Here is a 57,671-nt window from a genome sequence, read left to right as displayed (position 1 = left end):
ACAGCTCACCCTCCGTGAGGATCCTGCGGGACAGGGAGAGTTCCTGCCCCGCAAGTCCGCTCACTCAGCGGAGGAACGACTCCACCGCGTCCGCGGCGCGATCGACGCCGCCGTGCGCCCGCACCGACGCGCGGATCGCGGCCAGCCTCTCGGCCACCTCGGCCGACCCCGCGACCGCCTCGACCGCCGTACGCAGCGTCGCCGCGGTGACCTCCTCGGCGGGCAGGTGCCGTCCGACGCCGAGCTCCTCCAGGATCGCCGCGTTGCCGAACTGGTCCACGGCCTGCGGGATCGCCACGGTCGGCACCCCGAACCACAGCGACTCGGTGCACCCGCCCATCCCCGCGTGGGTGACGAACGCCGAAGCCGCCGCGAGCACGGCCAACTGCGGCACGGTGCGGTGCACCTCGAACCCCGCCGGGATCGGGCCGAGCTCCGCAGGATCGACGTGCCGGCCCACCGCCATCACGACATGCCAGTCCGAACCCGCGAAGGCTTCGAGACACGCCCGGTAGACGTCGAGCCGGTCGGTGTAGGCGGTGCCGAACGACACGAGCAGCACCCGCCCGCTTCCCTCCGGCGGGGTCCAGCTCGCGTCCTCCAGCCGCGCGGGATCGAGGCAGGGCCCCACGAACCTGACGTTCGGCGGCACGCGATCGGCGTTGGGCTGCATCTCGCGCGGGATCAGGGACAGGATGTGCTCGGGGCGCGTCAGCCAGTCCCACGCGTCCCACTGGATGCCGTTCTCGCGCAGCCACGCGTTGTACGCCGCGTGGTAGCCGCGGCCCGACTCCGAGGTCCGGATCGCGTGCAGGGTTTCGGCCATGTCCTCCTCGTAGCCGTCCCACGCCACGAGCGTGGGCGAGAGCTGCACGGCGGGGACGCCGTACCGCGCGGCCAGCACGGGCGCGGGCAGCCCGCCGATGTCGTACAGCAGCAGGTTCGGCCGGTCGTCGTCGTAGCGGTCGACCAGGCGTGGCATCACCGCGATGGCCTCGTCGAGGAAGACCCGCATCGCCGTGGCCGGGTCGTCCGGCCAGGCCTGCTCGCCGAGCGGGAGCAGTGACGGGTGGGAGACGACCTCGGCGCCGGTGGGCTCGACCAGCCCGGCCAGCGGCTCCCCGACCGCGTAGCTCACCCGGTGGCCCCGGGCCACGAGCTCCCTGATGAGGGCCAGCGAGGGGTAGATGTGACTCGGCGCCGTACAGCCGATCATGGCAATGTGTTCGCGCTTACGCATGATGTCCTCGTCGGATTCTCGAGACTCTCGAAGAACGCATTCCGACGGCGCGCAGGAGCGCATCCCGTTCAAGGGAACGACTCAGAAGGGGCCGCCCGACGGCGAGCAGGCCCGGCAGTCGCGCCGCCTCAGGCGGCGCGCATCCGAATCGAGTCGATCATGCCTGGAATCCTAGCCCATCCCGGCGACGGCCCGATCCGCCGGACGAAGGCCAAGCCCAGCTCGCTCGCAGAGTGGCGGCCGATCAAAGGGTCAGAGAAGGACATGGATGACCTTGGCGACGCCTATCGCCCAGACCATTCCGCAGGCGAGGGAGGCGGGTTTCCACAGTATTCCGAGCCTCGGTTCGCCCAGGACGCGCAGCGCCGCGACGACGAGGCCGAGAGCGACGATCCCGCAGGAGACGGCCGGGACGAGGATCTCCTGGGCGGAGGTCCCCCGTGCGATGTACACGAAGCCCAGCCCGCTGACGGCGGAGCTGGCGAGGATCGCCAGTACGGCGATGACGGTCCTGCTGGTGGGGGTCAGCCGTCTGGCAGTCATCATCAAATCCTCATGAATAGGCGGAATGGGCCGCGAGAAGACGGTGATATCGCAACAAATGCCACGATGTGGTGCGAGACAGGGCCAGGAATTGCCTTTCCCGAGAGGGGCCGGAAATGGCGGGCTGTCGCTCATCGCCGCCCGAGCCGAAACGCTCGCCGGACGATCATCTGGCCGACCCTGTGCACGCACCACATCGCCGAAATTCCTCATGACGGCCGAAACATCACCGAAGACGCGCGGCGCCTTCTTCGGTGATCACCGTCGAGGAGCTCCGTCTAGCAGCCGACCGCCCAGCAGACGGCCTGGTAGATCTGGTAGACGTGACCACCCGCCGCGATTTCGACGGGCTTGCGCACGTACCAGGGAACGGTCTTCCACCACTTCCTGAAAACGGTGTACCCCTGCCTGGCCTTGGACGCGGCCTTCTTCGACCAGCTTCCGGACTTCGTGAGCGCCTTCCAGATCACGCTGAACCTGCTCGCCTGGGATCCGGCCGCGGAGGCCGGGGCCGAGTGGGAGTCCCCGGCGGCGCCGGGGTACGAGATCGGCAGCCGCGCCCCCGCGTCGGCCACCTGGACGTACCCCGCCGCCCGCTGGACGGGCTCGGCGGTGCGGGCGCCGGCCGCCGTCGCCCCCGATCCGACGAGCATCGCCGTCAGCGCCGCGCCGGCGAGAAAACGGTTCCAGTTCTTCATGAGCATGTCCTCTCTCTCGTTTTGTGTGTGGAACTGCGAACGATGTCAGCGGCACTTGATGTCGGTGATCCGGGCGATCTGCCCGTCGCGCACGCGGTGCCAGCCCGGGCCGTAGGTGCGGATCCAGGCCTTCTTGACCTTGCATCCCGGGCCGACCCAGAATCCGTCGACGTCACGGACCCCGACGTCCCGGCCGTCCTGCCCCGGCCTGAGCGAGAACTGCGTGCCGGGGCTGTTCCGGCTCCCCCAGTCGTCCGTGATCAACAGGCGGTACCGGTCGTCACGGTTGTAGACGCGGCCGCAGAGTGGCTCGGTGCACTTCCTGCCGGCGGCGACGCGGCCGCCGCTCGCGTCGCTCTGCACGGCCGTGTGGCCCCGCGTGGTCGACGGGCTCGCCACGCCGGCGGCCATCGCCGGCGTCGCGGGCGCGACCAGTCCCAGGAAGGCGACGGTCACGCAGATCCAGGGCCGGCTTGCCTTGTTCACATTGTCCTCCAGTGCGTGAGAGTGCTTGCGATTGTTCGGACGTGTGCTTGTCTCCGTTTTTTTCGGCCAGTCAACTCCGCTTGTTTCGGACGCGAATTACGAGGAGCGCCGGAGTTTGTCACTCTTCCATCGACCGGCTTGTCGCCGTTGCCGTATGTCTACCGTTCAGACGTTGTTCAGGTTCGTCGGCTGGATACTGAACAACAACTGGTGAACAATTCCGTTTCTCGGCGACTGCCGATTTCGCATTCCAGGAGACCCGCGGCCCGGCGGTTCCGCACATGGCGAGCGACCGGGCGAGCGTGATTTCGGCTGCGGCTTCTCGCCGGGAGACATCGATGAGCGGCGAGGTCGAAATGGGGGGGGACGTGCCCAGACCAGAACGACCGTTGGGGCCCGGCGATGACGTCGTGCTGGAGTTCGCGGCCGACCTGCGGCGGTTACGGGAGAAGGCGGGTTCTCCGACGTACCGCGATCTGGCGCGACAGGCGCACTACTCCGCCGCGGCGCTCTCCGAGGCCGCCGGCGGGCGGAGACTTCCCAGCCTGGCGGTGGCCCTCGCCTACGTACGGGCGTGCGGCGGGGACACGGCCGAGTGGGAGCGGCGGTGGCACGAGGTCTCCGCGGAGCTGGCCCACGAGGACGCGCCCGCGGCGGAGACGGATGAGACGCCGGGTCGGGGCCGGTCGCCTTACGCCGGTCTGGCCGCGTTCGAACTGGACGACGCCGAGCGGTTCTTCGGCCGGGAACATCTGGTCGACGAGTTGCTCACGCGGGTGTCCCAGCGGCGGTTCCTCGCGGTGTTCGGTCCCTCCGGGGCGGGGAAGTCCTCGGTGCTGCGCGCCGGCCTGGTCGCGAAGATCCGGTCGAACGGGCTGGGGACCGGAGAGGAAGCGCTGACGGTCCTGTTCACGCCGGGGCCGCGTCCGCTGGAGGAGTGCGCGATCCGGCTCGCCGCGATGACGGGCCGGACGGCGGGACGGGTGCACGCCGATCTGGTGGCCGATCCGCGCAACCTTCACCTCGGCATCCGCGAGGTGCTGGCCGACCGGGACGCCGATGGCGACCTGGTGCTGGTGGTCGACCAGTTCGAGGAGGTCTTCACCCTCTGTCAGGACCAACGCGAGCGAGCACAGTTCGTCACGGCGCTGGTGACGGCCGCGCAGGCGGCGAACAGCAGGACGCGGGTGGTGCTCGGGGTACGAGCCGATTTCTACAGCCACTGTTCGGACCACCCCGACCTGGCCGCCGCGTTGAGCGACGCGCAGGTCCTGGTCGGGCCGATGACCGCCGACGAGCTGCGCCGGGCCATCACGCAGCCCGCGATCGGCGCGAACTGCACCGTGGAGAGTTCGCTGCTGACGGAGATCGTGGCCGACGCCGTCGGCCGGTCCGGCGCGTTGCCGCTGGTCTCGCATGCTTTGCTGGAGACCTGGCGACGACGGCGGGGAAACGCCCTCACCCTGGCGGGATATCAGTCGGCGGGCGGGATCCGGGGCGCGCTCGCGCAGACCGCCGAGACCATCTACACCACTCTCACGCGACCGCAGCAAACCCAGGCGCGCGGTCTCTTCCTCCGCCTGACCGCCCTGGGTGAGGGCACCGAGGACACCAAACGCCGCATCGGCCGCACCGAACTGGACGCCGGCGATCCCGACCTCGACGCCGTCCTCGACAGGCTGGCCAGGGCCCGGCTCGTCACGGTGGGCGACGACACCGTGGAGATCGCGCACGAGGCGCTGATCGGAGCCTGGCCTCGCCTGCGCACCTGGCTCACCGGTGACCGGGAAGACCTCCGGACGCACCGGCAGCTCACCGAGGCCACGCACGCCTGGGCGGCGCTGGACCACGACCCCGGGACGTTGTACCGGGGGGCGCGTCTGACGCTGGCCCGGGAATGGGCGGGCCGGGACGGACACCGCGACCAGCTCAACACCGCCGAACGGGCCTTCCTGGACGCCGGCGTCGCCGCCGAGGCGGCCGAGCAGCAGACCCGGGCCCGTCGTCATCGCCAACTGCGGTACCTGACCGCCAGCCTGGCGATCCTGCTGCTCATCACCACCACCATCGGGGTGCTCGCGGTCCAGCAGAGCCGGGAGGCGGTGCGGGCGGGGCAGGTCGCGCTCTCCCGTCAACTCGCGGCGCAGGCGCTCACGCTGATCGACTCCCGCCCCGGCACCGCGATGTTGCTGAGCGTGGAGGCCTATCGCATCGCGCCCACGGCCGAGGCCCGCAGCGCCTTGCTGAGCATGTCCTCGCGCCAGGCGTACCAGACGGAGCTGACCGGCCACACCGACGCGATCTCCGACGTCGCCTTCAGCCCGGACCAGCGCACGATGGTCACCGCCGGTAAAGACCAGACCGTGATGCTGTGGGACGTGCGGCGTCGTACCCGTCTGGCCACGCTCACCGGCCACGCGACCTGGCTGAGAGCAGCGAGCCTCAGCCCGGACGGCAGGACGCTGGCCACCGGAGGGGACGACCGGAAGCTCGTCCTCTGGGACGTGGCACGGCGCACGCCCGTGGCCACCCTCACCGGCCACACCGGGCCGGTCAAAGACTTCGCCTTCGTCCCGGACGGGAGCGTCCTCGCCTCCGCCGGCGCCGACCGGACCGTGATCCTCTGGGACGTGGCACGGCGCACGCGCCTGGCGACCCTCACCGGCCACACCGGCTTCGTGCAGGCGCTGGCGTTCAGCCCCGACGGGCGTACCCTCGCCACCGCCGGCGCCGACGCCACGGCGAAACTGTGGGACCGGGCCACGGGCAGGACGCTGGCCACCCTGGCCGGCCACACCCGATCGGTCGACGACGTCGCGTTCAGCCCGGACGGCCGCACCCTCGCCACCGCGAGCCCCGACCAGACCGTCATCCTCTGGGACGTGGCACGGCGCACCCGCCTGGCGACCCTCACGGGCCACACCGGAGAGGTCAGAACGGTCGCGTTCAGCCCCGACGGACGAACGCTGGCCTCCGCCGGCCATGACCGGACGGTCGTCCTCTGGGACGTGGCACGGCGCACCCGCCTGGCCACCCTGACCGGCCACACCGACAACATCTACACGGTGGCCTTCCATCCACGCGCACCCATGCTCGCCTCCGCGGGAGAGGACGGGAGGGTCATCTTCTGGGACCCCACGCGCCTGTCGCTCGCCGGCCACACCGACTGGGTCAACGACGTCGCCTTCAGCCGCGACGGGCGCACTCTGGCCACAGGCGGCGCGGACGGGACGGTCATCCTGTGGGACGCCGAACGGCGGACCCGGCTCACCACGCTCACCGGCCGCCCGGCCGGGCCCGTCAACGCCGTGGCGTTCAGCCCCGACGGCCGCACCCTCGCGTCCGCCGCCGGCACGCCCCAGCACCAGGTGGGCACCCCCGACTACGCCCTCACCCTCTGGGACCCCACCGGCCGGACATCACCCGTCAAGCTCACCGGGCACAGCGATTACCTGCGCGATGTCGCCTTCAGCCCGGACGGGCGCCTCCTGGCCACCGCCGGCAACGACCGCACGGTGATCCTTTGGGACGTCGATCGCCGGACCCGCCTGGCCACCCTCCCCCACGCCTACGGGCTCGACAACGTCGCGTTCAGCCCGGACGGACGCGTCCTGGCCGTCACCGGCCATGACAACAGCGTGGCGTTGTGGGACGTGGCCCACCGCACCCGCCTGCCCGGCGGCCTCACCCACGGCACGACGCTGTCCAAGGGCACCTTCAGCCCGGACGGCCGTGCCATCGCCGCCGCCGGCAACGATCAGTCCGTCATCGTCTGGGACGTCGCGCGCCGGTCCCGCCTGGCCACGCTGACCGACCAGGCGGGACCGGTGAAGACCCTGGCGTTCAGCCCCGACGGACGCGTCCTCGCCACCGCGGGTAGCGGCCGGACGATCACGCTGTGGGATCGAGCCACCGGCGCCGAGATCGCGACCCTGACCGGCCACACCGGGCCCATCCGGTCGATCGCGTTCAGCCCGGACGGCCGCGCCCTCGCCTCGGCGGGCGAGGACCAGACCGTCATCCTGTGGAACACCGACACGCGGCGGACGGCGGCGCACATCTGCGCCGTCCTCGCCCGCGACCTCACCAAGGACGAATGGCGTCAATTCCTCCCGGACACCCCCTACCGCGCGACGTGCGCCGGCGCCTGACTTCTGTGGCGGCGCTCCGCCGGGAGTGCCGCGTGACGGCTGGGCCGACGCCCCCGTGCACAATGTGCTCGTGCTGAACTACGACCTCGAAGCGTCCACGTACGACCGCACGCGGGGTGGTGACGCCCGGGCCGCGAGCGCCGCCGAGGCTGTGGAGACCCTGCTTCCCGCCGACGTCGGGTCACTGGCCGACCTGGCCTGCGGTACCGGGATCGTGACGGCGCGACTGTCGGCACGCCGGGTCGTCGGCGTCGACCTTTCCCAGGGGATGGCCCGTGTCGCCTCCGGCCGCCTGCCCGGCCGCGTCACCGTCGCGGACGTCACGCGCCTCCCCCTCGCCGACGCGTCCGTGGACGCGGTGGTGATGATCTGGCTGCTCCACCTGCTGGACCACGCGACGTCCGCGGCGGCGCTCTCGGAGGCGGCCCGCGTGCTTCGCCCCGGCGGGACCTTGATCACCACAGTGGACAAGGAGGCCGCGTACTTCGCCACCCCCTGCGACACCGCCGACCTCATCGCCCCCGTACGCGCTCTCTCCCTGACCCCCCAGTCCGACGCCGCCCCACGCGTGGCCGGCCTCGTGGCGGCCCTCGACCTGGAGCCGTCCGGCCAGACCACCTTCCCGGGCGACGGCCAGGGCCACTCCCCACGGGCCTGGGCGGCGGCCCTGCTCGCCCACCGCCCCGCCTGGACGAAGAACGCGGACGCCCGCGCACTCACGGAGTTGTGCGACCGCCTCCGAGCCCTTCCCGACCAGGAGACGCCCCGGCCCGACCCCGTGTACCGCCTCGCCAGGTTCACGAAGGCGTCGACCGGCGCGATCTGACAGCGGAGCGGCGAACACGGCGATCTGACGGCGGAAGGCCCACGGAAGATCCTCGTAACGGCGACAATCACCTCATGACGGCATCGCTCACCGGCGCCATCCAGCTCCCCGACGGCACTCGGGTACGCGGCCGCGGCCTGCGAAACCCCGCTCCTCCGGGACCGGTGCCCGACTTCGCCCTCTACCTCGGCTCGCCCCGCCTCCGGCGCCGTCACGAGCCCGCCCTGGCCTGGCCGCACGGGTGGATCCGCTGGCCCGACTTTCTCCTCCCCCTGGACGGGCACGCGGCCGCCCGCTCCATCCGCGATCTCCACGCCCGAGCGCGCTCCGGCGAGGGAGTCGAGGTGGCGTGCGACGGCGGCGTCGGCCGGACCGGCACGGTCATGGCGTGCCTGGCCACCCTCACCGGCCTGCGTCCCGGCGAGGCCGTCGCCTGGACCCGCGAGCATCACCACCACCGAGCCGTGGAAACCCCGTGGCAGCGCCGGTGGGTGACGTGGTTCTCCACGCACGGCGACACGTGATCGCCGGGCCGGCCGACTGCCCTCCGGCCGCGCTCAGCGGCAGCGGCCCGCGGACACTCCGGCCACCTTCCATCCGGCGCCCTCGAAGGGCGACATGAACTGCGACATCAGGTCGAGGGCGTAGCCCTGCACCTGCCCCCCGGAGTCCAGGAGGTTGACCATCTGGGGACCGTCCGCGCCGCGCAGCGTGAGGGAGCCCGCGCGCCGGGCGGCGGCGAGACCGGGCCTGGCGTCGATGGTGAGGCACGCGATCGAGGCGCCGGCGATCTTGAGTTGCTGCCGCGCGCTGATCGGGCGGCTGCGCTGGTCGTACCGGCGCAGTTCCAGCGAGGTGGCGCGGCCGAGCCGCAGCGAGTCCTTGAAGACGTCCCCGCCGACGTTCCGGGTGATCCGGACGTCGAGCGCGACCTTGGGCCGCAGGTCGACGCCGCCGGTCCCGATGTCCAGGTGGTCGTAGGCGCCCTCGAAGCCCGGCGAGATGTAGCCGAGCTCTGCGGGCGCCCGCATGCCGAAGGGCACCTTCCCGGGTCTGATCTTCAGCCACTTCACGCCGTGGACGCCCAGCGAGACGTCGTCGATCCGGCTCTGGCCGAGTGCGAAGTCGCCGTCCAGCTGGAAGGCGAAGAATCCTGTGGTGTACGGGATGTCCTTGCGGACGGCGACCCGCTGGCGCTGGACGGGGGCCACGTACAGCCCGGCGTGCACCTCCAGCAGCTTGGTGGGCACGGGCGCGGACGCCAGTTCTACCGACATATCCGGATTCACCCGGGCGGTCGTGGTGGACGCCAGATCCTTGAACCGGAACGAGGCGTCGAGCAGCGCTCCCGCCCGCGGCCGATACACCCGGCCGACCAGCGCCCCCTCCACCGCCACCAGCCCGTCCAGCGTGTTCGCCCCACCGTCCGCCCTGTAGGCGAACCCCGGCACCCGCAGCCCGGTCTCCGCCGCCGCGTCGGCGTCGATGGTGAAGGCCGCCGGAACATCGGTGAACCGCACCACCCCCGTCCCCGGCTTCTCCCCCGCTGAGGCGCCCTCGCCCGCCGACACGCCCGTCCCCGGCCTCGCCCCCGGCGGGACGACCGTCACCTCGGCGGTCAACCGCTTCACGGCCGAGGAGTTCTGGACGCGGACGTGCGTCTTCTTCCCGTACGTCCCGTTGATCGAGACGACCGCGGGCACCGGATCGACCACGGCCCGGCCCCGGACGACGCCGTACCGTTCCCCGAGATCCGCCTCCGCCAGCGCCGTCAGCGACGTGATCGTCGCCGCCGGTTCCACGCGGTAGTTCACCTTGACGACGTCGGCGGCGCGGCCGTCCGCGTCCTTCCCCGCGCCGACCTCGAACGGCCCGAACGACATCCCGGTGATCGCGCTGGGCAGCCCGTCCAGCGTCGCCCGCGCCCTGACCGGGACGGGGGCCAGGACCCTGCTGTCCAGGTAGAGGTCCAGCTTCCGCACCTTCGGCCGGTAACCGGAGAAAGTGAACGTCCTACGGGCCAGGTCGACCGTCACCTCGGACGGAAGCCCGCCCAGCGCGACGTACCCGCGAACCCCGAAGCACCCACGCCCCCCGGCGGCCGCGCCGGTCGGCGTCCCCGGGGACGCCTGCGCGGCGACACCTGGCGACGTGGTCGGGGGCTTTCCTGCGGGCGATCCCGTACCCGCACCCGCGCAGAAGGGCCCCTGGTCGGCCGCGCACCCCGGGGAGCCGGGCGCGCAGCCGCCGTCGACCAGCGCGAGCCCGCTCGCCACCCCCGGCACGCCCGCGATGCCCGCGACCGCCGCCGCCTTCCCCAGCCAGACCTCGCCCTCCAGGTCGACGCCCGCGCCGCTGGAACTGTAGGTGACCGGCCCGCCGCCGGCCGCCGACACCTCGATGTCGCCGGGAATCGGCCCGAGCCGTCCGAGGGCCCCGAATCGCACGTCCCCGGCCGGCGTGACGTCGGCGTCCAGCGCGACGGACTGCCGGGCGGCCCGCAGTCCCACCTTGAACCCCGCGCCCGTGCCGCCGAGCTCCACGCCGGTCAGCCCGTCCAGCCGGACGCTCGCGTCAAGGTCGCCGGACGCCTGGTCGTAGTGCGCGGCCAGGTGCGGCCCGTCCGGCGCCCGCGCGCCGTCGTGGTTGGTGACGGCGATCGTCGCCGAGCCGATCGGGCCGGAGACGCCCTGGAACCGGTACGCGCCGCCGCCCCAGCCTGCCTCGAAACGCTCGGGCACGTCCTCGGCCCGGGCCGCGACGCGGAAGGGGCGTCCCTGGAAGGAGGCCCGGGCGAACGCGTCGACGGAGGCGACAGGCTCGTCGGCGTTCCAGTCCAGGCGCCCGGCCGGCAGGTCGGCGACCACCGCCACGTGCCGGTGGATTCCGCGCACGACCGCGTGGACGTCCTCGCCGCCGTCCGGGCCGATCCGCGTGACGTACGCCCGGGCGGCGTACAGCTCGGCCCGCTTGAGGCCCGAGGCCGTCGTCACCTCCGCCGAGGACCGGTCGCCGACCTGCCACGCCGCGGTGACGCCGGAGCGGACGTCGCGCAGAGTGCTGTCGATGGTCGGCCCGGTCCTGGTGTTGGCGTACGCCGCGCGCAGCGTGCCGATCACGCCGCTCGCGCGGTACCGCGCCTTCTTCGCGGCGGGGTCGAGTTCGACCTCGACGCGGCGGGGGGTGTTGGAGACCTCCAGGCGCAGCAGGTGGGTACGGTCGACGTCGGCGGCGGCGAGGAACGGCCGTCCCCCGGAGGCCAGCTCCACCACGCCGTGCGGCTTCGCACCGCCGGTGAAGTCGAGCCCGGTCAGCCCGGAGACCCGGGCGGAAACGCCCAGGCGGCCGCCGTCCTTGATCAACGTGACGTGCTCACCGGGCGGCGAGGCCACGGCCCCGCCGTCACGCTGGAGCAGAACGTCAAGCCCACCGATCTTCGCGCCCCCGCTCCCGGCCGGACGACCCGGACCAGTGGAACCGGATCCGGCCGCGCTCCCCGCGCTCCCTGTGTACGTGAGCCGGTTTCCCGCCAGGTCGTAATGGATCCGCGTCTGGGCGGGCAGGTCGGTGAGGGTCGCGCGCAGCACCGTCCTGGAAGCCGCCCGGTCGAAGTACACCAGGCGCGCGGAGGCGGCCCTGGGCGCGGTCTCCACCGTCAGCGCCCCGCCCCCCACCGCGTCGTACCGCACACGGAAGTCGGCCGGAGCCCCGGCGAGCGAACCGCCGAGCACCCTGCCGAGCGCGCCGTCCCGGTAGACGTAGTGGTGCACCTCGGCACGGCCGATGGGCGCGGAACTCGTGACGTGAAGGTCCGCCGCACCGCCCGGGGACGGCCGCGACAGCTCCGCGGTGAGCCGGGAGGTCACCCTGCTCACCACAACCTGGGTGAAATGGTCCTCCCGCGCCTTCACGTCCCGGCCGACCACCACCGCGTCGAGCGCCGAGGGAGCGGACCCGGTGACCTGGACCACGCCGGCGCTCCCCGAAGCGCCTCCACCGGCGCCCGAACTCGCCGCGCCGTCCCCCTGCCCGCCGGATCGCGCACCGGTTCCTCCGCCCGCCCCTCCAGCGGCCCGTCCCCCGGTCAGCGTGTCGGCGCCGTCGAGTCGCGCCGTGACCGTCAGCTTCTCCGGCACCGGGGACTGGAGCAGGCTGACGAGACGCGGATCACCCGACCGCCCGCCCACCAGGTCGGCGATCGCCGCCACGGTCGCGATGGACGCCCCCGGCCGCGTCCGGCGCAGGTCCACCCGCACGTCGGCCACCGCCGCGCCCGGCCTGCCCGCGCCCGCGCCGCCGGACATACGGAAGTCGTAGACCCCCCAGTCCGTCCCCGACAGCGACGCCCCGCGCCGGAACCCGTCGAAGCCGAGGGAAAGCCGTCGCGGCGAGCGGTCATGAGGGATGTCGTACTCGGCCCACACCTGGGCCTTCAACGGCCCGGCGTCGCCGCCGGGGAGCCGCTGGGACACCAGGCCCAGCTTCGCCGCCAGCCGGGACGTCAGGTCGTCCCGCTGACGATCACGCCGCGCCTCGGCGTCCTTCACCGCCGGGTCATCCGGGCCGCGAGAGGAACCGGACGAGCCGATCAGCCCGCCGACCGTCTTCTCCGCGTCGGCCGGTTTGCCCCCGTTTCCGGACCTGCCGAGCAGCCCGTCCAGCTTCCGCTGCGCGCTCGCCAGCAGGTTCGCCCCGGCGACCACCTGGGCGGTGTCGGCGGAGGGCACGAGGCTCGCGGCGAGGTCGGGGGTGCCGTCGCCGGTCACGTCCGCCACCACCGGCTTGACCAGCGGCTGGGGACCCGAGCAGGACACCGGCGTCGAAGCCGTCTCCGCGCACAGCCGATAGGTGACCAGGGGGATCCCCTCGGGCAACTCCCGGTACAGCCCCGCCACGTCGGCCCCGGCCAGCCGCTTCACCGCGGCGGCCACCGCCCCCGGCCCGCTCGTCGCCGGTTTCGAGACGCCGAGCACCCCGGCCTGCTCCGTCGCGGGCAGGAGCCGGCGCGCGTCCGGGCCGGCGTGACCGGACGCGAGCACGCCACCCGCCTTCATGCGCCCCTGGGCCTCCGCCGCGACCCCGTCGGCCGGCCCCGTCCCGGCGGGCGTGGTGGCCACCAGAGGCGCGGGCCCCACCTCTCCCACCCGCACGGGCCGTACGGCCGACGACGGCCCTTCCGGCACAACGGTCCTCGCCCGAGGCGGCGCCACGACGCCGGGCACCGGCCGGATGCGCGGCTTACCCGCCGCACCCGGCTTCCCGGCCGTATCACCCGCATCACCCGCGCCCGCGTATGCGCCGGCCATGCCGGCCCGTGCCGCGACGGAAGCCGGAGCCGCCGGCCGCTCGGCACGCGCGGGCACCGGCCCGGCGACGATCACGGCGCCCGCGACGGAGGCGGACACGGCGACGCGCGCGAGCGGTCGCCGCCGGAGCGGCCGAAGCCGTTGACCAAACGGCATGAGGGGCTCTCCCCGTTTGTCTCGTGGGCCACCACAGACACAGAAGGGAAGAGATGACCACGGGATGACACCTCCCGTCAAACCCGCCGATAACCAAACAAAGTTGGCACGTTCCCGGCGACAGCCCCCGGGCGATCGTCACCCTGGCTCGCGGTAGTGAGGCGTGGTGTCGGCTCGCCGAACGCCCGAACCTCAGGCGGTCGGACCCGCCCCACAGACGGATCCGATCGCTGTATGCGCTGGTCAGCCCAGGTAACCCACTGGGTCGGCTGTGACGATGTACGACGAGAGATTGGGAGGTCAGGCCAGGGGAGCGCCGAGGATGAGGGCGGCTCCCCTCTCGCCGATCATCATGGAGGGGGCCTGGGTGTTGCCGCTGATGATGTTCGGCATGATCGAGGAGTCGACGACGCGCAGACCGGCAAGGCCGTGGACGCGGAGTTCGGGGTCCACGACGGCGAGGTCGTCGACGCCCATCTTGCACGTGCCCACCGGGTGGTAGTCGGTCTTGCCCCACTTGCGGATGTAGGCGCGGATCTCCTCGTCGGTCTGGACGGACGGGCCGGGGAGCTTCTCCTCCTTGAGGAGGCCGTCGAAGGCCGGGGCGGCGAAGACCTCCCGCATCCGGTGGAAGCCCTCCACGGCCACGTCCAGGTCGTGCGGGTCGGCGAGGTAGTTCGGGTCGACGGCCGGGAGGACCGAGGGGTCCTTGGAGACGAGGGTGACCGTGCCCCGGCTGCGGGGACGGACGTTGCAGGCCAGCAGGGTCACCCCGTGGCCGGGAATCCGTTCCGCGGAGTGCGTGCCGTCCTTCCAGACGACGTAGGCGGGCAGGAAGTGCAGCTGGATGTCCGGGGAGACCACGTCGGCCGCGCTGTTCACGAACGCGCCCACCTCGGTGATCGTCGCGGTGGCCGGGCCGGTCCGGTAGAGGCCGTACTGGATCACGTGCCGCAGCGCCCGGTCCCAGCGGTCCTCGCCGCTGTAGCTGACCGGCTGGGCGCACTCGCGGGTGATGTACACCTCCAGCTGGTCGTGCAGGTTCTTGCCGACCCCGGGCAGATCGTGGACGACGTCGACGCCGACGGCGCGCAGTTCGTCCGCCGGGCCGATGCCCGACCGCAGCAGCAGCCACGGCGAGTTGATCGCGCCGGCGCTCAGGACGACCTCGGCGTCGGCGTACACGGTCTCCCGCCGGCCCTTGCGCTCGTAGGTCAGCCCGACGGCGCGGCCGTTCTCGACGATCAGGCGGCCGACCTGGGCGTGGGTGAGCACGGTGAGGTTCGGCCGGTCCAGGACGGGCCGCAGGAACGCCGACGACGCGCTCTCGCGACGCGCCCTCCGCTGGGTCACCTGGTGGTAGAACACCCCGTCCTGGTGTTCTCCGTTCGGATCGGCGGTGTAGGGGATCCCGGTCTCCTGGGCCGCCCGCAGGAACGCCGCGGACATGGGGTTGTGCTGGACCTGATCGCTGACGTGCAGTTCGCCGCCCGTTCCGTGGTAGGCGTCGGCGAGCCGCTCGTTGTCCTCGTGCGCCCGGAAGTACGGCAGGACGTCGTCGTACCCCCATGCCTTGTTGCCGAGGTCGCGCCACGCGTCGTAGTCCGCCCGGTTGCCCCGGACGTAGAGCATCGCGTTGATCGAGGTGCTGCCGCCCAGGACCCGGCCCTGCGGCAGGAAGATCCGCCTGTCGTCGAGGTGCTTCTGCGGGACGGTGTCGAACATCCAGTTGACCTTCGTGCCCATCAGCTTGGAGAAGCCCGCGGGAATGCGAAGGAGAGGCGACCGGTCGCCGCCTCCCGCCTCCAGCAGGAGCACGCGCGCGCTCGGGTCGGCGCTGAGCCGGTTGGCCAGGACGCAGCCGGCCGCACCGGCTCCCACGATGACATAGGTGTAGGTGGTGCGTGACATGGTGCGTGGTCCTCTCAGGACTCGAACCCGGCGACCGCGAGGAAGGCGCGCATCCGGCGTACCGCGAGCGGCGGGTCGGCCAGCGCGCCCGCCCGGTCGGCGAGGGCGAACAGCGTGCTCAGATGGGGAACCGACCGGAAGGTCTGGGCGCCACCGACCAGGTGGAAGTGGTCCTGGTGGCCGTTCAGCCAGGCCAGGAAGACCACGCCGGTCTTGTACGCCGATGTCGGGGCGGCGAACAGGTGCCGCGCGAGGGGCACGGTGGGTTCCAGCAGCGCGGTGTACCCGGCCTCGTCGCCGGCGTCGAGCCGGGCGAGCGCCGCCCGGGCCGGTGCGGCTATCGCGTCGAACACGCCGAGGAGCGCGCCGCTGTGGCCGTGCTCGTCGCCCCGGATCAGCTCGGGGTAGTGGAAGTCGTCGCCGGTCAGCATGGACACCCCCGGCGGGAGGCGCCGCCGGAGCGCGACCTCGCGTGCCGCGTCGAGCAGCGAGATCTTGATGCCCGTGATCCGATCGGCGTGCTCGGCGACGATGCCGAGCACGGTCTCGGCGGCCCGGCCGAGATCGGCGTCGCCCCAGTAGGCCCGCATGGCGGGGTCGAACGCCTCGCCGAGCCAGTGCAGCAGCACCGGCCCGCCGACCTGGCGCAGGACGGCTCCGTACACCTCGCGGTAGTCGTCGGCGTCCCGCGCGGTGGCCGCGAGCTGACGGCTCGCCATGATCACCGGAGTGCCGCCGGCCTCCCGGATCCAGCCCGCCTGCTCGACGTAGGCGTCGGCGAGGTCGTGGAGCGTCCAGCGGCGGCCCGGGTCGAGCTGGTCGGTCATCGCGCCGCAGACCAGCGCGCCGCCCGCGGCACGCGCCTCCGCGCCGGACCTGGCGATCAGTTCGCGGGCCGCGGCCCAGTCGAGGCCGCCCCCGCGCTGCGCGGTGTCCATGGCGTCGGCGACGCCCAGCCCGAGGGCCCACAGGTGCCGCCGGAACGCCAGGGTGGCGTCCCAGTCGAGGGCCTGCGGGTCGGTCAGCGGGTCGGCCACGACGTGGGCCGCGGCGTACGCGGTGCGGGTCACGGGGGCGCCGGCGGTGAGGTCGTGGACCGGGGAGCGTTCGGCCAGGACGTGGGTGCGCGTCCCGCCGCCGGGGGCCGGGAGCACGATGCGCGGGCCGCTCACGGGGTCACCCGCACGGCGGTGTCACGGCGGCGCCAGCCGGCGCCCAGCGGACGGTCCTCGAAGATCGCCGAATCCATCACGCTCAGCGAGCCGGACACCGACACGCGGTCGCCGAGCAGGTCCAGGACGTCCTCGCGCGGGTCCACGCCGGGCGCGACCTCGATCAGCACCAGCCCGTCCGGTCCGAGTTCGAAGACGGCCCGTTCGGTGACGTAGAGCACGCGCTGGCCTCGGCGGCGGGCCTCGGCGGCGCTGAACGTCACCTGCTCGACCTTGTCGACGAACTTGCGGTGCCTGCCCTCCGCGCGCAGGTCGAGCCGCCCGCCGCCGGGCACGGCCTGGAGGCCGCCCGCGGTGAACGTGCCGCAGAACACGACGGTGGAGGCGTTCTGCGAGATGTTCACGAAACCGCCGGTGCCGACGATCCTGCCGCCGAACTTGGACACGTTGACGTTGCCGTCCAGGTCGATCTCGGCGAACCCCAGGAAGCAGATGTCCAGCCCGCCCCCGTCGTAGAAGTCGAACTGCGCGGGCTGTTCCAGGATCGCGACGGGGTTGGTGGCGACGCCGAAGATGACCCCCCGCGCCGGGACGCCCCCGACGAGTCCCTGCTCGATGGTGAGGGTGAAGTGGTCGACCCAGCCCTCCTCGGCGGCGACGGCCGCGACCCCGTCGGCGATCCCGACGCCGAGGTTGACGATGTCGCCGTCCACGATCTCGCGCAGCGCCCGCCGCGCGACGACCTTGCGCTGGTCGAGCGGGAAGGGCGGCAGGGACGACAGGGCGGCCTTCGCCGCGCCCGCGAACGCCGGGTTGTACTCGTGGGTCACCACCTGCCTCTGCGCCGGGTTGACGACCACGACGTCCACGCACAGCCCGGGCACGACGACGTCGCGCGGGTCGAGCGAGCCCCGCTGGGCGGCGTACTTCACCTGGGCGATGACCACGCCCCCGCAGTTGCGCGTGGCCTGGGCGATGGCGAGCATCTCCAGGCGGGCGGCTTCCTGCTCGCAGGTGATGTTGCCGTCCTCGTCGGCGGTGGTGCCCCGGATGAAGCAGACGTCGATGTCCAGCGACGGGTAGAACAGCCATTCCCGCCCCCGCAGGCTCACGACCTGGACGAGTTCCTCGGTGGTGCGGTCGTTCAGCCTGCCGCCCTCCAGCCGGGGGTCGCAGAACGTGCCGATGCCCACATGGGTGAGGACGCCGGGACGGCCGGCCGCGATGTCGCGGAACAGCTGGCTCATCACGCCCTGGGGGAAGTTGTACGCCTCGAACTCCCCGGCGGCGGCCATGGCGCTGGTCGCCGGCGCCATGCCCCAGTTGCCGGCGATGATCCGGCGGGCCAGGCCGCGGTGCGCGAGGTGGTCCATGCCGCCGCCCTCGCGGTCTCCGATGCCGGTGGTGTGCACGAGGGTCAGCCCGCCCGGGGACCCCTCGGTGCGAAACCGGTTTCCCAATGCCTTCAGCAGGGCGTCGGGTTCGAGCAGGCCACCGCCGGAACCGCCGATCGCCACGGTGTCGCCGTCGTCGATCAGCGCGACGGCCTCCCGCGCGGTGAGGAACTCCGGCCGTCCACGGCGGGTCCTGGTCAGGGATGCCATCAGGCCATCACTCCCCCGCCGTTGAGGTGCAGCACCTGGCCCTGGTAGAGCGCGGCCTCGTCGGAGGCGAGGAACGCCACGGTCGGCGCGATCTCCTCGGGCGTCGCCAGCCGTCCGATGACGAGGTCGCCGGTGCGTTCGCGCTTCCACTCCTCGGTCGCCCACGGGGTGATGAACGGGGTGTCCACCGGTCCGGGCGCTATCGCGTTCACCCGGATCGCGGGGCCCACCTCGCGGGCCAGCGCCCGGGTCAGCCCGGCCACCCCCGCCTTGGCCGCGCAGTAGGCGGTGTAGTCGTACGCGCCCTTGAACGCGAGCTGGGAGGACACGTTGACGATGACCCCCGAGCCCCGTTCGAGCATGGAGCCGAGGACGTGGCGGCAGCACAGGAAGACGCCGTCGAGGTCCACGGCGAGGGTCCTGCGCCACGCTTCGAGGGAGAGGCCGGCCAGGCGTCCGGGGGCCATGTACCCGGCGTTGTTCACCAGGACGTCGACCGGCCCGACCGCCGACCCGATCTCGGCGACCATCGCGGCGACGGCGTCCCAGTCGGTGACGTCGGCCTCGACGGCGTACGCGGTCACTCCCGCGTCCCGCAGCCGGGCCACCCGGGCGTCGGCCTCGTCCCGCTGGCCGAGGTGGTGGACGACGACGGAGGCGCCACAGGCCGCGAACACGTCCACGATCGCGGTGCCCAGCCCGCCGAGCGCGCCCGTCACGAGCACGGTCCGGCCGCGCAGCGACGGGTACGTGGTTGTCGTTGGCGACACCTGGCTCATGCGGTGTACCAGTCCTTTCGTCCGGCTCGATTGATCTGCACGGTCTTGCTCTCGGTGAAGAACTCCATGCCCTCGCGGCCGAACTCGGCGTTGTAGCCGCTGTCACGGCGCCCGCCGAGCGGGATCTCGGGGAACGCGTCGGTGGATCCGTTGATCCACACGGTTCCGGTGCGCAGCCTGAGGGTGAGGTCCATCGCCTCGCGGACGTCGTTGCTCCACACCGAGGCGGCCAGACCGTACGCCGAGGCGTTGGCGCGCTCCACGGCCTCGTCCAGCGAGGAGTACGGCTGTACCACGGTGACCGGGCCGAACAGTTCCTCCCTGGCCGCGGTCGAGTGGTCGTCGTCCGTCCACAGCACCGTCGGGTCGAGGAAGGGCCGCGCCCGGGTGCCGCCGGGCTCGGGCCTCCGGCCTCCGGACAACACCCGTACGCCCTCCGCGCGCGAGGTCTCGATCGCCGCGAACACCCCGTCGAAGTGCTGCTGGGAGACCAGCGGCCCCATCTGGGTGGACTCCGACCACGGGTCGCCGAGGACGAGCCGGGCGGCGCGTCCGGCGAGCCGTTCGCCCAGTTCGCCGGCGACGGCCGCGTCGGCGAGGATCCGCGAGCCCGCGACGCACACCTGACCCTGGTTGAAGAACGCGGCGAAGGTCAGGCCCTCCACCACCTCGTCCAGGTCGGCGTGCGCGGTCACCAGGACCGGCGTCTTCCCGCCCGCTTCCAGGGCGACGCGCTTGAGCCGCTGGGAACCGGCGTGCGCGGCGATGTGCCTGCCGGTCGCGGTGGAGCCGGTGAAGCTGACCACGTCGACGTCGCGGTGTGCGACGAGCGCGGCCCCCGCCGGGCCTTCGCCGAGGACCACCGAGATCGCGTCCGGCTCCAGCCCGGCCTCCAGCAGCAGGGAGACGGCCGCGAGCGAGGTGAGAGGGGTCAGCGGGCTCGGCTTGACGACCACCGAGCAGCCGGCGGCCAGCGCGGGCGGCAGCTTCTGCCCGAGGATGCCGAGCGGGAAGTTCCACGGCACGATCAGGGCCGCGACCCCGGCGGGCTCGCGCACGGTGAACGCGAACACCGAGTCGCCGATGTCGCGCACCGTCCGGCCGTTGAGGTCGCGGGCCAGCCCGCCGAAGTACTCGAAGGCGTTCGCGGCGGCGGCGACCTCGCCGCGCGCCTCGCGGATGGGCTTGCCCGTCTCCAGCACGAGCAGGTCGGCCAGTTCGGCGGCGTGCTCCTCGATGAGCAGAGCCGTCCGGGCCAGCACCCGGGCGCGGTCACGGCCGGAGGCCCGGCCCCACGTGCCCGTGTCGAACGCGGCGCGGGCCCGCGCGACGGCGGCCTCGACCACCGAGAGCGAGCCGCCGCCCACGCGGAAGGCGATCCCCCCGGTGGCCGGGCTGATCCGGGCGGTGCCCTCGCCCTCGGGTGCGACGGCGACGCCGCCGACCAACGAGCCGAGGACGGGCGGGCCCTCTCCCGAGGAGACGATGGCACGATCCAGCAACGGGGTGAGCCCGCGGTGGGCTGTGTCCCTGTGGTGGTCGTGGTCGTTGTGGTCCTCGTGGAGTTCGGCGGTGGTCACGTGACCCTCACTTCGTCGTGGGCTTGCGCTGGAAGAAGGCCTGTTTACGTTCGCGCGAGGCGTCCGACAGGCTGAAGAAGGCGGCGAACGCCGGCTCGGCGGGCACCCGGGTCGCGTATCCGGCGAGAGTGTCCTTGACGACGCGCAGGGCGAGCGGGTCGCAGGCGATCACCGCTTCCACGAGCTCCTCGGCCGCCGCCTCAAGGCGGTCCGCGGCGACGGCCTCGGTGACCAGACCGATCCGTGCGGCCTCGGCCCCGGAGATCGGCGTCGCGGTCAGGAACAGTCTGCGGGCGTGGGCCTGCCCGACGGTGTCGACCAGCCGGGCGATGCCGCCCCACGCGGTCAGGTTCCCCAGCCGGGCCTCGGGGTAGCCGAGCGCGGCGTCCTCGGTGGTGACCCGCAGGTCGCAGGCGAGCGCCAGTTCCAGGCCGCCGCCGAGCGCGCTGCGCTCGATCAGCGCGATGGTGGGGACGCCGAGTGCCGCCAGCCGCGCGAAGGTGGCCGTGCCGAGCCGGGACAGCCGGTCGGCGCGATCCGGTCCAGGGTCGGCCCAGTCGGAGATGTCGGCGCCCGCGCAGAAGAACCCGTTGCTGCCGCGCAGGACGACACAGCGGACGGCGGGGTCGTTCTCGACCGCGCCGAGGGCCTCGCCGAAGGATTCGAGCATGGCCTGGTCGAGGGAGTTGCGCTTGGCGTACCGGTCCAGGGTCAGCGTCGCCCGGCCGCGCGGGTCGACGTCGAGCAGTACGGGCATCAGCGCCGTCCCCGGGCGAGCTGGTCGACCAGCAGCGCGATGATGATCGCCGCGCCGACCGCGACCTGCTGGTAGAACGCCTGGACGTTGAGCGTGGTCAGGCCGGCGGTGAGCGTCGCGATGATGATCGCGCCGAACGCCGCGCCGGACATGCTGCCTTCCCCTCCGGCGAGCTTGGTGCCGCCCATGACGGTGGCGGCGATCGCGGTGAGCAGCAGGTCGGCGCCGAGCGTCGGGTCGGCCGCGCCGAGGCGGGCCACCAGGACGGTCCCGGCCAGCCCGGCCAGCCCGCCGGACAGGACGTAGGCGGACGCGGTGAAGCGCTTCACGTCGATCCCGGCGAGCCTCGCCACCTCGGCGTTGCCGCCGACGGCCGTCAGGTGCTCGCCGAACACCGTCCGGCGCAGGCACACCGCGGCGACGATGGTGAGCAGGACGAACAGGAAGACCGGGACGGGGATGCCGAGGACACGGCCGGCCAGCAGGTCCTGGAAGCCGGCCGGGATGTCGTAGACCGCCTGGCCGCCCGCGATGATCAGCGCGAGCCCGGCGTAGATGCTCATCGTCCCGAGCGTGATGATGAACGGGGTGATCCTGGTCCTGGTGATGAGAAGCCCGTTGGCCAGTCCGGCCAGGGCGCCGACGGCGATGCCGCCGAGGATCGCCACCGGCGCGGGCGCCGAGTGCGACAGCAGCCCGCTGACCACCGCGGCCATCGCGACGGTCGAGCCGATGGACAGGTCGATGCCCCCGGTGATCAGGACGAAGGTCTGGCCGAGGGCGAGCACGCCGACCACCGACGACTGCAGCAGGACGTTGATCAGGTTGCCGCCGTCGAGGAACAACGGCCGGGCCAGCCCGAAGCCGAGCACGAGGACGACGATGACGCCGACCAGTCCGGCCTGGCGGGCCACCGCGGCGACGTCGACGCGCCGGCCCGCGGCGGCGAGACCCGCCCCGGGCGGCGACTCGCGCTCAAGAGTGGCGTGGTTGCTCATGGTTCTCCTTGGATCCTCAGGTCGCCGCGGCGTGGTGGACGATGGCTTCTTCCGACATGGCGGACCGGTCGAGCTCGGCGACGATGCGCCCGCGGCGCATCACCAGCACCCGGTCGCTCATCCCGAGCACTTCGAGGAGGTCCGAGGAGACCATCACGATGGCCTTGCCCTCGTCGGCCAGCTCCCGCATGAGGGCGTGGATCTCGCCCTTCGCGCCCACGTCGATGCCCCGCGTCGGCTCGTCGAAGATGAAAATGTCGCTGGAGGTCTTCAGCCAGCGGGCCAGGACCACCTTCTGCTGGGTGCCGCCGCTCAGCTTGCCGACCGGATAGTCGGGGCTGATGTTCGCGTTGAGCCTCTTCAGCAGCGCCCGCGTCTGCTCGCGCTGCTCGCGCCGGTCCAGCAGGCCGTGACGGCGCGGCGGCCTGATCAGCGTCGCGTTGGACGCCGCGCTCATGTGCAGGACGAGCCCCTGGTGCTTGCGGTCCTCCGGGAGGAAGGCGATCCCCGCCCTGACGGCTTCGGCGGGCGAACCGATGTGGACCCGCTCTCCGCGGATCCACACGCCGCCGCCCGTCGCCCGGTCCGCTCCGATCAGGGCCCGCACCAGTTCGGTGCGTCCCGCGCCGACCATGCCCGCGAGCCCGACGATCTCGCCGCGCCGCACCGACAGCGAGCAGTCGCTGACCCCCTCGGCGCTGGACAGGCCCTCGATCCGCAGAACCTCCTCGCCCGCCGCTCCCGGCTCGCCCCGCACGCCGAGCGCGGCGACGTCACGGCCGACCATCAGCTTGACCAGCTCCGACTCGTCTGCGATCTCCGCGCGGGTGCGGGTGCCGACCAGCTCGCCGTCCCGCAGGACGGTGACCCGGTCGGACAGCTCCATGACCTCCGCGAGCCGGTGCGAGACGTAGATGATCGCCCGGCCCTCGGCGCGGAGCCGCCGGAGCAGCTCGAACAGCCGCTCGCTCTCCTGCGTGGTCAGGGACGCGGTCGGCTCGTCCAGGATGATCAGGCGCGCGCCGACGGCCAGCGCCCGGGCGATCTCGACGAGCTGCTGCTGCGCGACGCTGAGCCTGTGCACCGGGACGTCGATCCGGGCGTCGAACCCGAGCCTCGCCAGGGACGCCGCCGCGCGCCGCCGCGCCTCGCTCCAGTCGACGAAACCGCCGCGGGACTTCTCCCGTCCGAGCACGATGTTCTGGACGGCGGTGAACTGCGGGACCAGGCTGAGCTCCTGGTGCACCATCGCGAGCCCCGCGGCGAGCGCGTCGCTCGGCTGGGCGAACTCGCGCCGTTCCCCCTCGAACCACACCTCGCCGCCGTCGGGCCGCTGAACCCCGAACAGCGTCTTGAGCAGCGTCGACTTGCCGGCGCCGTTCTCGCCCAGCAGGGCGTGGATCTCACCGGGGTAGGCGGTCAGGTCGACCTCGTGCAGAGCCCTGACGCTGGGGAACGACTTGCTCAGCTTCCTGATCTCCAGCATGGGCGGGTCGGTGGTCATCTCATCCCCTCGGTAGGCGTGGTTCTCAGGGAGCCGGTCACTTGTAGAGGGTCGTGATGACCTGGCCGGACTCGTCGTAGAACTGGCCGACGTTGTCCTTGGTGATCGTCTGGGCCGGCGCGACGACCCACGGGGCGATCTGCTTGCCCTCCAGCAGGCCGACGGCCGACTCGACCGCCCAGTAGCCCTCGTAGTAGGGCAGCGGGCTGACGGTGGCGGCCATCGAGCCGCCGCGGACCGCGGAAACGGCCTCCGGCACGCCGTCCGTCCCGATCACGGCGATGTTCTTGCCCGACTCCTTGACGGCCTTGGCCACGCCGATCGCCATCGTGTCGTTGTTGGCGTAGATCCCCTTGAGGTTCGGGTTCTGCTGGATGACCTGCTGCGCGGCCGAGTAGGACACGTTCGCGTCCCAGTTGCCCGGCACGCTGGCGACCAGCTTGAGGTTCGGGTGCTTGGCCACCCCCTCCTTGAAGCCCTTGATCCGCAGGATCGCGGCGCTGGACCCCGACTGGCCCTCGATCTGGGCGACCTCGCCGCCGCCGGGGGAGAGCTTGGCCAGCTCGTCGGCGGCCTGCGAACCGTCCAGCTCGTGGTCAGGGCCGACGTAGACGGTCGCCGGGACTCGGGCGTCGTCCACGTTGACGATGGGCGCGCCCTGCTGGCGCATCTGGTTGAGCGCCGGGGAGAGGTTGGACGTGCTCTCGGGGGCCACCACGTAGGCGTCGAACTTCTGCCCGATCAGCGTCTGGGCGATCGTGAGCTGTTCGGCCTGGGCCTTCTCGCTGCTCGCCGCCTGGATGGTCACCTCCACGCCGTACTTGGCGGCCGCCGCCTTGGCGCCCTTCTCGATGCCCTGCCAGTACTGGTTGGTGAGCGCCTTGAGGATGACGGCGACCCGGTGCTTCTTGGCGGGGGTGAACTCCCCGAGCGACGAGGCGAGTTCCACGCCCTCGATCGACTGCACGCCGTCCTGGTCACTGGTGTAGGTGTAGGTCCGGCCGGTGGACTCGCCCGTGGAAGCCGGTGAGTCCGTGGAGTTCGCCGGGCTGCAGGCGGTGAGACCCAGCACGAGCGCCGTGGACGTCAGCGCGATCATTCTTTGCTTATTCATGGCTGAACACTTTCTGGGGGCTTGCCGTGTGGAAACCGGTTTCTTACGGGCCAGGACCGCTTGAGGCGAACCGGGGGGTGTGTTTTGATCTTTGTGACGTACTTATGGGTGTCTTTGACTCTACGAACAGCCGCAGGAGCCTCGGACGATGAGCTGGGGGGCCAGGACGTGCCGTTCCGGCGGCTTGCGGGCGTTGCGGCTCTCGCCCGGATGCCGGCCGATGCGTTCGGCTAGCATGCCCGCCGCGACCGCGCCGACCTGCCGGGCCCTGCTGTCCACGGTCGTCAGCGAGACGCCCGGGATCCGGCCCACCCAGATGTCGTCGAAGCCGATCAGGGCGATGTCCTCGGGGATCCGCAGGCCCAGCGTGTGGGCGGCCGTCATGAGCCCGAGCGCAAGGGTGTCGTTGGCCGCGAACACCGCGCTGGGGCGGGGCAGGTCGCGTAGCAGGCCGAACGCGGCCTCGGTGGCCTCGGCGAGCTCACTGGTCCGCGCCAGATGGACGGCGCTGTCGGCCTCGCGGTAGACGCTGCGGAACCCCTCGAACCGCTGCCGGAAGGCCAGCACGTCCAGCGGCCCGCTCAGGAACACCGCCCGGCCGAACCCGTGCCCCCGCAGGTGCTCCGCGGCCATGCGGCCGCCCAGCCTGTTGTCGATCACCACGGTGTCGACGAGCGGCCTGGCCAGCTCACGGCTGGCGACGATCACGTTGATTCCGGCGTTGACGAGCTTCTGCACGCTCCCGTCCCGCATGGTCGCCGAGGCGACGATCGCCCCGTCCACGCGGCGCTGGATCATCGTGCGGACGACGTCGGCCTCCTTGTCGCTGTTCTCGGCGCTGGTGCCGAGCAGCAAGGTGTAGCCCGCCGGATCTATCACTTCCTCGACTCCGGCGACCAGCTCCGGATAGAACGGGTTGGTGATGCTGGCGACGACGACGCCGATGGCGTACGACCGCCGGCTGGACAAGCCCTGGGCCAGCGCGTTGGGATAGTAGTTGAGTTCCTTGATCGCGCTCTCGATCTTCTCCCGCGTCTTCTCCGAGACGTAGTAGTCGGTCGCGCTCAGGTACTTGGACACGGTCGCCTTGGACACGCCGGCGAGCAACGCGACGTCCGTGATCGTCGTCCGCGGCGTGACAGGAAACCGGTTTACCATGCAGATAGGGTGCGGATGGGTCACCCCGCAGGTCAATGTGTTTCCGAAGTGTTTCCGAAATCGAGATTCGGACACCTCCCCGCCACAGCCTCGCCGATCACCCCGAGCCGGTGCAGCTCCACCTCTCACCCACAGACGCGCGATGACCAGGCCCGCCCGCGCTCACCGTTCACCTGCGCACGGCAAGCTTGGGGCCGCCTACGATCCCTCGCGCCAGACCTTCAGCCGACCGGCTTTTCGCAGCCGCCGCTGCTGGACGGCCAAGTATCCGGCGGTCGCGACGAAGGCAAGCAGAGCCGCCGGAAACAACCAGGAGCCCGCCGCGTTCAGGGCTTCCTCGGAGACCCCGGCGATCAACGCCCCGGCGAACGCGCCGAGCGCGACGTACGCGGCGACCGCGTGAACGACGAGAAGACGACTCAGCCGAACGGCCCTGGTCACCGCGCGAACGCCGACCGCGTGGCAGACCGCCCAGACGGCAACGCACGAGACCGCGAGCGTCCAGCCGGCGATCAGCCATCCGCCCCGGGGATTCATCTCCACCAAAACGGTCGGTGCGAGCACGAACATCGGCGACAAGGGCAGGAGCGCCGCCACCGCGCCCGCGTACATACGGACGTTGTCGTCATCCAGCTCGTCCGCGAAACTCCGCACCCGAGCCCGCCGCCGCGCCCGCTCCTCCCGGGTCGGGTGCTTTCCCCGCACGGCGCCGACTCCCCACCACAGCAGGCCTATCACCGCGACGATCACAACCGAGCCCAGGATCGAATGGCCGTCCACACGCGGCCCGCCGATACCGAAGAACGAGGCCACCCGGTCACCACCGAGTTCCATCAGCCAGCCCCCGACGCGCTGCACCGCCGCGAACCCCACGAGGGCGACGACCGCCAGCAGGCAACCGCCACCGTCCTTGGCCGTGAACTTGTCCTCGTCACCCGCCCCTTCGGAGGTCGGCGAATTCCCGGGATGAAGGAGCAGATCGGCGACAGTGGCCCGCAGGTCGGCATGCGCCGTCCCCGAGTCGATTCGGTCAGCGGCGGCCAGGGCCGTACGGCAGGCGTCCGCGTCCCCCTGGTACGCGTGGATCAACGACTGGAGCAACAGCGGAAAAGAATCCCCCGGCCGCTCAACCGCCAGCCGATCCACATACGCCCGCGCCCACGCGAAACGCCCTTCCTCGCAGCGTTTCAGCACATGGGCAAAAGCCTCGTCCTCACTTACCAACGGGAACGGCCCATGGTCAGCCATCATGACGGCCCTGTGCGGGCGACTCGGGCCCGACCACGCCGAATCCATGCGTCGGCCGCCACCCCTGAAAAGACCATGCCTCCCATATTTGTAGATCGACGGGTTGTTCAGGCGGGTTTCTGGTGAAGAGGTCACGACAACCCGCTCCGGAGCCGCGACGGTACCGCGAGGGAACCGCGGAGGAAAACCATCGCGCCGTCATCAGAAGCGCCTTTCCGGGAGCCCTGCCTCCTCCGCTGTTCTCCTCGGCCCGGTACCCGTCATCCACCTACGCCGACCTCGCCCTCCGCATCGCCGGCGCCACCGCCCCACGCTGACCCGGCCGCCGCCTCCACACCCACCCGCTGACATGCCTCGCGCCGGCAGCAAGGCTTCCTCCCTGCCCGTGTCAGGACTGACCTTGGAGGTAAGCGCTGACATTTCGAGACGCGTCACATAGCGGAAAATTGAGGTGTGACACTTCACTCCCGTCTCTAAAGTTCGTACCGTGACGAAGCTCAACCAGATCCTCGCCGTGGAGAAGGGCGTCAAGTCCGACGTCCAGCGCAAGGTGACCGACGCCTACCACACGATCCAGAAGGCGCCGCTCCTGTCGGGTATCTCCCGCACCTACCAGCCGATCGACGACGAGGGTGAGCAGCTTCCGCCGGAGTCGACCAAGGTCCAGGTTCAGGCGGACCAGGTGCTCCGCGATGTGGCGGCGACGCTGACCCGCCTGTTCGACATCACGGCCACCAAGGACATCGCGAACTGCTCGGCGAAGGCCGACGTGAAGGTCGACGGGACCGTCCTCCTTGAGAATGTCCCGGTGACCTACCTGCTGTTCCTGGAAAAGCAGCTCGTCGACCTGCACACGCTGATCTCCAAGCTCCCGACGCTCGACCCGTCTGAGACGTGGACGCTGGACGAGAACACCGACACGTGGCGCACCGAGCCGGTGAAGACCACGCGGACCAAGAAGGTCCCGCGTAACCACGTCCTGGCCGAAGCGACGGACAAGCACCCCGCCCAGGTTCAGGTGTACAACGAGGATGTCGTCGTCGGCTACTGGACGAAGACCGCGTTCTCCGGCGCGCTGCCGCAGCGACGGATCAATGAGTTGCTGACTCGTCTGCAGAAACTGCAGGATGCTGTGAAGTACGCGCGCGAGGAGGCGAACGGCATCCAGGTCGACGACCAGAGGATCGGCGACGCCGTTTTCCGCTACCTACTCGGGTAGCCCACAAGACCCCCATCCCGGAGCGGATGGGTGCGCGAGGAGCGCAAGCTGAGGCTGAAGCTGAAGCTGACAAACGGCTCAAGTGAAGGTTCGAAACCTTCCCGGGGCACTACGCGCCCCGGTAGCCCAAGTGGTAGAGGCGGCCGATCAAGTTCAGATTCTCGCTCCAGATTCAGCATCGCCGTCGAGCGTCAGATCGACCGAAGGTGGACTGTGATCGTTGAGATGCTGGTTCGAGTCCAGCTCGCGGCTCCACATGCCGCGGTAGCTCAATGGAAGAGCGCACGTCGTAAGGACTGATCCATCTTCTTAAACGCTGCTGACGCCGCAACATGGCGGCTTCTGACCCCCGGGGACAAGGATAGGTGCCCGGGGGTCCCTCCTTTCGGCACCCGGCCCCAAGGTCGAGGACCACGTCGCGGTACGCGATTCCGAAGTCCCGGACGGCGCCGCCCTACTCGTCCAACAGCCGGAGTGGAGCATCTTCCTCGATCGATCCATCTCATCCACCTGCGGAAAGAACTACGCGGCTCACGCCTCGAACGGGTAGCCGCGCCTACTCCCAGACCGTTGCCTCCACCTGTATATCGGCCTGAGTCAGGAGCTTGACCTGTAACAATGCATATCGCCCCTCTGAGGTGCGAACGCAGAAGGCGTGATTTCTTTCGATGTTCGGCTCGACCACCTTCACATCGTTGTACGGCGCATCGACGCAGTCCTGGTAGCCGTAACTGGATGCGAGTTTGAGCGGCGCGACAGATGGAGCCGCGTCAACGCCCACGACCTGCTTACCGGTCGGCAGAGTCTGGTAGCCGACATCCTGCCCCTTCCACGCGTCACGCGTGGGCCTCCAGTCGAGGTCGCTCTGCGCCAGCGAGTCGAGATCGTACCCCGTCCAGGCACGCATCTGCAGATCCCCGTGCCGCCGCACCACTGGCCCGGAGGCCGAAGGGCCGGAGCCTGACGTCCCGATCGACGGCTCGGTGCGTGCCGGCGTGCTGACCGGGGTCGCGCCTGAATCCGATGCGCGGCTGATCAGCGCCCCACCGATGGCCGCGACCGCGGCGACCACGGCGGCGATGATGGTCGCTCCCTGGGCTGTGGCCCAGAAGCGTTGCGATTCTGCCGACTTTCTCGGCTTCGGCGATTTCCCGCTGGCGCTGTTGCTCACTTCTCACCCTCTCGGAAGTATCTCCGTCCATACGAGCGGCCCTTGCGAGGTGAAGACGTGATCTCGGCCCACGAGGTTGACCCATCCGCCTCGCCGTTAGCAAGCCGTTAAACGATGACGGCTCTTTCTAGACGCCACAGCGGATTACGGACCGGCCGGAAAAGCGCACAGCCGTGCGGCTCAGGAGAGTTGTCGCCCGGTGATCTGCCGCCGCCTCCGCCGTCGTGGTGCCGCTCCGGCGGTTTCGTCGCCGGAGCGGCACATCGGGTACGACGCGCACGGGTTTCACGTCGTCACGGCGTCGCTGGTCCGCCCCGGGCCTGTGCGTGGAGAGGCTGACGGGAGTCGGAACCGATGCGGGTCGTCAGGCCCGAGGGTTGAAGGGGATGGCACTTGGCTTGGCGCCCGCGAGCAGGTCCCCGAACCTCCCGTCAGTGATCTTGATGGTCGCGGCGCCGAAGTCCGCGTTCATCAGCCTGTCGCGCAGCGAGGTGCTGGGCCAGCCGTTCCAGTCCACCAGCGGCGGATAGCGCCAGTTGTGGTAGTGGTTCTCCGGCGGCTCGTCATTGCCGTTGGCGAGCCGGAAGAAGTGCGTGGACGCCCCGTCCTTGTGGTAGACGACCTTGGGGTGCGTCCCGTCGAAGCGCACCTGCGAGCGCGTGTAGGTCACGACGCTGCTGTGCTGTGTGGTCGACACGTACTCCACCTGGTTGGACGCCTGGTTGATCCAGGAGATGACGTGCTCCCAGTCGTGGCGGTGGCCGCCGAGGCTGACGCCGGACAGCGCCTGGTCCTTCTCGAAGTAGCTGGCGTACACGACGGCGCACCAGCCGTTGTTGCACTTGGACCGGGCGTAGGTCTGCGAGTTGTCCAGGTCCGACTGGTCATGGCAGTTGCCGTTGACCGCACCGGTCGGGTTCAGCCCCGGGGCGAGGGTCCCGTCCGGCCCGATGCCGGGGGTGGCGTAGCAGCCGTCGCCGTCGTAGTCGTAGGCCGGCGAGAACGACTGCTCGTACCCTCCGGCCGACTGGGGAAGGTTGCGGGGCGGATCGGCGTAGGCCGCCGACGCGGGGATGAGGACCCCCAGAGCGGTGGCGCCGAGGACGATCCCGAGCCGGGAGAACTTGCGCCTGAAAACCGTTGGGGAAGACGTACTCCTTTCTGACGCGGTCGCTGACTTCGATGCCCTCGCGGTGGACGTGAATGACGACAGTTTTCGCATTCTTCCGCTTTCTCGAAGGACTGGCTCCATGACGTGGTTCGCGTCGGCGTGGTAGGGGTGATAGGAGCGATCGGCGGCGTTCTCCGCGCCGATGTGAGCACCCGCTTTCACGGCACCACGGGACCGACGCTTGATCAAGGTCCGCCAACCAGATGACACCGACATGTATCGGCGACGACCGAAAGGTGGCCCACGAGCGAACCCCTGAACCGCCTCCCGGCGACCGCCTCGGCGGTGTTCACGACCGGCACCGAGCGCGCCGCCGCCGGGTACGTCGCCGAGAAGCTCGCCGAGGTGGGCTAAGACACCACCTACCTGGAGTCGGAAGCGCCGGGCCGGGGCAACGTCATCGCCCGGCTTCCCGGCGCCGGCTCCTCGCGCGGCTCGCCGCTCGTCCACGGCCACCTCGGCTCAGGCCGCCCCCGGACACGTGCGGCCCGGCGACGCCGTCGTGGCGATCGACGGCCGGCCCTTCCACGGCGCCGACAGACGCGTCCCGGTCGACGCACCGCACTTCGGCACCCGCGTACTCCACCGCCTGTTACGCGACTGGTGAGCGGGATGCCTGAGCCCAAACGATCGTAGAGTCCGGCATTTACGCAGAATGCCGCATTTGGCGGGCTTGCCGGGTTATATGATCATCTTTAATGGGCCAGGAGCGAGGAAGGATCGTCCTGTGGACGACAAGTGGCATGAGTGGAAGGCCAGCATCGACACCACCAGGCCGAGCATCGCTCGCGCCTACGACGTCGTCCTCAACGGCAAGGACAACTTCGAGGTAGACCGCGCCTTCGTCGCCGAGATCGTGAAGGTGGTCCCCGAGATCTACGACGTGGCGACCTACAACCGCGAGATCCTGGGCCGAGGGGTCCGATTCATGGCCGGTCAGGGCATCACGCAGTTCATCGACCTCGGCTCCGGACTGCCGACCGTGGAGAACACCCATCACGTCGCGCAACGGGCGAATCCCGAGTCCCGGGTCGTCTACGTCGACAACGACCCGATGGTGCTGGCCCACGGCAGGGCACTGCTGGCGGAGGACGACCGTACGGCCGTCCTCACCACCGACCTTCGCGATCCGTCGGCGATCCTCGCGGACCCGGCCGTCAGAAAGCTCATCGACTTCGACCGGCCGGTGGGCGTGATGCTGGTAGGCATCCTGCACCACCTGCACGACGACGAGGACCCGAGAGGGATCATCGAGAGGTACATGGCAGCGGTCCCCTCTGGCAGTTACCTCTTCGTCACCCACTTCTGCGACTCCAGCCAGGACGCCCGCGACGCCGAGAAGAAGTTCCTCGCGCTGCTCGGCACGGGCCGCTTCCGCACCCCCGAGGAGATCACCGCCTTCTTCGACGGCTTCGAGCTCCTGGATCCGGGCGTCGTACCACTTCCCCTTTGGCGACCGGACGGCCCCACCCCCAAGGACCTGACCGTGGGCCAGCGACTCATGTACGGCGGCCTCGCCCGCAAGCCTTAGCCCGCCGTCCCCTCTTCTCCCTTGGGCAGGCTGGAACTCACTCACCACGAGGGCACGTCCGATCTCGGCCTCTGGGCCGTCCGTGGGACGGCCCTGATCGGCAAGTGCTCAGCAGGTGCGGCGGACGTGTCCGCCGCTGCCGATGGGAGAGACGTCCACGTCGCGGCGGACGATGCTCGGCGTCGCGTCCTTTCTGAGCCGACTCATAGGAATCTCAGAGATCCGCACAAGCCTCCCGTGCCAGCCTCACACGCACAGCGAATCAAGTGAGGGATGGTACTTCGGTGAGATCACCCAAGATCACGTTGGCACTGGCCGCCCTGGCCGCATGCGCTTCGCTCGCCGCCTGCGGGTCGTCGTCCGACCAGGCGTCCGCCCCCACAGCGGCGGCCACGGACACGGCGGCGAACGGTGCAAGCCAGGCAGGGAAGGTCTCGGCCAACAAGGCGAGCGAGAGCGAGATCGCCGCAGCGCTCAAGGGGGCGGGCGTCAGCAATCCCGACCGCTGGGCGCGTGAAGTCGTGGAATACCGGCCCTACGACGCCGGCGACACGAATTTGAACGCCCTGCGCCAGAACCTCGCCAAGTACAACCCCGGCGAAGACACGGTCAACAAGATCGTCTCCGCCCTCACCCCATGACCACGACCCAAGCCCGCCATCGCCACCTGGACATCGGCAGCGGCCGCCTCATTCAGCTCGGGCTCGTGGCGCTGACCGTGATCGGGATTCTGGGCGCCGCCTTCGAACTCGCCACCGAACGTCACTGGAAAAGCACTGAGCAACTGATTCCGTGGGGAGCGCTCGCCCTGCTGGGGATCGCCGCGCTACTCATGCTCTTCCGGCACTCCCCCAAATTGGTCACGACGGTCCGGCTGATCGCCGTGGCCGTGCTGCTGGCGTCGGCATTCGGCATCTACGAACACATCGCGGCGAACTACGACGCCGGCCTCCTCGACCAGCGCTACGCGGCGACGTGGGAGACCCTCCCTGTACTTTCCCGCTGGTGGTACGCCCTGACCAAGACAGTAGGCCCCGCCCCGCCCCTGGCCCCAGGAATGCTCGGCCAGTCAGCCCTGCTGCTCCTCCTCGCCACCTTCGCCCGCCGCACCCGCGCCAGATGAGGCCATGCGGGCCCGGCCCGTCGATGCCGGCGACTTTCCGGCGTGCCTCGGCATGCGATGGGTGCTTCGACGCGCGTCGACAACGCGATCACTTCTCGAACACCAGTATGATGCCACGGTCCAGACAGACGGTGATCCACCTGGAAAGGGCTGCACGTGGCGCAGAAGGTGATACTGGTTGACGACCTCGACCAATCCGAGAGCGATGACGTGGCGAGACGGGAGTTCCCGCTGCTGAACCGGACCTTCGCCATCGACCTGTCCGACGCCAACCAGCAGCGGCTGAGCGAGGCTCTCGCGTTCATCGAACAGGTCCTGGAGAGCTCCCGCGAGGTGAAGCAGGCGACACGGTCCAAGAAGGCCGCCGATCCGTCCCCCCGACTGCAGGGCTACACCCTCACCGACGTTCGCGAATGGGCACGCGAGCAAGGGCTGGAGGCACCCGCCCGCGGAAAGATCGCCGACGAACTCCTCGAGAAGTTCATCGCTGCCCATCCCGGCGCAGACTCCACGCACCCGGCGCCGGACGAACAGCCGGGCGAAGAAACCGAAAACGACACGAAGCCGAACGCCGGCACCTGAGCCGACCTGCGGCTCGAAATGACGGCCCCGGCTCGGAGTCGTGCTCCCGACAGGGCGGCCGCCACTCCGGACACGCCCGGGCCCGGCCGTCCATGCCCCGAGCGACGAAGAGAGTGGGCGTCAGAGGCCCCAAGGTGGCCACCGGGTCCTCCTCGGGGCCGCCAACTCTAGATCAGGCCGCCGCACCCACCGCGTCAGGCGGCGCGTTAGCAGACCCGTTCGGACAGCAGGGCCGGCGGCGGCGCTCGACTCGTTCGGCCGCGGGTTCGGGCCGGGTGGTAGGACGCCGTGGCGGTCGAAAAGTGTCGTCCCGAAATGCCAAACTCCCCCGCATGGGCATTGACGAGTACTGGAGCCTGGTCGAACGTTCGCGCGTCCATGCCTCCGACCTCGACGGCCGGGCCGAATGGCTCGTGACCGAGCTGGCGCGAGGGGCCACGGACGAGATCGTGGCCTTCCGGTTGTGCCATGCCGAGGTGAAGAAGGCGGCGGACACGTGGCCGATGTGGGGCGCCGCCTACCTCGTCAACGAGGGTTGGTGCTCCGACGACGTCTTCTGGTATTTCCAGTCGTGGCTGATCGGTCTCGGCCGTGAGGCGTACGAGCGGGTGACCGTCGACCCCGACGCCCTGGTCGACGTCCCCGAGATCCAGCGCCTCGCGTCCGACGATGACCAGGCGGAGCCGCCCGAGTGGGAGATCCTCGACTACGTGGCCGACGACGCGTACGAGCGGGCGACCGGGGAGAAGGACGGCCTCTGGCGCGTCCTGGAAGAGCGTGGCATCGACCTGCCCGTCAACCCGGCCCCCGACGACGACGGCGTCGACGAAGGCCAGGCCCAGCGCGCCCGCAGCCTCCCCCGCCTCAGCCAAGCCTTCCCTCCAGCGGACACGACCGAAGGCGCTCTCTCGATGGAGGACGTCCTCGACAGACACCTGGCCAAGGTGGGCATGACACGTGAGCGGTTCCTCGCAGACCTGCCCGGAGACGATGGGCCATCCGCCGATCCCGCACACGAACCCGCCGCGGCGGAGGGCCACCGCTCTCCTCGGTCCACTTGAGTTCTCCGGAAAGCCATCGGCCGGCCTCGGATCGCCGTGTGAATCCGGGCTCGGCTGCTGCCTGATCAAGGTCTGGGCCACCTTCCCGGACAGCGAGTACAGCAAGAGCTACATATCCGACTGCCTGCAGCTTGTCCTGAGCCGCCTGTAGGTTCATGCCAACTGTGTTGGGGGGAGCTTCTTCTGGGCTCCCGCCGGCTTGTCCGCCGGTGGCTTGGTTGCGGCCTCGGTGACGGTAGCCGCCGGCGCTGGCTCGGTGGCCGTGACCGTCACAACTGGTGCGGTGGTGCCGGTACCCCCACCGCACCCGGTAAGCATGGTGAGTACAGCCGCGCCGAAGTAATGCGAAGCCCGCATGGGCGATCGCTCCTTTGTGCGAGGGATGGGGCCAGAACGGGACGGCCGACCACTACGACGGGCTTACCGCCAGACCACGTTCGGTTGGTACGCCAGGCGGCGCAGAGTCGCGCTTGCTCGTAGAGGTACGAGTGGGCGACCGCTGCCCCCAACGCTTTGGCGGACGGTTTAGCCTGTCGCCTGGCCGGTCAGGACATGGGCAAAGGCCGCCTACGCTTCCACCAGCCGGAAAAGATCGATTTCCACTACGAGGTGCGCATGGTCGCCAGGGACGCGACGAGCGCGCCGAGGATGGCGACCGCGTAGCAGGCGGTGGCCAGCGCCACGGCCTGGGTGCGACGGGTAGCGGGTCCCGGGGGGGTCGAGGCGCTGCATCGGCCCGGCCCCCACAGGGTGAGCGGACCGCCGTTGGCGGCCCGCTCAGCTGGCCGGGACCCGGGTCAGCCGTTCGCCGCGGTGAACGCGGCCGCTCCGCCGACGAGCGGCAGCGTGACCGTGCTCTTCGTCGTGTCGAGGTACAGCGTCGTGCCGGGGGTGGGCCGGATGGTGTACTCGTAGTCGCTCGACAGCAGCACGATGGCGATGCGGTGTCCCGCCTGGAACACGTAGTCATGCGGCTGCATGTCGAAGTCGAGGCGGTACGGGCTGCCCGGCTTGACCGGCTCGGTCTTCGAGATCGACTTGCGGTTCTGCGGATCCACCCAGCCCCGGGTGACGATCTTCGCCTTGCCGTTCTGGTCGTAGTCGACGAGCAGCGCCGTGACGTTCGCGGCCGGCCGGTCGTAGCTCATCCGCAGCGACACCTGCGGCGTGCCACTGAGCCGGACCGCACCGGTCAGCGTCCCGGACTTGTAGGCAAGGCGGTTCGGTGACGTCACGGTGTCGGCGAGAGTCTGCGCCCGCTTGGACGCGTCGTCGACGATCGTCTCCGTCACCGGCTTGCCCAGGCGGGTCTTGTCGCCAGTGAGGACACCGGAGGCCCCGTCCGTGCTGGGCGCCAGGTTGAGCTCGGTGGCCGCCGCGGCCGGTTCCGGCCACTCCGCGTACTCCACGAGCGTCCTGTCCTCACGCTGGATCAGCGCCCGCGGGTCGTTCTCCACCCCATTCTCGTAACCCCACAGATAGCGGGTGAACCAGCGGTTGAGCACGTTGACGCTGGGCGAGCCGCCGTGCCCGCCCTGGTGCAGATAGATCTTGTGCGGCACTCCGCGCGCCTTGAGCGCTTCGTACCACTGCGCGGCGTGCTTGGTCTTGACGTTCCAGTCGTTGAGCCCGTGCGCGACCAGCACCGCGGCGTGGACCTTGCCGACGTCGTTCATGTAGTTGCGCTCGTCCCAGAAGGCGTTGTAGTCGCCGGTGACCCGGTCCTGCGCCTTCGCGAGCTCCTCGATGACGCTCCGGCAGACCTGCCTGTCCGCGCGGGTGTAGACGTACTCCCCGAGCACGTCGGTGTCCTCGCCCTGGTAGCCGCCGGGTGCGACCACGGCGCCGTTGGCACGGTAGTAGTCGTACCAGCTGGAGATCGCCGAGATCGGCACGATGGCCTCCAGACCATCGACGCCGGTGCTCGCGACCGCGTTGGGCAGGGTGCCGTTGTACGAGGTACCGATCATGCCGACCTTGCCGGTCGTCCAGGGCGCCTTGACCTCCCCGCCGGTGGCGTTGTAAGCCCTGGCGCGACCGTTCAGCCAGTCCACGACCGACTTCGCGCCGATGGTCTCGTTACGCCCGCCGGTGGTCGGGCAGCCGTCGGACTTGCCGCTGCCCAGCGACTCGGCATGTACCACCGCGAAACCGCGAGGTAGCCAGTTGGACTCGTGGCTGGTGCTGATGGCGGGCTGCGGGCCGGTACCGACCGCGGCCTCGTCGGCGTCGGCCGCGACGGCCAGCCGCTCGTCGGTCGCCGGGTTCCTCACCGAACCACCGCGGTTCTGCCAGCCCTTGCCCGGGCGGACCGCCTCGTTGAGGTCGTGGTCGACGTTGTGGTTCGTGATCGGGTTGCCGCCCGCGTAATAGGGGCTGACCTCGTACACGACGGGCGACTTCAGGCCGGCCGTCTCGGTCTCCCTGAGCCGGGTGACCTCGGCGTGTACCCGGTCGTTCCGTCCGTCGCCGTCACTGTCGACCGGGGTCTCGATCCACACCTCCTCGCGGATCCAGTCGTTGCGATTGGACGAGAACACCGGCTGGGCCATGCCGTCCTGGATGACCGGTCCGACGGGGGCCGCCGCGTCGGCGGTGGCCGAGGTCGTGGCGACACCGGCGAGGGTCATGGTGGCGGCGAGACCCAGAGCCGCGGCGCCGCGGCGGACTGATCCCGGACTACGGAAAGCGGTTGGGGCCACATGGCCCATCCCCTGGCGCGGCAAAGACATCGGCAAACCTTCCCGAACGATCAACTGAGAAGCGGAAAAACACCGCCTAACAGGTCAAGGGACCGGAAAGGCGTCCCGAGAAGGATCTATGTTCGCGGAATGTCTTACGATGGCTGCTTTGTCTCAATTACATCTCGATCACGGCATTTCCGGCACGCTCTCCGGCGTTCCGCCCGGTTTCCTCTTCATCTGGACCCGGTTGCCGATGTGAATACCTGCGCACCTTCAGCGGACGATAGGAGGCCGCCATCTCCGAGGTGGGTGCTCACTCGGCCCCGCCGCCGCTTTGTCCACAGGAAAGCCCGGGAGTAGGAGGCCTGCCACAGCCGCGACACAGCTAGCTCGATGGAGCCGCCCCGATCCCAGACCACTCACGACTGGACAGCGGATCTTTCCCACTTCGGTCAGACGGGCAGGTCCCAGCTCGGCCCGTCGGGTTCGCCCAGCCAGACGTACTGACGGTCCCCGGTGACGGTGAGCCCGTACGCGGACTGGTGCGGAGAGCCGGCGCTCTGCCAGACCAGGATGGCGTCTTCAACCGCGTCCCACAGCCGCAGCGGCCCGCGCTGGCGGACCGTCCAGCCGCCTGCTGGATCGGGCCCGGTGACGGCCTGCGAACCGGTGGCCACATCCCACAGGATGACCTCGTCACCCCCTCCCAGCCGCATCGCCGACGGCGCGGCGAGCTGTGCCACGAACAGCCCGGCCGGACTGTCCAGGACCCGCGGATCCACCCGGCTCTCCCCCACCTCCCCGCTCGCCAGGTAAGGAGAGGCCACCGGCGGCGGACCGTGGGGGCGGGCGGTCATGAAGTAGATATCGTCCTCAAGGAACCGGCCGCTCGCCGTACCGTCGTCACCGAGCGTGAGATGCGCGAAGGCGGCCCCGCGCATCCACCCGATCAGCGGAGCGGTGATCGTGCCACCGTCGCGGACCTGCCACATCCACGGCATCGGAACGTAGCGCACCGAGCAGGTGGCGATCAGCCGGCCGTACTCGGCGTTCTTGTCATAGCCCGCGAGACCGTCACCTGTCACGAGCGTGGGCATGTACCCGACGGCGGTGAGCGCGTCGCGAGCCCGGTCAGCCACGGCCGGGTCGTACTCGATCGACGTCACGCCCTTGTCAGCGAGCCGGTGACACATCAGCGCAGTCGAGTAGCCGGTGCCGGTGCCGACCTCCAGCACCTTGTCGCTGTCGGAGATCTGCGCGGCCTCCAGCATCAGCACCACCAGGCCGGGCATCGTCGACGAGGACGTGGGCATTCCCGTGATGGTGCCGCGCGCACCCTCGACCGAGTTCCCGTCGATCTGCGTCACCCAGGTCTCGTTCCGGTACGCCAGCTCCAGCCACTCGTCTTCGGTGACCTCATCGCGGTGAATCACCTTCCATCGGTCGCCGTACTCGGTGGCCCCGGCGATCGCCGAGCCGAGAAATCGTTCCCGCGCCACGGACTCGACCGCATCCCGCCAGCCCGGGCCGCGAAGGGATCCCGCCTGGGCGAGCTGGTCGGCGAGGGCGCTGCGGAGCCGTACGGCTTCATGAACAGTCACTTGGGCTCCTCCAGAAGCAGGTCGGCGATGGCGGCGGCGATGGGCAACCCGGTGGCGTCTTCCAACCAGGCCCACTGCCCGTTGGGATTGCACTCCAGGAATACCGGAACACCGTCGCCGGTAAGCGCGAAATCAAATGCGCCGAAGCGCAGACCGAGCGCACCGACGTAGGCGACACAACCCTCGGCGAGACCGGGAGGAGGCTCGATCACCGTGTACGAGAGCCGGTCGTAGTCCCGCCGCCAGTCAAGCAGGTCGGAATCGAGCCGGACACAGAACACCCGCTCCGCCACAACGGTCACCCGAAGGTCGGCTGCCTTGTCGACACGGGCTTGGAACAGGTGCGCGGCACCACCGATGCTGTCGTCCAGGTCACCGGACTGGACCTGAGCCGTCCAGATAGTGGTGGGCTCCCCGTTGGGACCGGTGTACGGGGTGGCTCGCAGTGGCTTGTAGACGACGGGGCCGTGCTCGGCCGCGAACGCGCGGGCGTCGTCCAGCCGGTTGGTGATCAGAGTCGCGGGCACCCCGAATCCGATCCGGCGCGCGGTGGCGAGCTGGAGCGGCTTGTGCTCGGCCGCCGCGACCGCCCACGGGTGGCTGACGTATGAGCAAGGCAAGGCCGCGAGGATTCCGCCTACCCCGAAGCGGGACTGTGTCCCGACGAACCGCTCGACCTGCGACGGGCGGTCGGGCAGGTAAGGCGTCGGCCGCCGGTAGTAGACGGCCCGCACCTGCTCCAGGACGATCCGCCGGGATCGTGTGGTCAGGACACCGCGCGGGAGGACTTCTCCGAACCATGCCGACAACTCGGCGTCGGTGGGGAAGTCGGCGCCGGGATCGAACCGCGCCACGAGTGCTTCACGCTCGTTCAGATGCTTGATGACCATGTCCGCTGTCGGATCGTCCAGGCAGGTGAGTACAAGGATCACGGGGACGGCCGTCAGTCGTTGTCGTAGTCGGTGACCGTGGTCTGGTCCGAAGGCTGAGGGTCCTTCCCATCTCCGCTGCCGCCCGTCCGCTGCGTTTTGCTGGTCTGCTTGTTGGTACCGTGCTTGCCGGCCTCGACGACCTGACCGGTCGTCGTATCGCGGTAGAGCCCGGTCTGGGTGACCGGGTCGAGTTCGACGCTGTACGGCGCGGCGGTCGGGGACGTGAACGGGGCTGATCGAGTGAGGCCCCACGGTTGCCTGGACAAGTTGTTCATGAATGTGTCCTTTCTCTGGGACGTCCCAGGAATTGGGGGGTTCATATTCGCCTGAACCACGCGCTCCACCAATTTCGGAGTAACAGTGGCTGTTGTTGCCACGCAGGCATTCATGGAATCAGCCACATTACGGGCAGTGAAGTACAAGCGCCCGAACGGATGGAGGGGCGGGAGCGCCTGGCCTGACGTTAGGAAGGCCTCTACCTGCGGCTCAACAAGTTTGAGCGTCTTTGCGGAACAGCCCGTGCGGCGGGCAACGGCACCAGCACGCCGCGCAAACTCGCGCAAACTCCTTGAGGCGGTAACGCACAGCACACAAACTCGGTGGCGTAGTCATCCGCTCCCTATCGGAGGAGAGGTCCCCATGACGCTACGTTTCCTCGGCAAGGACACCATCGACGGAGGTTCGCCGACGCTGTTCGACGACGGCGACAGATACGTGCTCCAAGGCTGGATCGTCACCGATCCGGCCGTGCTCAGCGAGGTCGCCCTCGCCGACCATGAGACCCTCGTCGAGGTACCGAAGGAGCTGATGACGTTCCTGCCGGAGGGCGCGATCGTCCCTCCGGGATCGCCCCTGGTGCTCGATCGCGGCGAAACATACGTGTTCCGAGGGCCACTCATCACCGACCCTGCCGTGCTCGCACAACTGGACATGCCCAGCCATGAGACAGTGATCGAGATCCCGAAGACCGCGCTGGAGGTGACCAGTGGCCTGGAGCGCCGGAGCGCCGACGTTTGACCAGTGGACCGCGCTGTTCCGCTCGTGCGAGCGGTCGGCCGTCCACCTGGAGATGCGTGACCTGTACGCCGTATCCGCCGAGGACCCGATGTTCTCGGCGTGGAAGGCGGGCCACCGCTACGACCCGGTTGACGAAAAGTCGTGGTGGCGGCCGTGGCTCAGCCTGATGAGGGAAACGACCGGCAGAGGTGTGGAGGTCAGGCGGGCCCGGATCGTGTCAGAGCCGGTGACCGAGTACATCCGCTTCGAGTACGACGTCTCCTTCACCAACCTGCTAGCGGGCGAACAGGGACGATGGCTTCCTCGGCGCCTCGCGTCCGGCATCGCCTTGCCCGGCAACGACTTCTGGTTATTCGACGGAGACCGGGTGCAGTTCAACCACTTCACCGGAGAAGGCGACTGGGCTGGAGTGGAGTGGTGCGAAGATCCCGACGTGGTGAAATTGTGCGCGGCCGCGTTCGACGCGGTGTGGGCGGTGGGAATCGAACACGGCGATTACACGCCCTTCTGATCCCTGCCCCTGTCCGCACATCCAGTAAGCAGCAACATGCCATCGCCGTCACACGCCGTCGCGCAGGCCAAACAGGCCCTGGGTGCCCGCCTGCGGGAGATCCGCCTCGTCGCGGGGCTCACCGGGCGGGATCTCGGCGACCTGACAGGATGGCACTCCTCGAAGGTGTCGAGGATCGAGCACGGCCGGCAGACGCCGTCGGACAATGACATCAGCACTTGGTGCCGGCACTGCGGAGCTGACGACCAGGCCGGTGAGCTGGTCGCATCGCTACGCACGATCGACGAGATGTACGTCGAATGGCGGCGAATGCAGCGCACCGGCCTGCAGCGACTCCAGCAGGCCGCGGTCCCGCTGTACGAACGGACCACCTGCTTCCGCGTCTACGAACCGTCGCTGATCCCTGGGCTGTTCCAGACGGCCGAGTACGCGCTTGCTCTTATGCGTGCCGTCGTCGCGTTCCGGGAGATCCCCGACGACAGCGCCCAAGCAGTCGAGGCCCGGTTGCAGCGGCAGAAGGTCCTTGAGTCCAGTGACCGCCGCTGTGTGGTCATCCTGGAGGAAGCGGCGTTACGGAACCGAATAGGAGACGTCGAGGTGATGGCCGGCCAACTCGGTCGCTTGCTCACCGTGGCGCTCCGCCCCAACATCAGCTTGGGGATCATCCCGATCCGAGACCGTGCCATGTGGCCGACCAACGGATTCTGGATCTTCGACAAGGAACGGGTCCTGGTGGAGACCTTGTCCGCGGAACTGACCGTGCTCCAACCCCGCGAGGTCGCCCTGTACGCCAAGGCGTTCACCGAGCTCGCCGACCTGGCATCGTACGGCGCGGCAGCACGAACCCTAATCGCCTCAGCCATCGCCGCCCTGGACACATGACAGTTTGCCAACGTGTTCGGCTCTACCATCGCCGAGGCCTCCAACCGCGTCCTGCTGGACAGACTGAGGAGCAGAGAGCCACATGGAGAGAACGACGGCAGTTGCGTCGGAGGCCGACTCGACCCAGAGGTCCCCGCCCGAGGCAAGATCGCCGACGAGCTCCTCGCCTCCCACCTCGACGCCAACTCCATGCAGTCACCCCGACAGGGCCGCCGCCACGCCGGCCACCCGCGCTCCGCAGCCATCCCGCCAGTCCCATCGGATGAGCACCGCAGCCTTCATCATCAATACGCGGAAATGTCCTACCAAGCCGCCAAACTTTCGGTATGGACACCGAGGACTACTGGGGCCTGATCGAACGCTCCGGCATGCACGCCACTGACCTGGACACCCGGGCCACGTGGCTCGTGAACAAGTTGAGCGGTATGTCGCGAGCCGACATCGTCGAGTTCAAGCTCCGTCACGCGGAAGTGAAAAGGGCTGCCGACACCTGGCCGATGTGGGGCGCCGCCTATCTCATATGCGAAGGCTGGTGCTCCGAAGACGCCTTCTGGTATTTCCAATCCTGGCTCATCGGCCTGGACAGGGAGACCTACGAAAGAGCAACCGCCGACCCCGACACCCTGGCCGACGCGTCACAGATCCAGCGCCTCACCACCGACGACGCAGATATGGAACCACCGGAGTGGGAACTCCTCGATTACGTAGCCGACCAGGCCTACGAGCGGGCGACCGGCGAGGAAGACGGCTTGAACCACATCCTCAAAGCACGAGGCGTCATGCTCCCCGTCAATCCAGAACCACCAGAAGACGGCCTCGACGAAGGCCAAGCCGAACGAGCGCGCAGGCTCCCACGGCTGATGGAAACCTTCCCGCCGGCGGAGACCCTCCCAGATGCCCTCTCAATGGAGGACATCCTGGACCGCCACCTCGCAAGAGAAGGGAAGACAAGAGAGGAATTCTTCCCCCACCTCCCCACAGACCAAGAGCCCTGAGGCCATCCTGAAGCCGTCCACCTTCCCATGGTCACATCCTTCCGTCTGTTCCAGTCGCCGTGGAGGATGGGCTGAGCGCCCTCGACCACGCCGCGAAGACGGCCGCCGTGCGGCGGGAGTGTCCGGCCCAGGGTTGATCTGCCGGAGGGCATAGAAAGTCTTTGTGTCCTGGCCTGCGCACATGCGGCAAATCACTCACCGATCCCCCCGATCCTGGACACTCCCCGGCGGACCAGGCGTCCTGCACCGTCCCCCGTGTCCTTTCGCGCGCTATTCGCCGTACTTCTTGGCGTAGAGCGTGATTAGTGTGTCAGTTGGAAGCTTCTGGCCTGCGCCCGGCGTCTGCTGGGTCACGACCCAGTTCCGGTCGAGCACTTGGAATCGGCCCTGTCCGGTAGCGTCCTTGTCGTTGAGGACGTAGAACCCTGTTGCCTGCAGCTTGTCCTGGGCCGCCTGTAGGTTCATACCGACCACGTTGGGGAGGACCTTCCGCTGAACTCTCGCCGGCTTGGCCACCGGTGTCTCCGTTGCGACTTCAGTGACGGTCACCGCCGGGGCGGGCTCGGTAGCAGTGACCGTCACGACTGGTGCCGCAGTGCCGCTTTGTGCACCACACCCGGTAAGCCCAGCGAGTACGGTAGCGGCGAGAAAACAGGAAACCCTCACGGGCATCGCTCCTTTAATAAGGGACGGACCAGATGAGAGACGGCTGACCAATGCGACGGGGTTACCGCTGAACGACTTTCAGTTGGTACACCAGGCCCAGCAGCCCGAGCTCGCTGACCTGGCAGCGTACGACGCGGCAGCACGAACGCTGATGGCCTCAGCCATAGCCGCCCTGGACACGTGACACTGCCAACGTGTTCGGCTCTACCATCGCCGAGGCCTCCAGCCATGTCCTGCGGGGCCTCCTGGGCTTAAAGGAGCAGACCCTCCGCAGCCGCCAGCTGGTCACCCAGTCGTGACCTCGCAGCGAGCCCGACCTGACCCGGCACCAATGCTGCGGCTATCTATGCAGGGCCATGAAGTACCTCCAAACGGAATGCTTCAACGCCTCAGCGTCGTCGCACATCATGGTGTCGAGCCAGACGGGCGATCGTTACCGGTCGTCTTATCCGGCGGCCAGATCCGGGCGTCACGCGTCCCGGCGTCCCCTCGGCGCTGCTCCTCGAACCCAAGGATCATTGCCAGCGCCGCGTGGGCATTCACCGTGATCAAGACGCTCGCATCTCCGGCCGCGTCAACGAACGGCGAGACGACCGGGGAGGCGGGAATCCCACGGCGGCCGAGCCACTCCTGCATGCGCCTGCGCAGCTCGGCGGCAAGGCGGAGCGCCTGGCGATCACGATTGGTGAGGTGACACATCCGGCCGCCTCCGTTCAGCTCTCGCCGATGAGCAGCAGGTCGACCCACGTCTCGGGCAGCTTCTCGTCCACGTCGAACCACACGGCCATGCCGTCGCCGCGCCGCCGGGTGATGCCCCACTGCTTGGCCAGCGCATCGACCAGACGCATGCCCCGTCCGCTCTCGGCGCCCTGATCGTCCCGCAGCAGTCGCGGCAGGCCGTTGTGCCCCTCGTCCATGACCTTGATGTGCAGGTCCTCGGTGAACGTCCGGACGATGGCCAGGGTGAAGAAGGACGATCCGCTGTACCGGACGGAGTTCGAGGACAGCTCGGACACCAGCAGGACCGCGATCTCCGCGGCCGGGTGATCGAGAAGCGTCTGCTGCGTGACCCACCTCGCCTGCGACACCTGATCGCCGGTCGCCCGGAACGTCTCCCGCCGAAACGTCCGCACCCGCAGCGCCTCGCCCGCCACCGGCGGATTCGGCACCAGACTCCACCCACTCGGCGACCCGATCAACTCCCCCACCGCGACGTGCCCCTCCACGGCCCCCGCCTGGTCCATGGTCATCGCCCAGCACCTCCAGATCCGCGATTTTGCTGCGCTAGCAGCAGGTTCGATGGCAAGCTCTACCGAGCGTGACTGCTTGATTACTAACACGCAACCGCTATTCAAAAAATTCTGAGAAATCACACCGGATCTCGAGCGAGGAACGCACACCGCGACACGTGCCACCCGACGTATCAAATGCACCAAATCACCCCTAACAGCGAAAGGGCCAAATGAAATGCCGCAACGGACGAACCCCACCATCCGGCATCGCAGACTCGCCACCGAGTTGGAGCGTCTGCGCGATGCGGCCGGTTTCTCCAGGGAAGAGATCGCCGAACGACTCGACTGGCACGCGACGAAGGTGTGGCGGGTCGAGAGCGCGCGCTCCGGTATCAGCGTCGGCGACCTTCGGGACCTGCTCGACCTCTATGAGGTACAGGGGGCACGCCGCGAGGCACTCCTCGCACTGGCCCGACACAGCCGACAGAAGGGCTGGTGGACCGAGTACCGCGATGTCCTCACCGGCTCCTACCTTGACCTGGAGGCTCAAGCCTCCACGATCAGGAACTTCGAGCCACAAATCATCCCAGGGCTCCTCCAGACCGAGGCGTACGCCCGAACCGTGATCCGCGCCACGCTCATAACGGACCCCAAAGAGGTCAGGCGACGCACCGAGGCTCGCATGGCACGGCAACAGTTGCTCACACGAGACGGCGATGGCCCGACGCTGTGGGTCATACTCGACGAGGTAGCCATCCGGCGCCCTGTGGGCGACGGTGACACGATGCGCGAACAGTTGCAGCGGCTCATCGAAATGAGCGAGCATCCGCGAGTCACCATGCAGGTCATCCGCACCTCGGCCGGCGCCCACCCCGGCCTATCCGGTCCATTCGTCATCCTCGACTTCCCGACGCCGCAGTTCTTCGCCCCGATCATCTACCTGGAGACCGCGGCGACCGGGCTGTATCTGGAGGAGACGGAAGAAGTAATGCAATATACGCTGATGTTCGACCACCTACGGGCAATCGCCCTCAGCCCAGCGGAGTCTGTCAGGTTCATCCAATCGGTCCAGTCCGGCTTCAGGAGCGAAGAATGATCGATCGTCACGACGTCGACGTGTCACACATCGATTGGCGTAAGAGCAGCTACAGCACTGGCCAGGGCGAAAACTGCGTAGAGGTCGCCCGAATGGACTCACACGTCGCAGTACGCGATTCCAAATGCCCCGACGGCCCCATCGTCATCTTGCGCCACCAGGAGTGGAACGCCTTTCTAGCGAAGATCAGATGACGACACAGTTCTGGACCTGCGTTCTCGACTGGTCATCCTCACACGGCGACCTCGACCCGCCCGTGTGCGTAGTCCAGGCGGAGGACCCCGACTCCGCCACCGACCAGGCGATTTCCTTGACCAGCGACCATTTCGTCGGCATCGACAGCGACTGGAAAAGTGCAGATGACGTCGCAGAGCAGATCTTCCCCATCGTCACATTCCATGGCGATATATCTGGCCTGATCGCCTCACCAGGCCACTACATACTCCGCGGACCAGGCCTGTAGATCTTCTCACGCGATCCAACGGCTCCACCCCCCCACACCCCCTGGCCGAGTCGACGAAGACCCAGTCGATGAGGTCCGACCAAGGCCAGCCCTCAGATCCGGTACAAGATCGCGCTCGTCGCAGCCAGACCGCGAAGGAGCTTCATCACTTGTGTGCCGAGTCTGTCCGACGGATGCTTTGCACCTGATCGGCGATGCGGCCAGCCGCATCCTTGGGATTCTCGTGCTCCCACACTCGGATCACGTGCCACCCGGCCTCCGTCAACTTCTGGTCGGTCTCGGCGTCGCGCTCCCGATTGCGGACGACCTTCTCCGCCCAGTAGGCCGAGTTGGTCGCCGACTTCGTGTGATGATCAGGGCACCCATGCCAAAAGCATCCATCCAGGAAGACCGCCAGCTTCGCCTTGGTGAACACCAGATCGGCGGTGCGCCGGACCTTCGGCAGCGGACGGACCGAGACACGATACCGAAGACCGAGGGCGTGTACCGCACGTCGCAAGGCGAGTTCGGGCTTGGTGTCCCTCCCCTTGTTCGCCTGCATGCTCTTACGCACGCCTTCGCTGGACGCGCCCACTGGTCTTGCGACTGCCATATCTCCACCGTATGAACACCCGAGGCCGTACAAGACCACAAGATTACGCAGCGAGGCGATCAAGCGTATCCGTTCCAGTCGATCTTCAGGAGAAGGCGGAGGAGTCGCCGATGATACGGGGGTGACAGTTTGGACATCAGCGCAGCGTTGGGTGGCCAGGCCGCCGGTCCGGAGAAGCCCGGCTTCGACTTGATCATGCTCGTCGGCAATGAACCTGCATGCAGAGAAGCCGGGCGCGCTCTCGTGAAGGGCCTCCGTACTGGCTTGAGATGCAAGTCGACCAGCCATGCAGCGCACTGTGCGAGACCACTGCTACCAGAGCGACTCCTGATACGCTCAGTTACGCCCGCTACGCTCGGTGCCGCCTGGCCAGCTTGCTCTCTCTGGGACAACTAATCCGGAACTGTGGCAACATCGTCCCGAACGACAGACCCCTGGAGATCAAGTGCACCCCGTCAAGATTGTTGACTTGTTCGCCGGCCCCGGCGGACTAGACGTGGCAGCGGAGAAGCTCGGTGTCGCGACGGTGGGTGTGGAGTGGGATGCCTCAGCTTGTATGACCCGCCGAGCCGCCGGCCTTGCCACTGTAGAAGGCGACGTACGCCGCTATGGCCCTTCTGACTTCCCTGAAGCGGATGTACTGGCGGGCGGACCACCGTGTCAAACCTTCACCGTCGCCGGCATGGGAGCCGGCCGCAGGGCACTCGATGAAGTGCTCCGCTTCGTCAAGCGTATGGTCGCTCGCGAGGACCGAGAAGAGATTGATCGGGATCTCTCGAAACTGGAGGACGAGCGGACCGGCTTGGTTCTGGAGCCCCTCCGCTGGGCCCTTCAAGCAATCGACAAGAGGAACACCCCGTACCGGGCGATCGTTCTCGAACAGGTCCCCGCAGTACTTCCGGTATGGGAGGCGTACGCGGCGGCCTTGGATGATGAAGGCTATTCCGTGGACTGTGGCATCCTCCGCATGGAGGAATACGGCGTTCCACAGACCCGTAGGCGAGCGGTACTGATAGCTCGCAGGCGTGATGAAGGCGAAAAGGTGACCTTGCCTCAGCCTACGCATCGCCCCTACCGAAAGGGCGTCCCTCGCGACGCCGGTGATCAAGTACGTCTGCCATGGAAGACGATGGCAGACGTACTTGATCGACGGTCGCCGTTCTACGTGATCTCAAACTACGGTACCGGCGGGGATCCTAAGGCTCGCGGCCGTCGCGCCTCTTCGGAACCCTCAGCCACGGTAACCGGTAAGATCTTCCGCAACCGTGTCGTATCCCCGGACGGCGCCGAGATGGAGCGCTTTTCCCTCGCTGAAGCGGGCCGCCTTCAGACTTTTCCTGCTGACTATCCATGGTCGGGACGAGATGTAGGTCAGCAGATCGGGAACGCCGTTCCACCGCGGCTGGCCATGCACATTCTCTCTGCGGCATTCGGTTGGAAGCCCCCCGAGGAGGGGCAGTTGCAGAGTCTTACAACGTGGGGAGCCGTGAGAGCTTCAGAGCCGGCATCTCTTGACTCCACCGGCAAGACATTCGTGAATCACGTCTGATCTCAGCTCTACTTTTCAGGCCCTCCGGGAAGCAAGAAGGTGAGTTACGCCGTACTCTTCCAAACACAGAACCATACGGCCCCCGCGCCGGCAAACGGGTCCATTGAGAACCACCGGCACGGAGGACCGTAAAAGCGTTAAAGCTGTCAGTGCTTGTCACCGGGCAGCGCCTTGTGCAGAAATCCTGCACACAGAAAGCCCAGGCCCACACCGGCGATGAGCCCGCCAGCGAAGCCCGTACCGATGCCCACAGCGGTGCTAACTGTCAGGATCAGCGCCCACCGCGTGGGCAGCTTGTCGTCTCCGGCAGAGCCATTAGAGGGCTTCTAAGCCATGGGAGGTCCTCGTTCTCGGTTCGGGTGCCAGCATCCCTGCCGGTACCACTCTTTATCCATTGGAAGGTGGTCTCGGAGCAAAGGCAAGGAAAGCCCTCGACCGAGGCTACCTTGGACCGTCACAGCTAACATTGACGATCCTCGCACACGTACAGCGGATTTGAGTGATCAATTCGCTGCATCACATAGGCAGGACAGCAGAAAGTGTCACATGTACTGCGAGCCGTCCCATAGCGCGACCTATGTCCCGCGACCATGCCTCTACCAGACGACGACAGAGCTCTGCTTCTATCGCTTTGCTGGATGATGCACGACAAGCACTCCAAGATTGCAACCTCGCAATCCAGGAAGACATTCGATAAAGTTCGCCGACTTCACTTCGATAGCGTCACGTCATCAACCACTTGGACCCACTGACGCCTCATCCCTGCAGCTGCCGATCAACACAACGCTGAGAATGTCATGCGTTCAACGGCCATGACGTGGGATAGGAGCCATACAGCCATCCGTGTGATGGATAGGGGCGTCAAGATGCGCACCCCATTCTCGCGACGCTTCACCGCATCGCATCACCTGCCCTTCTGCAGTGGAACCACCCCGGTTCACACATCGTCGTTGCCCGCTCCTGACATCTTCGGCTTCCGCCCGACCTGACATCAGTGCGCACACATTCGTTACATCAGCATGTGACCGCACCACCGGCCCGGGATCGCCGGGCTCTAAGGAAAGCGTTCACCACAAACCGCTCCAACGCAAGCGGAAGTTCCAAATACGACCACAAGTTGCCACATGTAGCATAATGAGCCAAACGCATCTTTCGCCGTATCTGTACAAGTTCGTCCCGATTGTCACCATCACCAAAGGGGACGATTACCGCTTCTTGACATGCCGACCAGGAGGCGCCTACTCTCTCGTCAACGACTCGGATCGAGTCGACGCCCGCGCCTGGATGCGCTCCAAGCCTGAAGGCATAGGCGGACCATACGATTACGAACTTTCCCTTCGGCCGAGACAGAGTCCCAATTTTTCATTCGCGGCGCTGCGTCACCGTGCCAAACACCAGCCTGCGCTCCCGTCCGCGATGAGACGATGAAAGGCACTCACAAGCTCGATGGAACCTTCCTCCAGTGACAGCACTCGGCATCTCCATGGCGAACAGTTGGAGAAGCTGGAACAGTCGCTCAAGAACGCCCTGGCGATCGTGCAGAACACACAGCGCGAGAATTTGAGGCCCATTGACTGGCTGGACACTGCCGCCAAAGTCGGTGTATGCCTTGCCGAATCGCGAGACGCCCTTGCCGAGGTTCGCCAAGACGTCATCGGAGGTGCCCGGACAGCCCTCCTCCTGTACTTCCGTAGTCACCCAGACAAAAAGGTCTCACCTCAGGAGCTGGAGGGCGTAGCGGCAATCCGTGCGTGGGCGCGGCGCATCCGCGAACTTCGCGCGGTTGGTTGGGATATCGACACCCTCGGTTCTGGTGCTGAGGCGCCTTACCGTCTGAACGCGCCGCAGCTGGAAGAGTCAGTTGCTTCCAGCGAAGCGACTATCGCCTCTGTCGGCGGCACGAACGCTGCGGAAAGTCTGATCGAGTACCTCCTCCACATCAGCCCGTGGCCGGCGAGTCCTCAACAGCTCGAACGCGTCGCCAAGACCCCGACGTGGCGGCAAGAGATCCGGGGGCTGATCGACCAAGGATGGCTGATTCAGTCTCATGACGACAGCCCCGAGGAGATCCCGCCTGGCCACTACCGGCTGGCGGACCTAGAGGCATAGCCGGCAAAGTTCTGCCCAGTTCGTTGCGCCTCTCTGGCATGAACGTCACTACAGCATCGTCTCTTGTGTTTGCGAGGAGGGCAGATCTAGGTGGTCAGTCCGAGCGAGGCCACGCATGCCGGCCGCTCCGATTGGGCAGGTCAGGACAGCCCGGTAGCTCAGGTTGTCCTGGCCCAATCTGAGGCATGCCTCAACTCCTACGTGGCCAACACCGATCTGGTCGAGGAACACGCGAACATCGAGACGTCCGTGCGGGAGGGTGGTTATGGAACTCGACAGCTCTTCGAGCTGATCCAGAATGGTGCCGACGAGCTTCGGTCCACTCCGGACGGATTGATTCACGTGGTTCTGACTGCGGAGACGTTGTACTGCGCGAACCGCGGAAATCCGGTCAGACCAGAGGGAGCCCGAACCATTCTGGCCTCGCACCTGTCGCGTAAACGTGGCGCAGAGATCGGGCGATTCGGCGTGGGATTCAAGTCTGTCCTGAGCGTCTCGGACCAGCCGCAGTTTTTCAGTCGCACTGGTTCCTTCGGATGGTCTGCGAGCCGTGCTCGTGACCAGATCCTGGAGCGGATTCCCGTCTCTGGCCCGACGCCGGTTCTCCGTATCGCTCATCTACTCGACGCCGACCAGGAGCGCATGTCGGACGCGACACTGGACGAGCTGATGTCCTGGGCCGCCACCGTGGTCAAGCTTCCTCTCCGCAACGGCGGCGTCGCCGACCGTCTGTCCGAGCAACTGCGGAATTTCCCGGAAGTGTTCGCGGTGTTCTCGCCGCACGCCGGCCGGGTGATCCTGGAAGACCGCCGAGGCGAGCCATACCGCAGGGAGATCATCGTAGGAGGCGAAGGTGTTCGCCGCTCGCTCCGGGTCGTAGACAACGGTGTCGAAGCGGAGCCCCTGGGATGGTCGGTCTTCGAGACCTACTCTCGGCTGTCCGACGAGGCATGGACCGATGCTGGCGAATACCGTAACCGTGTCGAAGTTCCGATCGCATGGGCTGTTCCTGACTCAGGATGGCAGCGGGAAGGAACCTTCTGGGCCTTCTTTCCGACTGAGTACAAGACGACTTTGAGTGGCGTCCTGAATGCCGCCTGGAAGACCAATGAGGATCGCCAGCACATCCTCAGAGGGAACGTCTTCAATCAGGAACTTATGAAGGAGGCCGCCCGCTTGATCGTGGCCTCGTTGCCGGATCTCGCCACGCCGGAAGATCCAGCAAGGCCACTGGATCTGATCACCGCACGTGGTCGAGAGGTCCGTAACTGGGCTGACGAGATGCTTACCAAAATGGTCCGCATCGAAGCCTCCCAGAATCGTTCATTACCTGATCAGAAAGGCGTATTTCAAAGACCCAAAGATGTGAGGATTCATCCGAAGGCGCCGGCGACCGCTGATGAGCGGCTCTGGGCGACTTTGGTGGGGCAGTGGGCGAGCTATCCTGGCCGCCCCGTCGCATGGTGTCATCCCTCCGTCGAGAGAACGGCGACTCGTCGGTCCCGAGCCGACACGCTGATCGAGGAGGCGGGAGGCAAGACGGCCAGCATCCGGGAGTGGTTGGAGGCTTTGGTCTCCGACGGTTCCACCGCTGCTTCAAGTGTTGCGCTCTCCATCGTGGCGAAGTTGGTCACGGAGAACCACCCCTGCAAAGAGGAGGCGCTCAGGTCTGCGGTCTTGCGTACAGCAGACGGACGGCTGGTGCCCCCTCAGGAGGGGAACGTCTTTCGACGTTCGCCGATGGACCCTTCCACCGCAGGCACCGTCTACGTTGACCCAGAGTTGGAGAGCGATCCGGAAGCCTCTGGCTACCTCGACGTTCTCGGCATCAAGGAGGCAGACGCCTTCGGACGCTTGTCCGCGGCCGTCTCGGGTGGTTTCGCCCGCTACGGAGGAGCGGATTGGGACCGGCTATGGCTGCTGGCCCGAGCGACAGGCGCGGAGCGTGCCGTCGAACACCTGATCAGCCGAGGCGCGGTCGCAGAGCTCAAGGTCCGTACACGCGCTGGTGCCTACAAGAGGCTGAGCGACTGCCTCCTTCCCGGCGTGGTCATCCCCTCCGGAAGTCCGGACGATGGGGATTTAGTGGTGGACGAGGACTTCCACCACGACGACATGGCCATGCTGCGCCAGTTGGGCATGTCCGACGTACCAAGTGCTGACGTGGATCCTTCGCGAGCTACGTGGTTCGACGAGTACAGGTCGAGCATGATCGACCTGTACTACAAGTCCATTCCTTCCGGTGATCGGAGGCCCCAGCACGGCAAGATCGTTTTGACGGGGGCAAACCCCGCCGGTCACCTCGGGCTTCTGTCCGGCCTGACGCCGGCGGCCCGCTCCAGATTCATCCAGCACCTCCCCACCCCCGGGATCGTCACGACCTGGTCCATATACGCGCTCACTCGCCCCGATGACGCGCCCTTGTCCATTCAGTCACCACTGGTATGGGCGGTTGACCAGCACGGCAGACTGGCCACATCGATGGGAATCCGTCGCGTCGCGGAATGCGTCGGTCCTGGCCTGAGTGAACATGCTCGTGTCCTGCCGGTCGCCGATATCGATCCCGGTCTTGCACGTGCTCTTGGTCTGGCTAACACCCTTGAGGACATCAGGGGGGCGCTCTGGCTGTCTCTCCTCAACCAGGCTCTTGAGAGCGAGAGGCACGTCGAGCTCGGCATGCTCTACGCGCTGGCCAGCACTCAGCTGAGCGCTCCCCCGAAGATCCACTGCCAGCAGGGGGAGGCATGGGTCTCCTGTCCTCCTGCTGATGTTGTCGCCACCGCAGATCAGGGCCAATACCGACGTCTCATGGCAGGTGGTCTCCCTGCTCTGCTGGTTCCCAGGTCGGACGACGTCGCCCAGCTTGTGGACCAATGGCGGATGAAGACGTTCGACGAGGTCTACAGCACCGAGCTCCGCGCGACGTACCCGGGTCAGCCGACTCCTCTGGAGGATGTGTTTCCCCAACTGAAATTCGAGCCTGGACGTCCGCTGCGCGGCCTCCAGCTACTGCGTTGTGAGGCTTTGGAGCAACTCAATCGAACGGCGTCAGGGCAGACATCAGAGCCAGTCGAGATCGGTCGACGCGATGAGACGATCTACTGGCATGACCGCGGCGATGACCTGGAGCTGCTCCGGGAGCTGAACGTACTGCTCAAACTGGGGCTCTCGGAAGAACGTTGTCGACAGATCCTTCAGCACCGGAAGGACATCCAACGAGACCAGCAAATCGTCAAGGTCAGAGAGCTTTCGGATCTCAGGGACAAGCTACTGGCCATGCTCGGAGGTGATGTGCTCCAGGAACGACTGCCATACGGTCTGGTCAACGCGGTCAAGGCTGAGGAAGGTCCCGTCAACGACCGAACCATCGCCGAGCTGGCACTTGCGGTGTACGGCTCCGGCATTCTGCGGGAGTTCCGTCAGGAACTAGAGGATCACGGCTTCCCTGTGCCGACCCAGATGGCCGGCAACCATCAGGCGAAAACATTCGTGGCCGATCTGGGTTTTCCGACTGAGTACGCCGGGTTCCGACAGCCCGGTCTCGACCCGGTACTTACCGTGCAGGGCCCGGTGAACTTTCCTGCGCTGCATGAGTACCAAGAGCTGATGGTCGGACGGATTCTGGAGGTCCTCCAGAGCAAGCCCGCTCAACGAGGAATGCTCAGCCTGCCGACCGGAGCAGGTAAGACCCGAGTCGCCGTCGAGGCGATCATCCGCCGCCTGCGCTCCCTTCCGTCTGATGCCGTCTCCATCCCGGTGCTGTGGGTTGCGCAGACAGAAGAACTTTGCGAGCAAGCGGTCCAGACCTGGCAGATGGTATGGCGCCACACCGGCCCGGCCCGGCAGCTGACCATCAGCCGGCTATGGACCACTAACGAGGCGGACCCCGTGGAGGAGGGATATCACCTCGTCATTGCGACCGACGCCAAGTTGGAGAACGTCATCGAGACGGACGAGTACGCGTGGCTGCGCGATGCTCAAGCCGTCATCGTGGACGAGGCCCATACCTCGATCAGTCCACGATATACGCGGGTCTTGGCTGCTCTTGGCCTGACGCCTCATCGCTCACGGTGCCCTCTCGTCGGCTTAACCGCAACGCCCTTCCGCGGGACCAATACAGAGGAGTCGGACCGGCTGGTAGCCCGCTACGGGCGAAACCGACTGGATCATCACCGGGACGGTACGGAGATCCTGGGCGCCGAGCCGTACGCCACGCTGCAAGAGCTCGGCGTGCTGGCCCAGGTCAGACACGAGGAGCTGCCGGGCGCCAAGCTCGATCTCAGTACAAGTGAGCGCGACGCACTCACACAACTGCGTCGTCTGCCGGCATCGGCGGAGGAGCGACTCGGCCAAGACGCCATCCGTAACCGGATCCTGATCGACAAGATCCTCGGCTTGCCGGACGACTGGCCGATCCTGCTCTTCGCCACGTCCGTCAATCATGCTCAGACCATGGCGGCGCTTCTCACTCGCAAGGGGATCTCGGCCTCCGCCGTGTCGAGTGACACCGACCTCGGTCAGCGTCGACGTGCGATCGAGCACTTCCGGCAGGGCAAGATCCGAGTGCTCGCCAACTACAACGTGCTCTCTCAAGGATTCGACGCCCCGGCGACGCGGGCGGTGATCGTCGCACGCCCCACGTACAGCCCCAACGTCTATCAGCAGATGATCGGTCGAGGCATCCGCGGTCCACTGAACGGCGGCAAAGAGGAATGCCTCATCATCAATGTCGCGGACAACATTGCTCAATATGGCGAAGAGCTTGCCTTTCGCCAGTTCGAATACCTCTGGAAGAGGCGATGACAGACCAGGCCAAGCTCACGACGGCGCAGCAACGCGTCGTCGAAGCCCCTGCGACCGCACGCCTCCTGGTAACGGCGCCTGCCGGAACAGGCAAGACGTTCTCGTTGATCCGCCGGCTGGCTTTTCTCATCGACGAAGAGGAACTCGAACCCGCCGAGCTCTTGGTCCTGAGCTTCTCCCGTGCGGCTGTCCGCGAGATCCGCAATCGTCTCGTTGGATTCGGTTCCGCTGCCGCGCACGTGGACGTCCGGACATTCGACTCCTACGCGACCTGGCTTCTGTCAGAGGTCACGCCGGACGGCCCATGGCAGCGACAGGGCTTCGATCAGCGGATCCGGGAGGCCACTCGACTGATCAAGGAAGACCCGAACGCCGCAGAGTTGATCAGTGAGGTGCGCCATCTTGTCGTCGATGAAGTGCAGGACCTCGTCGGCGACCGTGCTGAGCTGGTCAAGGCCCTTCTCAGCACCGATCTCGGTGGCTTCACCCTTCTGGGCGATCCTGCGCAAGGAATCTACGGCTTTCAGCTGGATGATCCGCAGGAACGTCTAGCAGGCGCGGCCAGGCTGTACGACGACGTGCGCAAGCGCTTCAGAGGCGATCTCGTGGAGATCACACTCGAGGGCAACTTCCGCGCCCGGGAACCGGAGGCCAGGGCTGCTCTCGCCTTCGGCGAAGCCCTCGGCAAGGTCGACGCACCGTTCACACAGCTCCAGCGTGACCTCCGAACCGTGCTCTTGTCCGGCGATTCACTCGGCACACTGGACCAGGCGGCCCCGATCCTGGCACGGATGACAGCCTCTACGGCACTGCTGTGTCGAGGCAATAAGGAGGCCCTCCTGATCTCCAGGCGCCTTCATGAGCTCGGCGTACCGCATCGCCTTCAGCGCGCCGCCCAGGACAAGGTCCTCCCCGCGTGGATGAGTGCTCTCTTCCGTGAACTCGATACCAAACAGCCCACGAAGGAAGCCGTCCTGGCGGTCGTGAAGGTCTCCGGCATAGACCCGCAGGTGGCATGGGGCCTCCTCCGGCGGATGGACCCGCGCCGTCGCGACGATGCGCTTGACCTCTCGATCGTCCGTCGGAGGCTGTTGCAGGGGGACTTTCCCGACGAGCTCATTCAGCAGGCATCGGAGTCGCTCACTGTCTCCACCATCCATCGAGTCAAAGGTCTCGAGTTCGACCAGGTCATCGTCGTCGATCCCGGTGATGCACCGGACGACGATCCGATAGAGCAGGCCGAGCGCGCGCGGCTCCTGTACGTCGCCATGACTCGTCCCCGTGACCTATTGATTTACGTGAAGCCCGTCACAAAGCTATCTCCAGGACGGCTCAAGCGGCTGCACGACGGGCGGTGGGCCGAGATCGGCTTCAAAGGACACCATCTTGGGGTGGAAATCCGTCCCGATGATGTGAACGCCGAAGACCCTGCCGGCACAGTCGGCTTCAA

At 68.2% G+C, this 57,671-nt stretch carries 47 protein-coding genes (1 of these 47 only partly in view); 21 read left to right on the top strand and 26 right to left on the bottom strand.

What is annotated here, in order from left to right; genetic code table 11:
- Positions 1–64: 64 nt before the first annotated feature.
- The 4 genes from DQ384_RS08975 to DQ384_RS08960 form a co-directional block, all read right to left on the bottom strand.
- Positions 65–1,240: a macrolide family glycosyltransferase gene (locus tag DQ384_RS08975; protein WP_220182852.1), complete on the bottom strand. Its 1,176-nt coding sequence runs from the start codon at positions 1,238–1,240 to the stop codon at positions 65–67.
- Positions 1,241–1,492: 252 nt separating this feature from the next.
- Positions 1,493–1,783, bottom strand: coding sequence for a hypothetical protein (locus tag DQ384_RS08970; RefSeq protein ID WP_147268710.1), 291 nt, complete (start codon positions 1,781–1,783; stop codon positions 1,493–1,495).
- A 278-nt stretch (positions 1,784–2,061) separates the two neighbouring features.
- Positions 2,062–2,481: a hypothetical protein gene (locus DQ384_RS08965; RefSeq protein WP_147268709.1), complete on the bottom strand. Its 420-nt coding sequence runs from the start codon at positions 2,479–2,481 to the stop codon at positions 2,062–2,064.
- Positions 2,482–2,526: 45 nt separating this feature from the next.
- Positions 2,527–2,967: a hypothetical protein gene (locus tag DQ384_RS08960; protein ID WP_147268708.1), complete on the bottom strand. Its 441-nt coding sequence runs from the start codon at positions 2,965–2,967 to the stop codon at positions 2,527–2,529.
- Positions 2,968–3,305: 338 nt separating this feature from the next.
- Between DQ384_RS08960 and DQ384_RS08955 the strand changes: the two genes are divergently transcribed.
- The 3 genes from DQ384_RS08955 (at position 3,306) to DQ384_RS08945 (ending at position 8,468) form a co-directional block, all read left to right on the top strand.
- The gene (locus DQ384_RS08955) at positions 3,306–7,118 is read left to right on the top strand and encodes an nSTAND1 domain-containing NTPase (protein ID WP_220182851.1); all 3,813 of its coding nucleotides are present in this window, start codon (positions 3,306–3,308) and stop codon (positions 7,116–7,118) included.
- A 70-nt stretch (positions 7,119–7,188) separates the two neighbouring features.
- On the top strand, positions 7,189–7,944 hold the full coding sequence (locus tag DQ384_RS08950) for a class I SAM-dependent methyltransferase (protein WP_114028455.1): 756 nt from the start codon (positions 7,189–7,191) through the stop codon (positions 7,942–7,944).
- A gap of 74 nt (positions 7,945–8,018) precedes the next feature.
- Complete coding sequence (locus DQ384_RS08945) at positions 8,019–8,468, top strand: protein-tyrosine phosphatase family protein (RefSeq protein ID WP_114028242.1); 450 nt, start codon at positions 8,019–8,021, stop codon at positions 8,466–8,468.
- Positions 8,469–8,501: 33 nt separating this feature from the next.
- Here DQ384_RS08945 and DQ384_RS08940 read toward each other — a convergent pair whose 3' ends face one another.
- The 12 genes from DQ384_RS08940 to DQ384_RS08885 all read right to left on the bottom strand — a co-directional run bounded on the left by DQ384_RS08940 (position 8,502) and on the right by DQ384_RS08885 (position 27,234).
- Positions 8,502–13,079 carry a hypothetical protein gene (locus tag DQ384_RS08940; RefSeq protein ID WP_147268707.1) on the bottom strand — a complete coding sequence of 1,526 codons (4,578 nt, stop codon included), beginning with the start codon at positions 13,077–13,079 and terminating at the stop codon, positions 8,502–8,504.
- A gap of 627 nt (positions 13,080–13,706) precedes the next feature.
- Positions 13,707–15,317 carry a GMC family oxidoreductase gene (locus tag DQ384_RS08935; protein WP_114028240.1) on the bottom strand — a complete coding sequence of 537 codons (1,611 nt, stop codon included), beginning with the start codon at positions 15,315–15,317 and terminating at the stop codon, positions 13,707–13,709.
- A 14-nt stretch (positions 15,318–15,331) separates the two neighbouring features.
- Complete coding sequence (locus DQ384_RS08930; RefSeq protein WP_281274025.1) at positions 15,332–16,489, bottom strand: DUF993 family protein; 1,158 nt, start codon at positions 16,487–16,489, stop codon at positions 15,332–15,334.
- On the bottom strand, positions 16,486–18,093 hold the full coding sequence (locus DQ384_RS08925) for an acyl CoA:acetate/3-ketoacid CoA transferase (protein WP_114028239.1): 1,608 nt from the start codon (positions 18,091–18,093) through the stop codon (positions 16,486–16,488). The genes DQ384_RS08930 and DQ384_RS08925 overlap by 4 nt, the downstream gene beginning before the upstream one ends.
- Entirely contained in the window at positions 18,093–18,863 is a 771-nt protein-coding gene (locus DQ384_RS08920) for an SDR family NAD(P)-dependent oxidoreductase (protein WP_220182850.1), read from the bottom strand. The genes DQ384_RS08925 and DQ384_RS08920 overlap by 1 nt, the downstream gene beginning before the upstream one ends.
- Before the next feature lie 5 nt (positions 18,864–18,868).
- Positions 18,869–20,452 (bottom strand): aldehyde dehydrogenase family protein, encoded by a 1,584-nt coding sequence (locus DQ384_RS08915; RefSeq protein WP_114028237.1) that lies wholly within the window; start codon positions 20,450–20,452, stop codon positions 18,869–18,871.
- 7 nt (positions 20,453–20,459) lie between these two features.
- Positions 20,460–21,209, bottom strand: coding sequence for an enoyl-CoA hydratase/isomerase family protein (locus DQ384_RS08910; protein WP_114028236.1), 750 nt, complete (start codon positions 21,207–21,209; stop codon positions 20,460–20,462).
- Complete coding sequence (locus tag DQ384_RS08905; protein WP_114028235.1) at positions 21,209–22,207, bottom strand: ABC transporter permease; 999 nt, start codon at positions 22,205–22,207, stop codon at positions 21,209–21,211. The genes DQ384_RS08910 and DQ384_RS08905 overlap by 1 nt, the downstream gene beginning before the upstream one ends.
- A 16-nt stretch (positions 22,208–22,223) precedes the next feature.
- Positions 22,224–23,711, bottom strand: a complete 1,488-nt coding sequence (locus DQ384_RS08900; protein ID WP_114028234.1) for a sugar ABC transporter ATP-binding protein — start codon at positions 23,709–23,711, stop codon at positions 22,224–22,226.
- A gap of 37 nt (positions 23,712–23,748) precedes the next feature.
- A complete protein-coding gene (locus DQ384_RS08895) occupies positions 23,749–24,825 on the bottom strand; it encodes a sugar ABC transporter substrate-binding protein (RefSeq protein ID WP_114028233.1) in 1,077 nt (358 codons plus the stop codon).
- Between the two features lie 120 nt (positions 24,826–24,945).
- Entirely contained in the window at positions 24,946–25,983 is a 1,038-nt protein-coding gene (locus DQ384_RS08890; protein WP_114028232.1) for a LacI family DNA-binding transcriptional regulator, read from the bottom strand.
- A gap of 198 nt (positions 25,984–26,181) precedes the next feature.
- Positions 26,182–27,234 carry a hypothetical protein gene (locus tag DQ384_RS08885; protein ID WP_147268706.1) on the bottom strand — a complete coding sequence of 351 codons (1,053 nt, stop codon included), beginning with the start codon at positions 27,232–27,234 and terminating at the stop codon, positions 26,182–26,184.
- Between the two features lie 484 nt (positions 27,235–27,718).
- On the opposite strand from DQ384_RS08885, the gene DQ384_RS08880 reads away from it, so the two are divergent.
- Together DQ384_RS08880 and DQ384_RS44110 are read left to right on the top strand one after the other, a co-directional pair.
- Entirely contained in the window at positions 27,719–28,450 is a 732-nt protein-coding gene (locus DQ384_RS08880; protein WP_114028230.1) for a DUF7873 family protein, read from the top strand.
- A 361-nt stretch (positions 28,451–28,811) separates the two neighbouring features.
- Complete coding sequence (locus tag DQ384_RS44110) at positions 28,812–29,000, top strand: DUF397 domain-containing protein (protein ID WP_114028453.1); 189 nt, start codon at positions 28,812–28,814, stop codon at positions 28,998–29,000.
- A gap of 6 nt (positions 29,001–29,006) precedes the next feature.
- Here the strand turns inward: DQ384_RS44110 and DQ384_RS40335 are convergent, their stop codons facing one another.
- Entirely contained in the window at positions 29,007–29,621 is a 615-nt protein-coding gene (locus DQ384_RS40335; protein ID WP_147268705.1) for a hypothetical protein, read from the bottom strand.
- A gap of 364 nt (positions 29,622–29,985) precedes the next feature.
- Positions 29,986–30,843: an NPP1 family protein gene (locus DQ384_RS08860; RefSeq protein ID WP_114028227.1), complete on the bottom strand. Its 858-nt coding sequence runs from the start codon at positions 30,841–30,843 to the stop codon at positions 29,986–29,988.
- 676 nt (positions 30,844–31,519) lie between these two features.
- On the opposite strand from DQ384_RS08860, the gene DQ384_RS08855 reads away from it, so the two are divergent.
- The 5 genes from DQ384_RS08855 to DQ384_RS41150 all read left to right on the top strand — a co-directional run bounded on the left by DQ384_RS08855 (position 31,520) and on the right by DQ384_RS41150 (position 35,089).
- Positions 31,520–32,323 (top strand): SAM-dependent methyltransferase, encoded by an 804-nt coding sequence (locus DQ384_RS08855; RefSeq protein ID WP_245966325.1) that lies wholly within the window; start codon positions 31,520–31,522, stop codon positions 32,321–32,323.
- Between the two features lie 284 nt (positions 32,324–32,607).
- Positions 32,608–32,964, top strand: coding sequence for a hypothetical protein (locus DQ384_RS08850; RefSeq protein ID WP_114028225.1), 357 nt, complete (start codon positions 32,608–32,610; stop codon positions 32,962–32,964).
- Complete coding sequence (locus DQ384_RS08845) at positions 32,961–33,446, top strand: hypothetical protein (protein ID WP_220182849.1); 486 nt, start codon at positions 32,961–32,963, stop codon at positions 33,444–33,446. Before DQ384_RS08850 ends, DQ384_RS08845 begins: the two co-directional genes overlap by 4 nt.
- Positions 33,447–33,602: 156 nt before the next feature.
- Positions 33,603–34,028 (top strand): histone-like nucleoid-structuring protein Lsr2, encoded by a 426-nt coding sequence (locus DQ384_RS08840; RefSeq protein WP_114028224.1) that lies wholly within the window; start codon positions 33,603–33,605, stop codon positions 34,026–34,028.
- 332 nt (positions 34,029–34,360) lie between these two features.
- The gene (locus DQ384_RS41150) at positions 34,361–35,089 is read left to right on the top strand and encodes a DUF4240 domain-containing protein (protein WP_181871107.1); all 729 of its coding nucleotides are present in this window, start codon (positions 34,361–34,363) and stop codon (positions 35,087–35,089) included.
- Positions 35,090–35,886: 797 nt separating this feature from the next.
- On the opposite strand, the gene DQ384_RS08830 is transcribed toward DQ384_RS41150, so the two are convergent.
- The 4 genes from DQ384_RS08830 to tgmA form a co-directional block, all read right to left on the bottom strand.
- Positions 35,887–37,719 carry a Xaa-Pro dipeptidyl-peptidase gene (locus tag DQ384_RS08830; protein ID WP_220182848.1) on the bottom strand — a complete coding sequence of 611 codons (1,833 nt, stop codon included), beginning with the start codon at positions 37,717–37,719 and terminating at the stop codon, positions 35,887–35,889.
- A gap of 506 nt (positions 37,720–38,225) precedes the next feature.
- Positions 38,226–39,374 (bottom strand): ATP-grasp peptide maturase system methyltransferase, encoded by a 1,149-nt coding sequence (gene tgmC / locus DQ384_RS08825; protein ID WP_181871106.1) that lies wholly within the window; start codon positions 39,372–39,374, stop codon positions 38,226–38,228.
- Positions 39,371–40,306, bottom strand: coding sequence for an ATP-grasp ribosomal peptide maturase (gene tgmB, locus DQ384_RS08820; protein WP_220182847.1), 936 nt, complete (start codon positions 40,304–40,306; stop codon positions 39,371–39,373). The genes tgmC and tgmB overlap by 4 nt, the downstream gene beginning before the upstream one ends.
- A gap of 11 nt (positions 40,307–40,317) precedes the next feature.
- On the bottom strand, positions 40,318–40,581 hold the full coding sequence (gene tgmA, locus DQ384_RS08815; RefSeq protein ID WP_114028220.1) for a putative ATP-grasp-modified RiPP: 264 nt from the start codon (positions 40,579–40,581) through the stop codon (positions 40,318–40,320).
- Between the two features lie 364 nt (positions 40,582–40,945).
- Here tgmA and DQ384_RS41145 point away from each other — a divergent pair, with 364 nt between their 5' ends.
- From DQ384_RS41145 to DQ384_RS08795, 4 genes are all read left to right on the top strand, one after another.
- Positions 40,946–41,323 carry a hypothetical protein gene (locus tag DQ384_RS41145; protein ID WP_181871105.1) on the top strand — a complete coding sequence of 126 codons (378 nt, stop codon included), beginning with the start codon at positions 40,946–40,948 and terminating at the stop codon, positions 41,321–41,323.
- Positions 41,292–41,834, top strand: a complete 543-nt coding sequence (locus tag DQ384_RS08805; protein ID WP_342769385.1) for a DUF6879 family protein — start codon at positions 41,292–41,294, stop codon at positions 41,832–41,834. Before DQ384_RS41145 ends, DQ384_RS08805 begins: the two co-directional genes overlap by 32 nt.
- 36 nt (positions 41,835–41,870) lie before the next feature.
- Entirely contained in the window at positions 41,871–42,716 is an 846-nt protein-coding gene (locus tag DQ384_RS08800) for a helix-turn-helix domain-containing protein (protein ID WP_114028219.1), read from the top strand.
- A gap of 326 nt (positions 42,717–43,042) precedes the next feature.
- On the top strand, positions 43,043–43,711 hold the full coding sequence (locus DQ384_RS08795; RefSeq protein WP_114028218.1) for a DUF4240 domain-containing protein: 669 nt from the start codon (positions 43,043–43,045) through the stop codon (positions 43,709–43,711).
- Positions 43,712–43,981: 270 nt separating this feature from the next.
- Here the strand turns inward: DQ384_RS08795 and DQ384_RS42095 are convergent, their stop codons facing one another.
- From DQ384_RS42095 to DQ384_RS08780, 3 genes are all read right to left on the bottom strand, one after another.
- Positions 43,982–44,227: a PASTA domain-containing protein gene (locus DQ384_RS42095; RefSeq protein ID WP_220182845.1), complete on the bottom strand. Its 246-nt coding sequence runs from the start codon at positions 44,225–44,227 to the stop codon at positions 43,982–43,984.
- 555 nt (positions 44,228–44,782) lie between these two features.
- Positions 44,783–45,076 (bottom strand): hypothetical protein, encoded by a 294-nt coding sequence (locus DQ384_RS08785; RefSeq protein ID WP_114028216.1) that lies wholly within the window; start codon positions 45,074–45,076, stop codon positions 44,783–44,785.
- A gap of 14 nt (positions 45,077–45,090) precedes the next feature.
- Positions 45,091–45,627 carry an ATP-binding protein gene (locus DQ384_RS08780; RefSeq protein WP_114028215.1) on the bottom strand — a complete coding sequence of 179 codons (537 nt, stop codon included), beginning with the start codon at positions 45,625–45,627 and terminating at the stop codon, positions 45,091–45,093.
- A gap of 217 nt (positions 45,628–45,844) precedes the next feature.
- Between DQ384_RS08780 and DQ384_RS08775 the strand changes: the two genes are divergently transcribed.
- From DQ384_RS08775 to DQ384_RS08765, 3 genes are read left to right on the top strand one after another with little or no spacing between them, the layout of a single operon-like run.
- The gene (locus DQ384_RS08775; protein ID WP_114028214.1) at positions 45,845–46,705 is read left to right on the top strand and encodes a helix-turn-helix domain-containing protein; all 861 of its coding nucleotides are present in this window, start codon (positions 45,845–45,847) and stop codon (positions 46,703–46,705) included.
- Entirely contained in the window at positions 46,702–46,899 is a 198-nt protein-coding gene (locus DQ384_RS43940; RefSeq protein WP_114028213.1) for a DUF397 domain-containing protein, read from the top strand. The genes DQ384_RS08775 and DQ384_RS43940 overlap by 4 nt, the downstream gene beginning before the upstream one ends.
- Complete coding sequence (locus tag DQ384_RS08765) at positions 46,896–47,168, top strand: hypothetical protein (RefSeq protein ID WP_114028212.1); 273 nt, start codon at positions 46,896–46,898, stop codon at positions 47,166–47,168. Before DQ384_RS43940 ends, DQ384_RS08765 begins: the two co-directional genes overlap by 4 nt.
- A gap of 145 nt (positions 47,169–47,313) precedes the next feature.
- Here the strand turns inward: DQ384_RS08765 and DQ384_RS08760 are convergent, their stop codons facing one another.
- Entirely contained in the window at positions 47,314–47,760 is a 447-nt protein-coding gene (locus tag DQ384_RS08760) for a very short patch repair endonuclease (RefSeq protein ID WP_114028211.1), read from the bottom strand.
- 445 nt (positions 47,761–48,205) lie between these two features.
- Here DQ384_RS08760 and DQ384_RS08755 point away from each other — a divergent pair, with 445 nt between their 5' ends.
- The 4 genes from DQ384_RS08755 to DQ384_RS08740 form a co-directional block, all read left to right on the top strand.
- Positions 48,206–49,309 (top strand): DNA cytosine methyltransferase, encoded by a 1,104-nt coding sequence (locus DQ384_RS08755; RefSeq protein WP_114028210.1) that lies wholly within the window; start codon positions 48,206–48,208, stop codon positions 49,307–49,309.
- Between the two features lie 1,494 nt (positions 49,310–50,803).
- On the top strand, positions 50,804–51,418 hold the full coding sequence (locus DQ384_RS08750) for a hypothetical protein (protein WP_147268704.1): 615 nt from the start codon (positions 50,804–50,806) through the stop codon (positions 51,416–51,418).
- Positions 51,419–51,508: 90 nt separating this feature from the next.
- On the top strand, positions 51,509–56,221 hold the full coding sequence (locus DQ384_RS08745) for a DEAD/DEAH box helicase (protein ID WP_147268703.1): 4,713 nt from the start codon (positions 51,509–51,511) through the stop codon (positions 56,219–56,221).
- Positions 56,218–57,671, top strand: the 5' portion of a protein-coding gene (locus tag DQ384_RS08740) for a UvrD-helicase domain-containing protein (protein ID WP_181871104.1). Its footprint extends 358 nt past the window's final position; the window shows 1,454 of its 1,812 coding nt (coding positions 1–1,454); it begins with the start codon at positions 56,218–56,220; the stop codon falls past the right edge of the window. Before DQ384_RS08745 ends, DQ384_RS08740 begins: the two co-directional genes overlap by 4 nt.

It is taken from the genome of Sphaerisporangium album (genome assembly GCF_003323745.1).
Lineage (GTDB): Bacteria > Actinomycetota > Actinomycetes > Streptosporangiales > Streptosporangiaceae > Sphaerisporangium > Sphaerisporangium album.
The sequence above is the reverse complement of the archived record's forward strand: the minus strand, read 5'-3'. Positions and strand labels throughout refer to the sequence as shown.

Coding starts and splice junctions, on each gene's coding strand:
- DQ384_RS41150 (WP_181871107.1), top strand. CDS start 34,361: ATGGGCATTGACGAGTACTGGAGCCTGGTCGAACGTTCGCGCGTCCAT.
- DQ384_RS08885 (WP_147268706.1), bottom strand. CDS start 27,234: ATGATGGCTGACCATGGGCCGTTCCCGTTGGTAAGTGAGGACGAGGCT.
- DQ384_RS08900 (WP_114028234.1), bottom strand. CDS start 23,711: ATGACCACCGACCCGCCCATGCTGGAGATCAGGAAGCTGAGCAAGTCG.
- DQ384_RS08845 (WP_220182849.1), top strand. CDS start 32,961: ATGACCACGACCCAAGCCCGCCATCGCCACCTGGACATCGGCAGCGGC.
- DQ384_RS08975 (WP_220182852.1), bottom strand. CDS start 1,240: ATGCGTAAGCGCGAACACATTGCCATGATCGGCTGTACGGCGCCGAGT.
- DQ384_RS08795 (WP_114028218.1), top strand. CDS start 43,043: ATGGACACCGAGGACTACTGGGGCCTGATCGAACGCTCCGGCATGCAC.
- DQ384_RS08830 (WP_220182848.1), bottom strand. CDS start 37,719: ATGACCCTCGCCGGTGTCGCCACGACCTCGGCCACCGCCGACGCGGCG.
- DQ384_RS08910 (WP_114028236.1), bottom strand. CDS start 21,209: ATGCCCGTACTGCTCGACGTCGACCCGCGCGGCCGGGCGACGCTGACC.
- DQ384_RS08935 (WP_114028240.1), bottom strand. CDS start 15,317: ATGTCACGCACCACCTACACCTATGTCATCGTGGGAGCCGGTGCGGCC.
- DQ384_RS08895 (WP_114028233.1), bottom strand. CDS start 24,825: ATGAATAAGCAAAGAATGATCGCGCTGACGTCCACGGCGCTCGTGCTG.
- DQ384_RS08785 (WP_114028216.1), bottom strand. CDS start 45,076: ATGTGTCACCTCACCAATCGTGATCGCCAGGCGCTCCGCCTTGCCGCC.
- tgmA (WP_114028220.1), bottom strand. CDS start 40,581: ATGAACAACTTGTCCAGGCAACCGTGGGGCCTCACTCGATCAGCCCCG.
- DQ384_RS08945 (WP_114028242.1), top strand. CDS start 8,019: ATGACGGCATCGCTCACCGGCGCCATCCAGCTCCCCGACGGCACTCGG.
- DQ384_RS41145 (WP_181871105.1), top strand. CDS start 40,946: ATGACGCTACGTTTCCTCGGCAAGGACACCATCGACGGAGGTTCGCCG.
- DQ384_RS08890 (WP_114028232.1), bottom strand. CDS start 25,983: ATGGTAAACCGGTTTCCTGTCACGCCGCGGACGACGATCACGGACGTC.
- DQ384_RS43940 (WP_114028213.1), top strand. CDS start 46,702: ATGATCGATCGTCACGACGTCGACGTGTCACACATCGATTGGCGTAAG.
- DQ384_RS08765 (WP_114028212.1), top strand. CDS start 46,896: ATGACGACACAGTTCTGGACCTGCGTTCTCGACTGGTCATCCTCACAC.
- DQ384_RS08965 (WP_147268709.1), bottom strand. CDS start 2,481: ATGAAGAACTGGAACCGTTTTCTCGCCGGCGCGGCGCTGACGGCGATG.
- DQ384_RS08955 (WP_220182851.1), top strand. CDS start 3,306: ATGAGCGGCGAGGTCGAAATGGGGGGGGACGTGCCCAGACCAGAACGA.
- DQ384_RS08775 (WP_114028214.1), top strand. CDS start 45,845: ATGCCGCAACGGACGAACCCCACCATCCGGCATCGCAGACTCGCCACC.
- DQ384_RS08860 (WP_114028227.1), bottom strand. CDS start 30,843: ATGCGAAAACTGTCGTCATTCACGTCCACCGCGAGGGCATCGAAGTCA.
- DQ384_RS08800 (WP_114028219.1), top strand. CDS start 41,871: ATGCCATCGCCGTCACACGCCGTCGCGCAGGCCAAACAGGCCCTGGGT.
- DQ384_RS08970 (WP_147268710.1), bottom strand. CDS start 1,783: ATGACTGCCAGACGGCTGACCCCCACCAGCAGGACCGTCATCGCCGTA.
- DQ384_RS08760 (WP_114028211.1), bottom strand. CDS start 47,760: ATGGCAGTCGCAAGACCAGTGGGCGCGTCCAGCGAAGGCGTGCGTAAG.
- DQ384_RS08905 (WP_114028235.1), bottom strand. CDS start 22,207: ATGAGCAACCACGCCACTCTTGAGCGCGAGTCGCCGCCCGGGGCGGGT.
- DQ384_RS08925 (WP_114028239.1), bottom strand. CDS start 18,093: ATGGCATCCCTGACCAGGACCCGCCGTGGACGGCCGGAGTTCCTCACC.
- DQ384_RS08780 (WP_114028215.1), bottom strand. CDS start 45,627: ATGACCATGGACCAGGCGGGGGCCGTGGAGGGGCACGTCGCGGTGGGG.